The 51,507-nt window shown below is 69.5% G+C and carries 52 protein-coding genes and 1 pseudogene; 28 read left to right on the plus strand and 25 right to left on the minus strand.

Going from position 1 to position 51,507, the window contains the following annotated elements:
• From A5709_RS01055 to A5709_RS29180, 4 genes and pseudogenes are all read right to left on the minus strand, one after another.
• The coding region (locus A5709_RS01055; RefSeq protein WP_068117343.1) for an Hsp70 family protein at window positions 1–1,329 on the minus strand (1,329 nt) is incomplete at its 3' end.
• Between the two features lie 55 nt (window positions 1,330–1,384).
• Window positions 1,385–1,906, minus strand: a complete 522-nt coding sequence (locus A5709_RS01060; protein WP_068117346.1) for a hypothetical protein — start codon at window positions 1,904–1,906, stop codon at window positions 1,385–1,387.
• A 46-nt stretch (window positions 1,907–1,952) separates the two neighbouring features.
• Window positions 1,953–2,837 carry an N-acetylmuramic acid 6-phosphate etherase gene (murQ, locus tag A5709_RS29175; RefSeq protein ID WP_369827221.1) on the minus strand — a complete coding sequence of 295 codons (885 nt, stop codon included), beginning with the start codon at window positions 2,835–2,837 and terminating at the stop codon, window positions 1,953–1,955.
• 114 nt (window positions 2,838–2,951) lie between these two features.
• Window positions 2,952–3,680 (minus strand): annotated as a pseudogene (locus A5709_RS29180) (BadF/BadG/BcrA/BcrD ATPase family protein); the annotation flags it as partial.
• Window positions 3,681–3,727: 47 nt separating this feature from the next.
• On the opposite strand from A5709_RS29180, the gene A5709_RS01070 reads away from it, so the two are divergent.
• Window positions 3,728–4,258, plus strand: coding sequence for a DUF488 family protein (locus tag A5709_RS01070; protein WP_068117420.1), 531 nt, complete (start codon window positions 3,728–3,730; stop codon window positions 4,256–4,258).
• Between the two features lie 163 nt (window positions 4,259–4,421).
• A complete protein-coding gene (locus A5709_RS29185; protein WP_082973737.1) occupies window positions 4,422–6,506 on the plus strand; it encodes a serine/threonine-protein kinase PknH/PknJ in 2,085 nt (694 codons plus the stop codon).
• A 157-nt stretch (window positions 6,507–6,663) separates the two neighbouring features.
• On the opposite strand, the gene A5709_RS01085 is transcribed toward A5709_RS29185, so the two are convergent.
• The 4 genes from A5709_RS01085 to A5709_RS01100 form a co-directional block, all read right to left on the minus strand.
• Window positions 6,664–7,227: a hypothetical protein gene (locus A5709_RS01085; RefSeq protein WP_369806026.1), complete on the minus strand. Its 564-nt coding sequence runs from the start codon at window positions 7,225–7,227 to the stop codon at window positions 6,664–6,666.
• Between the two features lie 134 nt (window positions 7,228–7,361).
• A complete protein-coding gene (locus tag A5709_RS01090) occupies window positions 7,362–7,847 on the minus strand; it encodes a (2Fe-2S)-binding protein (protein ID WP_067950271.1) in 486 nt (161 codons plus the stop codon).
• Window positions 7,840–8,724, minus strand: coding sequence for a xanthine dehydrogenase family protein subunit M (locus tag A5709_RS01095; protein ID WP_068117354.1), 885 nt, complete (start codon window positions 8,722–8,724; stop codon window positions 7,840–7,842). The genes A5709_RS01090 and A5709_RS01095 overlap by 8 nt, the downstream gene beginning before the upstream one ends.
• Window positions 8,721–11,060, minus strand: a complete 2,340-nt coding sequence (locus tag A5709_RS01100; protein ID WP_068117356.1) for a xanthine dehydrogenase family protein molybdopterin-binding subunit — start codon at window positions 11,058–11,060, stop codon at window positions 8,721–8,723. Before A5709_RS01100 ends, A5709_RS01095 begins: the two co-directional genes overlap by 4 nt.
• Before the next feature lie 70 nt (window positions 11,061–11,130).
• Between A5709_RS01100 and A5709_RS01105 the strand changes: the two genes are divergently transcribed.
• Window positions 11,131–11,691, plus strand: coding sequence for an NTP transferase domain-containing protein (locus A5709_RS01105; RefSeq protein ID WP_068117360.1), 561 nt, complete (start codon window positions 11,131–11,133; stop codon window positions 11,689–11,691).
• On the opposite strand, the gene A5709_RS01110 is transcribed toward A5709_RS01105, so the two are convergent.
• Window positions 11,688–13,136, minus strand: a complete 1,449-nt coding sequence (locus A5709_RS01110; protein WP_067950324.1) for an amino acid permease — start codon at window positions 13,134–13,136, stop codon at window positions 11,688–11,690. The genes A5709_RS01105 and A5709_RS01110 overlap by 4 nt on opposite strands.
• Window positions 13,137–13,374: 238 nt before the next feature.
• On the opposite strand from A5709_RS01110, the gene dnaK reads away from it, so the two are divergent.
• From dnaK to A5709_RS01130, 4 genes are read left to right on the plus strand one after another with little or no spacing between them, the layout of a single operon-like run.
• Window positions 13,375–15,234 (plus strand): molecular chaperone DnaK, encoded by a 1,860-nt coding sequence (gene dnaK, locus A5709_RS01115; protein ID WP_067950279.1) that lies wholly within the window; start codon window positions 13,375–13,377, stop codon window positions 15,232–15,234.
• Entirely contained in the window at window positions 15,231–15,863 is a 633-nt protein-coding gene (gene grpE, locus A5709_RS01120) for a nucleotide exchange factor GrpE (protein ID WP_068012164.1), read from the plus strand. Before dnaK ends, grpE begins: the two co-directional genes overlap by 4 nt.
• A 53-nt stretch (window positions 15,864–15,916) precedes the next feature.
• Window positions 15,917–17,095, plus strand: a complete 1,179-nt coding sequence (dnaJ, locus tag A5709_RS01125; RefSeq protein ID WP_068117363.1) for a molecular chaperone DnaJ — start codon at window positions 15,917–15,919, stop codon at window positions 17,093–17,095.
• The gene (locus A5709_RS01130) at window positions 17,095–17,478 is read left to right on the plus strand and encodes a heat shock protein transcriptional repressor HspR (protein ID WP_067950284.1); all 384 of its coding nucleotides are present in this window, start codon (window positions 17,095–17,097) and stop codon (window positions 17,476–17,478) included. The genes dnaJ and A5709_RS01130 overlap by 1 nt, the downstream gene beginning before the upstream one ends.
• Before the next feature lie 3 nt (window positions 17,479–17,481).
• Here the strand turns inward: A5709_RS01130 and A5709_RS01135 are convergent, their stop codons facing one another.
• Complete coding sequence (locus A5709_RS01135; protein ID WP_067950285.1) at window positions 17,482–18,120, minus strand: HEAT repeat domain-containing protein; 639 nt, start codon at window positions 18,118–18,120, stop codon at window positions 17,482–17,484.
• Window positions 18,117–19,430 carry a putative toxin gene (locus A5709_RS01140; RefSeq protein WP_068117367.1) on the minus strand — a complete coding sequence of 438 codons (1,314 nt, stop codon included), beginning with the start codon at window positions 19,428–19,430 and terminating at the stop codon, window positions 18,117–18,119. Before A5709_RS01140 ends, A5709_RS01135 begins: the two co-directional genes overlap by 4 nt.
• 81 nt (window positions 19,431–19,511) lie before the next feature.
• Between A5709_RS01140 and A5709_RS01145 the strand changes: the two genes are divergently transcribed.
• A complete protein-coding gene (locus A5709_RS01145) occupies window positions 19,512–20,633 on the plus strand; it encodes a hypothetical protein (RefSeq protein ID WP_068117370.1) in 1,122 nt (373 codons plus the stop codon).
• Here A5709_RS01145 and A5709_RS01150 read toward each other — a convergent pair.
• Window positions 20,608–20,898: a WXG100 family type VII secretion target gene (locus tag A5709_RS01150; RefSeq protein ID WP_156745027.1), complete on the minus strand. Its 291-nt coding sequence runs from the start codon at window positions 20,896–20,898 to the stop codon at window positions 20,608–20,610. The genes A5709_RS01145 and A5709_RS01150 overlap by 26 nt on opposite strands.
• 2 nt (window positions 20,899–20,900) lie before the next feature.
• Complete coding sequence (locus tag A5709_RS01155; protein WP_068117373.1) at window positions 20,901–21,215, minus strand: WXG100 family type VII secretion target; 315 nt, start codon at window positions 21,213–21,215, stop codon at window positions 20,901–20,903.
• A 23-nt stretch (window positions 21,216–21,238) separates the two neighbouring features.
• On the opposite strand from A5709_RS01155, the gene A5709_RS01160 reads away from it, so the two are divergent.
• Complete coding sequence (locus tag A5709_RS01160) at window positions 21,239–21,673, plus strand: hypothetical protein (RefSeq protein WP_067950295.1); 435 nt, start codon at window positions 21,239–21,241, stop codon at window positions 21,671–21,673.
• Window positions 21,674–21,676: 3 nt separating this feature from the next.
• On the opposite strand, the gene A5709_RS01165 is transcribed toward A5709_RS01160, so the two are convergent.
• The 4 genes from A5709_RS01165 to A5709_RS01180 are packed head-to-tail and all read right to left on the minus strand — an operon-like array spanning window position 21,677 to window position 25,115.
• Window positions 21,677–22,024 carry a YbaB/EbfC family nucleoid-associated protein gene (locus A5709_RS01165; protein WP_067950297.1) on the minus strand — a complete coding sequence of 116 codons (348 nt, stop codon included), beginning with the start codon at window positions 22,022–22,024 and terminating at the stop codon, window positions 21,677–21,679.
• A 9-nt stretch (window positions 22,025–22,033) separates the two neighbouring features.
• Complete coding sequence (locus A5709_RS01170; protein WP_068117376.1) at window positions 22,034–22,936, minus strand: aldose 1-epimerase; 903 nt, start codon at window positions 22,934–22,936, stop codon at window positions 22,034–22,036.
• Window positions 22,937–22,938: 2 nt separating this feature from the next.
• A complete protein-coding gene (locus A5709_RS01175) occupies window positions 22,939–24,111 on the minus strand; it encodes an FAD-binding oxidoreductase (protein ID WP_068117381.1) in 1,173 nt (390 codons plus the stop codon).
• Between the two features lie 11 nt (window positions 24,112–24,122).
• Entirely contained in the window at window positions 24,123–25,115 is a 993-nt protein-coding gene (locus A5709_RS01180) for an ABC transporter permease (protein ID WP_068117383.1), read from the minus strand.
• Between the two features lie 98 nt (window positions 25,116–25,213).
• On the opposite strand from A5709_RS01180, the gene A5709_RS01185 reads away from it, so the two are divergent.
• A complete protein-coding gene (locus tag A5709_RS01185) occupies window positions 25,214–25,867 on the plus strand; it encodes a TetR family transcriptional regulator (protein WP_082973739.1) in 654 nt (217 codons plus the stop codon).
• A gap of 6 nt (window positions 25,868–25,873) precedes the next feature.
• Here A5709_RS01185 and A5709_RS01190 read toward each other — a convergent pair whose 3' ends face one another.
• Window positions 25,874–26,299, minus strand: coding sequence for a DUF3060 domain-containing protein (locus tag A5709_RS01190; protein WP_068012174.1), 426 nt, complete (start codon window positions 26,297–26,299; stop codon window positions 25,874–25,876).
• Window positions 26,300–26,424: 125 nt separating this feature from the next.
• Here A5709_RS01190 and clpB point away from each other — a divergent pair, with 125 nt between their 5' ends.
• From clpB to A5709_RS01230, 8 genes are all read left to right on the plus strand, one after another.
• Window positions 26,425–28,971 carry an ATP-dependent chaperone ClpB gene (gene clpB / locus A5709_RS01195; RefSeq protein ID WP_067950309.1) on the plus strand — a complete coding sequence of 849 codons (2,547 nt, stop codon included), beginning with the start codon at window positions 26,425–26,427 and terminating at the stop codon, window positions 28,969–28,971.
• 110 nt (window positions 28,972–29,081) lie between these two features.
• Window positions 29,082–29,942: a trehalose monomycolate transport factor TtfA gene (gene ttfA / locus A5709_RS01200; protein WP_067950311.1), complete on the plus strand. Its 861-nt coding sequence runs from the start codon at window positions 29,082–29,084 to the stop codon at window positions 29,940–29,942.
• Window positions 29,943–29,996: 54 nt separating this feature from the next.
• Window positions 29,997–30,770 carry an SDR family oxidoreductase gene (locus A5709_RS01205; protein WP_068012175.1) on the plus strand — a complete coding sequence of 258 codons (774 nt, stop codon included), beginning with the start codon at window positions 29,997–29,999 and terminating at the stop codon, window positions 30,768–30,770.
• Complete coding sequence (gene pyrE, locus A5709_RS01210) at window positions 30,757–31,305, plus strand: orotate phosphoribosyltransferase (protein WP_068117423.1); 549 nt, start codon at window positions 30,757–30,759, stop codon at window positions 31,303–31,305. The genes A5709_RS01205 and pyrE overlap by 14 nt, the downstream gene beginning before the upstream one ends.
• Window position 31,306: 1 nt before the next feature.
• A complete protein-coding gene (locus A5709_RS01215) occupies window positions 31,307–32,215 on the plus strand; it encodes a hypothetical protein (RefSeq protein ID WP_068012176.1) in 909 nt (302 codons plus the stop codon).
• Window positions 32,212–32,856, plus strand: coding sequence for an RNA methyltransferase (locus tag A5709_RS01220; RefSeq protein WP_068012203.1), 645 nt, complete (start codon window positions 32,212–32,214; stop codon window positions 32,854–32,856). The genes A5709_RS01215 and A5709_RS01220 overlap by 4 nt, the downstream gene beginning before the upstream one ends.
• Window positions 32,857–32,997: 141 nt before the next feature.
• On the plus strand, window positions 32,998–34,140 hold the full coding sequence (locus A5709_RS01225; RefSeq protein WP_197520056.1) for an XdhC family protein: 1,143 nt from the start codon (window positions 32,998–33,000) through the stop codon (window positions 34,138–34,140).
• A 55-nt stretch (window positions 34,141–34,195) separates the two neighbouring features.
• Window positions 34,196–34,843, plus strand: coding sequence for an SRPBCC family protein (locus tag A5709_RS01230; protein WP_068117388.1), 648 nt, complete (start codon window positions 34,196–34,198; stop codon window positions 34,841–34,843).
• On the opposite strand, the gene eutC is transcribed toward A5709_RS01230, so the two are convergent.
• Window positions 34,840–35,598 (minus strand): ethanolamine ammonia-lyase subunit EutC, encoded by a 759-nt coding sequence (eutC, locus tag A5709_RS01235; protein WP_068117390.1) that lies wholly within the window; start codon window positions 35,596–35,598, stop codon window positions 34,840–34,842. The two genes, A5709_RS01230 and eutC, sit on opposite strands and share 4 nt — an antisense overlap.
• Window positions 35,598–37,004 (minus strand): ethanolamine ammonia-lyase subunit EutB, encoded by a 1,407-nt coding sequence (locus tag A5709_RS01240; protein ID WP_068117394.1) that lies wholly within the window; start codon window positions 37,002–37,004, stop codon window positions 35,598–35,600. The genes eutC and A5709_RS01240 overlap by 1 nt, the downstream gene beginning before the upstream one ends.
• 27 nt (window positions 37,005–37,031) lie before the next feature.
• On the opposite strand from A5709_RS01240, the gene A5709_RS01245 reads away from it, so the two are divergent.
• Window positions 37,032–38,153 (plus strand): glycoside hydrolase family 76 protein, encoded by a 1,122-nt coding sequence (locus tag A5709_RS01245; protein WP_068012180.1) that lies wholly within the window; start codon window positions 37,032–37,034, stop codon window positions 38,151–38,153.
• Entirely contained in the window at window positions 38,150–40,099 is a 1,950-nt protein-coding gene (locus tag A5709_RS01250) for an acetoacetate--CoA ligase (RefSeq protein WP_068117396.1), read from the plus strand. The genes A5709_RS01245 and A5709_RS01250 overlap by 4 nt, the downstream gene beginning before the upstream one ends.
• On the opposite strand, the gene A5709_RS01255 is transcribed toward A5709_RS01250, so the two are convergent.
• Window positions 40,058–40,765, minus strand: a complete 708-nt coding sequence (locus A5709_RS01255; RefSeq protein WP_068117400.1) for a DedA family protein — start codon at window positions 40,763–40,765, stop codon at window positions 40,058–40,060. The genes A5709_RS01250 and A5709_RS01255 overlap by 42 nt on opposite strands.
• 58 nt (window positions 40,766–40,823) lie before the next feature.
• Between A5709_RS01255 and fbaA the strand changes: the two genes are divergently transcribed.
• The gene (gene fbaA / locus A5709_RS01260; RefSeq protein WP_067944212.1) at window positions 40,824–41,858 is read left to right on the plus strand and encodes a class II fructose-bisphosphate aldolase; all 1,035 of its coding nucleotides are present in this window, start codon (window positions 40,824–40,826) and stop codon (window positions 41,856–41,858) included.
• Between the two features lie 87 nt (window positions 41,859–41,945).
• Here the strand turns inward: fbaA and A5709_RS01265 are convergent, their stop codons facing one another.
• Complete coding sequence (locus A5709_RS01265) at window positions 41,946–42,776, minus strand: hypothetical protein (protein WP_067944197.1); 831 nt, start codon at window positions 42,774–42,776, stop codon at window positions 41,946–41,948.
• Window positions 42,777–42,899: 123 nt separating this feature from the next.
• Here A5709_RS01265 and A5709_RS01270 point away from each other — a divergent pair, with 123 nt between their 5' ends.
• Window positions 42,900–43,313, plus strand: a complete 414-nt coding sequence (locus tag A5709_RS01270) for a DUF3151 domain-containing protein (RefSeq protein ID WP_068117403.1) — start codon at window positions 42,900–42,902, stop codon at window positions 43,311–43,313.
• Here the strand turns inward: A5709_RS01270 and A5709_RS01275 are convergent.
• The 3 genes from A5709_RS01275 to A5709_RS01285 are packed head-to-tail and all read right to left on the minus strand — an operon-like array spanning window position 43,310 to window position 45,662.
• Window positions 43,310–44,206 (minus strand): cation diffusion facilitator family transporter, encoded by an 897-nt coding sequence (locus A5709_RS01275; protein ID WP_067944199.1) that lies wholly within the window; start codon window positions 44,204–44,206, stop codon window positions 43,310–43,312. The genes A5709_RS01270 and A5709_RS01275 overlap by 4 nt on opposite strands.
• A 40-nt stretch (window positions 44,207–44,246) precedes the next feature.
• A complete protein-coding gene (locus A5709_RS01280; RefSeq protein ID WP_067944200.1) occupies window positions 44,247–45,020 on the minus strand; it encodes a site-2 protease family protein in 774 nt (257 codons plus the stop codon).
• A gap of 9 nt (window positions 45,021–45,029) precedes the next feature.
• Window positions 45,030–45,662 carry a peptidase M50 gene (locus A5709_RS01285; RefSeq protein ID WP_067944202.1) on the minus strand — a complete coding sequence of 211 codons (633 nt, stop codon included), beginning with the start codon at window positions 45,660–45,662 and terminating at the stop codon, window positions 45,030–45,032.
• A gap of 296 nt (window positions 45,663–45,958) precedes the next feature.
• Between A5709_RS01285 and A5709_RS01290 the strand changes: the two genes are divergently transcribed.
• The 6 genes from A5709_RS01290 to A5709_RS01315 all read left to right on the plus strand — a co-directional run.
• Entirely contained in the window at window positions 45,959–46,924 is a 966-nt protein-coding gene (locus tag A5709_RS01290) for a histidine phosphatase family protein (RefSeq protein ID WP_068117406.1), read from the plus strand.
• Between the two features lie 223 nt (window positions 46,925–47,147).
• A complete protein-coding gene (locus A5709_RS01295; RefSeq protein WP_068012185.1) occupies window positions 47,148–48,446 on the plus strand; it encodes an adenylosuccinate synthase in 1,299 nt (432 codons plus the stop codon).
• Window positions 48,443–49,093 carry a PaaI family thioesterase gene (locus A5709_RS01300; protein ID WP_068117410.1) on the plus strand — a complete coding sequence of 217 codons (651 nt, stop codon included), beginning with the start codon at window positions 48,443–48,445 and terminating at the stop codon, window positions 49,091–49,093. Before A5709_RS01295 ends, A5709_RS01300 begins: the two co-directional genes overlap by 4 nt.
• Before the next feature lie 29 nt (window positions 49,094–49,122).
• On the plus strand, window positions 49,123–50,319 hold the full coding sequence (purT, locus tag A5709_RS01305) for a formate-dependent phosphoribosylglycinamide formyltransferase (RefSeq protein ID WP_068117413.1): 1,197 nt from the start codon (window positions 49,123–49,125) through the stop codon (window positions 50,317–50,319).
• Window positions 50,316–50,747 carry a rhodanese-like domain-containing protein gene (locus tag A5709_RS01310; protein WP_067944210.1) on the plus strand — a complete coding sequence of 144 codons (432 nt, stop codon included), beginning with the start codon at window positions 50,316–50,318 and terminating at the stop codon, window positions 50,745–50,747. Before purT ends, A5709_RS01310 begins: the two co-directional genes overlap by 4 nt.
• Window positions 50,744–51,507, plus strand: a 764-nt coding sequence (locus A5709_RS01315; protein ID WP_231986812.1) for a PLP-dependent transferase, incomplete at its 3' end; no start/stop codon positions are given. The genes A5709_RS01310 and A5709_RS01315, both read left to right, overlap by 4 nt.

The raw sequence follows: 51,507 nt of genomic DNA on the forward strand, positions 1-51,507 counted from the left end.
CGCCGCGGCCGCCCCCGCCACCAACAGGACCAGCGCGGTGCGTTTGTACCAGGGCAGCGGGCCCTCTTCGGCGGCGTAGCGATCGCCGGCTCCGTAGCCGGAATCCGTTGCCTCCCGGGAGTACTCGCCCGTGGCGTCGCGCCCGGTGTAGGGCACCGGCTCGTCGCCGTCGGCGTCCTGGGACCAGGCCAGGGCGCCGTCCACATCGGTGGCCTGGGCGGCCGCCGCGGCCTGGGTCATGTCGATGCCGGCTGTGCCGACCATCTCGGTCGGCGTCTCCACCACGGCGCCCATGGCGGTCGGGGCGCCGCCCGCCGCCTGCTGGTCACCGAGCACGGCCGCTCCAATGGCGGCGCTGACCGCGGGCTGCGGTGGGGTGTGCACCGGCACCTGAAAACGCTCCGACAGCCGCGCGGCGATTAGCGGGATGCCGGCACCTCCGCCCACCGCCGCTACGGCAGCGAGCCTGTCCCTTGCAATCCCGTTGCGGCGCAACACTTCTTCGACGGTGCCCAGGAACCGGTCCAGCGGTTCGGCGATCAGCTGCTCCAGCTCGGCGCGCGACAGCTGCGCGTTCGCACCCGGAGCCATCGCGATCGAGGCCGTCGAAGCGGTCGACAGTTGTTCCTTGGCGCGCCGGCATTCGCCGAGCAGGCGGCTTTGCGAGCCGATCCGCACGGTGCTGCCCAGGTCGGCCATGGTGTCGTCAGAGGCCCGCAGGCGACCCAGGACGAGCTGATCGATCGCATCGCCGGAGAAATCCGCCGATCGCGCCGTCGTGCCGACGCGGGTGAAGCCGGATCCGGCGTCCATCAGGGTGACGCTGGTGCCGCTGGCTCCGAAATCGCACAGCGCGACGACGCCGGCGGTCGGGAACCCCGGTCTGCCACGGAGCCCCGCGAGCGCGGCGGTGGCGTCGGACACGAGCACCGGCGCCACACCGCCGCGGGCAAGGTCCGGCTGGGCGAAGAATTCCTCACGCAACGCGGTGAACTGGGCGTCGGACCAGTACGCGGGCACGGCAATGGTGATCGGGGAGCCGTAGCCGACGGTGCGCGCCATGGCTTCGATCGCTTCGACCGTCAGCACCTCCCCGAGGTACTTCGTTCCATCGGCCGCCACCAGTGGGGACCGGTCGCCGACGCGCTCGACGAATCCGCGCAGCACCATCCCGTTTTCGGTCAGATTCGGGTTCTCTTCCGGCAAGCCGACTTCGGTTGGCCGGCGTTCGAAGAGCGTCAATACGGCGCTGCGGACCACCGGCGGCCTGCCCGCGCGGGCAGCCACCAGGTTGGCCGCCCCAATCGACAGCCCGAGCGACTCGCTCATGCCCCGCACCCCACTTCCGATCGCCCGGTGGTCCTCACCATAGCGGCCGAGACGGTCAGCGCAGGCCGGGCGGGACCGTGATCGCCGTGGGCACCCCCGGAATCGTGATCACCGAGGGCACCTGCGGCAGGTGATGCTTGTGCGTCGGCTCCTGCTGACTCGGCTGACGCGTGGGCTGCTGCGTCGGCTGCTGGGCCGGCGCCTCGACGGCGCTGCTGGTGGTCGGCGTCGTGGTGGTGGTGGTCGTCGGAGCGGTCGTGGTGGTGGTGGTCGTCGTGCTCGTGCTGCTGGTGCTCGGGGACGGGCTGGTGCCTTGCCCACCCTGCAGCAGCTCGGTGATGCCGTAGACGATCAGGGCGATCAGGATCGCGACGAACACCAGCCAGGCGATCAGCAGCGGGGGCTTGCGGTACCACGGAGTGGGTTCGGCCTCCAGGTTGTCGAACGCCTCGGGCTGCTCGAATCCCTCGGGCGGGTTCGCGGGGGGTTCGCCGGTGGTCGGCGGCTCAGCGACGCCGTAGTCGGCATGGCGGGTCGCCTGTTCGTGGAAGTCGTCGGGTGGGCCGTTGCGTGCCACGGCACCGATGGTACTGACACCACCTGCCAGCCTCCTGAGCGCGCCTTCAGAACGTGTTGACGCTGCCCAGCGCGGCCCGCACGCGCCCCCGCGCCCGGTCGAGCCGGACAGCGGCCTCGGCTGCGTCGATGCCCGCGAGCAACGCGACGATCGCGGTCTTGGCATGACCGCCCGCGGCGGCCAGCGCGGCGGCCGCGGTCTCCTCGTCGGCGCCAGCCGCGTCGCGCACGATGCGCACCGCGCGCCGGCGCAGCTTCGCGTTGGTCGCGCGCACATCGACCATCCGCGGTCCGTACGCCTTGCCGAGCGCGATCATGACGCTCGTCGAGAGCGCGTTGAGCACGACCTTCTGCGCCGTGCCCGCGGTCAGCCGGGTGGACCCGGCGAGAACCTCAGGGCCGGTGAGCAATTCGATCACCACGTCGGCAGACGCCGCGCTGTTCGGGTTGTTGACCATCGCGACCGTCAGCGCGCCCACCGCGCGCGCGTGCTCGAGCGCCCCGAGCACGTACGGCGTGCGGCCCGACGCCGTGATCCCGACGAGCGCGTCGGCGGCGGTCAGGTCGGCGAGATCGGTTGGCTCGAAGGTGTCTTCGGCGCCCTCGATCGCCTCGGTCAGCGCCGCCGGCCCACCGGCGATGACACCGCGCACGAGGTCGGTGCCGAACGTTGGCGCACACTCGGCCGCGTCCAGCACACCGAGCCGCCCGGGCGTTCCGGCGCCGGCGTAGATCAGGCGACCACCGTGCTCGAGCCGCGCGGCGATCGCCTCGGCCGCCGCCGCGATCCGCGGGACCGCCGCCGCCACTGCGGCGTGCGCCTCGCCCTCGGCGGTGACGAGCAGCGCGACGACCTCCCCGATGGGCCGCGCGTCGAGGTCATCCAGGCCGGGCCGCACGGCTTCGGTGGCGAGCGCGTCAAGTCCTTGCACGCCAATGGTTTTCGGTGCCGCCCCCACGCGGATCACGTGCGGCTCGTGGATCGCCCCCAGCCGCAGCGCCCCATCGAGCGCGTCGCCGGCGGCGGGGACGAGGTCGAGCTTCTCCCGCAGCGCCTGGTACCCGGCCAGGCCGCCGACCATCGCGACCGGTCCATCCCCGGCCGCGCGAGCGGTCGCGGCGAGCGCCTCGGCGGCCGCGCCGACGATCGCCAGCGCGGCGGCGTCGCCTTGCGCGGCGAGCACGTCGGGTGCGAAGGACGCGAGCGCGGCGGCATCAGTGAGCTGCGCGGGCCAGGTCTGCGGTGCGCCGAAGCGGGCGCGGGCGGCGTCGAGCAGCATGGTGGACGGGCCGCGGCCGTCGTGCGCGCGCAGCGCCGCGCGCAGCCCGGCGGCGCCGATCCACGCGCCGCCGCCCTCGTCGCCCAGCCAGGGGCCCCAGCCGTCGGCGCGCCGCCACCGACCATCCGCATCGATCGCGAGCGCCACGACGCCGGTGCCCGCGATCAGCACGACGCCCGGCTGTCCGTTCAGGGCGCCGGCGTGCGCGGTCACGGCGTCGCTGGTCACCGCGACGCGATCCGCCCGCAGCGAGGTCAGCAGCGCGTCGCCCAATGTGCGCGCCGCATCCGGGGCCGCCTCCGCCCCGGCGGCGCCGACGATCACCTCGTCGACCGCGCCGAGCTGGCGTGCGACATTCAGGATCGCCGCCTCCGCGGCCCGCACGCCGCCGGGCGCCGCGAGCCCCGGCGCGCCCGGCCCCTGCGCCCTACGGCCGCATGCCGAAGCCCGGCACGACGTCTTACCCAAATCGACGGCGAGGATCACCGCACCCATCCTTTATCGGCCCGGGCTGGGTGTCGACTGCCGGGCAAACTGGTGTGGTGGAGCCGGCGTTGCTGACCGTGGGGCACGGGACGGCCGACCGTGAGCGGCTGGCGGAGTTGCTCGCCGGCGCCGGGGTGGCGCTGGTGGTGGACGTGCGGCGATATCCGGCCAGTCGGACGAATCCGGACGTGCGTCGGGAGTCTTTGGAAAGCTGGCTGCCCCAACACGGCATCGACTACCGGTGGGAGCCGCGCCTGGGCGGGCGGCGTCACGTCGCGGCCGGAGAACCCGAGCCGGACAGCTGGTGGACGGTGGCCGCATTCCGGGCGTACGCCGCATACACCCGGACACCCGAGTTCGACGCGGCGCTGGACGAACTCCTGGCCGACGCCGCCCGGCGCACCACGGCGGTGATGTGCAGCGAGAGCGTCTGGTGGCGCTGCCACCGGCGGCTGATCGCGGACGTCGCAGAGCTCGGTCGCGCGGTGCCGGTGCGGCATCTCATGCCGGACGGTCGCCTCAGCCCGCACCGCCCCGCCGACGGTGCTCGCCGCCGCACCGACGGCCACCTGGTATGGGACGGCTGAGTTGGTGTCAATGCTTTGCCGGTGACTGTTCGAAGTGGTACGAAAGGGCCCCGCCAAGGATTGGTCGAGGTTACTGTCTTGCAGGGGTTGCGGTTCACTTGCCTGGGGGACACATGAGCACGCGGGTTTCCGCTGGACGCTCTCAATTACGAGCGTTGACAAGATGCCGTTAGAGCATGGTCAGATCTTTGCCGGTTACACGATCGTCCGCCTGCTGGGCTCTGGGGGGATGGGCGAGGTTTACTTGGCGCAACACCCGCGACTGCCGCGTAAAGATGCACTGAAGGTGCTCTCGGCGGGTGTGTCTGCCGATGCCGACTACCGCGCCCGCTTCCTCCGGGAAGCTGAACTGGCGGCTACCCTCTGGCACCCGAACATCGTGAGCGTGCACGATCGTGGCGAAGACGACGGCCAACTGTGGATGTCGATGGACTTCGTTGACGGCCTGGATCTGGGCCGTCTCCTGGCCGGCCGTTACCCCGCTGGAATGCCGATTGAGGACGTTGTCCGCGTCGTCACGGCGGTCGCCAGCGCGCTGGACTACGCCCACAAACAAGGCCTCCTTCACCGAGATATCAAGCCGGCCAACGTCATGATGACCCATCCCGACGACGAGGCCGAGCATCGCATCCTTTTGACGGACTTCGGAATAGCGCGCAATGTCCACGACATCAGCGGGCTGACCAAGACCAACATGACTGTGGGCACGGTGGCCTACTGCGCTCCCGAGCAACTATTGGGCGAAAACATTGACGGTCGCGCCGACCAGTACTCGTTGGCAGCCACTGCCTACCATCTGCTGACTGGCTCTCAGCTGTTTCCGAACTCCAACCCTGCGGTGGTCATTAGTCGCCACCTCAACGTGTCACCACCACCGTTGGCTCACAGCCGACCAGAGCTTGCTCGGCTTGATCCAGTTTTCGCCAAGGCTCTGAGTAAGCAGCCAGAGGATCGGTATAAACGTTGCTCTGATTTCGCGCGAGCCTTAAGCGAACAGTTCAGTTCCGCTGGTGGGCACACGACATCGGCTTCCACCGCATCAGCACCGAGGGCAACGCCCACAAGCGACCCAACGGCTGGACAATCGCGGCTTCGGCCTTTATCCCTGGTGACACTCATTGCCGTCTTGGTTGTGTCAATCAGCGCGGCCGCGTTCCTACTGTGGCCATCGCAGCATGACCGAGCGGCGAACAGCACCACCAGCACCGCGTCACCGGCAGTGCCATCAGTCACTTTCGACAGCATGCGAGATTTTGTCACCAGCTATTACGCTGACCTTCCAGCTCGGCCGAAGGACGCCTGGGCCAAACTTGACGATCATTGCCAGAACCAAACCGGAGAGCGCCAATTTTTGGATTTCTGGGCGACAATCCAATCGGTGACCGTCCTTTCGGTTAGTCCCCGGGACGCCACGAGCGTGGTTGCTCAGCTGCAGTATGTGCGGCGCAATGGCACCTCCGACACCGAAAACCGTTGGCTCAAAATGGCGTTGGTGAATGGTGTGATGCAACTCGACGAGAGTGGGCGGGTCGGCTCAGTTAATGAGTTACCGACTTCGCCACCGCAACAGCCGTTCTCGCCAAAGGCGATCGATCAAGTATTGCTGACATCTGACGAGCTGACCAAGGTGCTGGGAGTCACCGTCACCAACAATCCGGCCGGGGGCGGCGGAGGCAGCGCGTTGGCAATCAAGTCCTCGTCGTACGGGATGGGCGATCATTCCGGACAGGTCAAACCCCAATCATGTGTCGGTGTGGCCTTCACTGGCGAACATGATGTCTACGCAACCGCAGATCCAGCTGCGATCAAGGTCCAAATATTTGGAGACCAGTACGGAAGCGGCGGTAGCAACGCAGCAACCTATTACCTCGAACAAACCGCTGTAGTTTTTTCCTCTGCCGAGGAGGCGCAACAGGTTTTGAAGTCTGCGACGGCTCGCTGGAATACGTGCAGCGGTACCGAGGTCGACGTGACGCTCGGCTATGAAAACGGGCGCGGATTCCACTTGGGGGATGTGACCCACGAAGGCGACCTGATCACCATCTCCATGGCATCTTGGGGCGGATTGAACGGGCTGCATGCCTGCCAGCAGGCGCTAGGCGTACGTGCGAACGTCGTTGTGGAAGCCCGAACATGCGAAGAGCCGTCGGTGCCCAATTTCAACTGGCAGCAACCGGTCAATCCGGCATGGGCGTCGCCCACCGCTGCACCGCTCGCGAATGCGATGCTCAACAAGGTGAAGGTCTGACAGACCAGCTGCTAAAGCGATCGCGTGTCGGCCCCATCAACGCCAAATTGCTACTAGGTCGGCGCGGCGGGTAGCACGACCGTACCTGGAGCAGCTATCAAGTCGCTGCTGCGGTCCGACTATGGTCCCAGCTCGCAAATAACCCTGCGACCTGCCTTTAGAACGTGTTGACCCTGTCGACGCTGACGAACATGCCGTGTCCGGTGCGGTCGTTGGTGAAACGGGTGCCGTCGGCGGTGGCGTTGATCGTCCAGCCGGCGGCGTTGTAGGTCTTGTAGTCGATCTGGACGGTCGGGATGGCGCCCAGGTTGCCGAGCACCCACTGGACCTTGCCGCCGGAGTCCACACTGACGCCGTTGGCGTGCTCGCCGTCCTGCATGGGGGAGTTGGTGAACGGCGCCTCGCAGCCGACGGTGGTCTTGTTGATCTGGCAGCGCGTGGTGCCCGACTTGGTTTCGATGAACACGTAACCGTTCTGGTCGGGCGGCAGCGGGATGGCGCCGGCCGGCGTGGTCGGGTTGGCCGGCGTCGTCGGCAGGCCGGGGGCCGGGCTGGCGGTGGGCGCCGGCGACGACGTGCTGGGCCTGGGGGTGGGGAACGTGGGCTCGACCGGCCCCGCGCCCGGCGCGGCGACGGGCCGGCCCGCGATGGTGGACGAACAGGCGTCGATCAGCACGGGACTGACCAGCACCGGCGCGATCAGCAAGGATCCACCGGCCAGGCTCCACCGAGCCCTTCGCGAAAACCGCACGCGCCACTCCCGATTATCAGCAATATCGGGAAATCAGATTACGCGCGAAGTGACGAAACCCCGGGTAACCGCGCACGTATCGATGCGGCCCCGATGGTGAAGCTTTACCGCTGTGTGACCGATTGCGTCTCGGCGGCGCGGCGGGCGGCCGCGACGATGCCCTGGTAGCCGGTGCACCGGCAGAAGTTGCCCGACAGGCCTTCCCGGATCTCATGGTCACTTGGGTCGGGGTTGTCGCGCAGCAGCGCGGTCAGCGACATCACGAAACCCGGGGTGCAGAAGCCGCATTGCAGCCCGTGGCACTCCCGCAGCGCCGACTGCACGGGCGACAGGGTGCCGTCCGGTGCGGCGATGCCTTCGACCGTGGTCACCTCGGACCCGTCGGCCTGCACCGCGAACATCAGGCAAGAGCGCACGGCCTCGCCGTCCAGCAGCACCGTGCACGCCCCGCACGCTCCGTGCTCGCAGCCCAGGTGGGTGCCGGTGAGCCCGCACTTTTCCCGTAGGAAGTCCGCCAGCGTCATCCGCGGTTCCACCGCGGCCGTGATCGGAGTTCCGTTGACGGACAGTTCGATTGGGTGTTCACGCATCGCTTGCCCCCAGGGCTTCGGCTATCGCTTGTGTCCACGCGCGGGTGGCCATGGTGGCACCGACCTTCAACCGGTAGGACGCCGACCCTTGCAGGTCGTTGGGAATGTCGTCGAGCCCGCTCATCGCGGCCTCGCCGATCTCCTCGGGGACCAGCTCGCCGACCGGCCTGCCCACAGCGGCGGCCTCGGCCGCCGTCGCGCGCCGGACGGTGGACCCCATGCCCAGCAGCCCGATCGCGCAGCGCGTCAACCGGTCGCGATCGTCGAGCTGGACGGCGACCAGGGCGCCGGCGATCGCGAAATCGCCGTGGCGGCGCGAGAATTCCTCGACGGCGAAGCCGGACCTGCCGTCCCACACGGGGAACCGCACCCCGGTCAGCACCTCGTCGGATTCCATGGTGGTCTCCCATACCCCGGCGAAGAAGTCGGCGGCCGCGATCTCGCGGCGCCCGCGCGGCGAGGCGACCTCCATCACCGCGTCCAGGGTCAGGGCGACCGCCGGGTATTCGCCGGCGGCGTCGGCGTGGGCGATCGACCCGCCGAGGGTGCCCCGGTTGCGGATCTGGAAATGCCCGACGAACGGCGTCACCCGGGTCAACAGCGGAACCGCTTGGCGCACTTGCTCATCGGCGCCGACGGTGGCCTCGGTGGTGCCCGCGCCGATCCACAGTTCCGCGCCCCGGCGCTCGATGCCCTGCAGCTCGGGCAGCCGGGAGATGTCGATCAGATGGTCGAAGTAGGCCAGTCGCATCGCCAGCATCGGCACCAGGCTCTGCCCGCCCGCCAGTATCTTCGCGTCGTCGCCCAACTCGGCCAGCAGGCCCACGGCGTCGTCGATGGTGTCGGGGCGGTGGTATTCGAACGCGGACGGTTTCACCGCTGCGCCTCCTCGAGGAGCGCGGCGATGGACGCCGGGCTGGCCGGCAGCCGTGTGACGGTCACGCCCAGCGGTGCCAGCGCGTCGTTGATGGCGTTGATCACCGCCGGGGTCGAGCCGATGGCCCCGCCCTCGCCGGCGCCCTTGTAGCCGCCGGGCCCGGGCCCGGGAATCTCGACGTGGCCGAACTCGATGGGCGGCACCTCGGTGGCCGTGGGCAGCAGGTAGTCGACGAAAGTCGTTGCCAGCGGGTTGCCGTCGTCGTCGTAGACCATGTCCTCCATCAGGGCGCCACCGATGCCCTGCACCGTCCCCCCGGCGATCTGGCCCTCGACGACCGACGGGTTGATCATCGGCCCGACGTCCTCGCTGACGACGTAGCGCAGCAGCGTCACCTTGCCGGTCGCCACGTCCACCTCGCAGGTGCAGGCGTGGGTCGCGTTGGACCAGTGGATGGGATTGGTCGAGTTGAACCGGGCGGTCGCCTCGAGGTTGGCCGACATTCCCGGCGGCAGTTGCTGCGGCGAGTAGTACGCCACGTAGGCCAGCTCGCCGAACGACACCGACTTGTCCGGGGCACCGCGCACACTGGCCACCGAAAACGCAAGCTCCACTTCCGATTCCGCGGCCTTGAGGTGGTGCGCGGCCAGCGCCACGATCTTCTCGCGCAGGATGGCCCCCGCCTCGCTGACCGCCCCCGCGGTCATCGGCGCGCTGCGGCTGCCCTGCGTGCCGGCCCCATAGGGGGTGACGGCGGTGTCGCCCTGGATGGTGGCCACGTCGTCGATGTCGGCGCCGAGCGCGTCGGCGGTCAACTGGACGACGGTGGTCTCGATGCTGTTCCCGCTCGAGCCGCCGTTGACGTACACGTTGATCTTGCCGGTCGGCTCCATGCGGATGGTGGCGCCTTCGGTGGCCAGGTGGCCGGTCGCCGCGCCGGTCGGCTCGATGTAGGCCGAGAAGCCGAGGCCCAGGTAGCGGCCTCGCGCCAGCGCCTCGGCCTGCTCTTTGCGAAACCCTTCGTGGTCAAGGATTTTCACCGCCTGCTCGAAGGTCTCGATCGGGGCGACGTGGTCGTACGGCATGCCGTTGGGGTTGACGTACGGCATCTCGTCGCGTCGCAACAGGTTTCGGCGGCGCAGCTCCACCGGGTCGACGTTCATCCTGCGGGCGGCGATGTCGAGCAGGATCTCGCGCGCCAGCGTCTCGTACTGCCACGGTCCGCGGTAGGCGGCCAGGCCGCTGGTGTGGGAGAACACCGTCTTGTAGTTGAAGCTGGCCTTGGGCACGCGGTAGGGGCCCGGGAAGAACATCCCGATGGCGGCCGTGGTCAGTACCGGATACGGCGTCGGGTAGGCGCCGATGTCCTGGACGAAGTCGATGTCCGCGGCCGCGATGTTGCCCGCGGCGTCGAAGGCCATGCGGGCGGTGCCGTCGACGTGGCGGGCCTGCCCGGCCGACATCAGGTTCTCGCGCCGGTCCTCGATCCACTTCAGCGCCGCAGGCACCTTGCGCGCGGCCAGCATGATGCACATGTCCTCGCGCATCGGGACCACCTTCTGGCCGAAGCCGCCGCCGGTGTCGCGCATGATGACCCGAACACGTTGTGCCGCAATGCCTAACAGGCGCGCGCAGAACGCCCGCAGTTCGTGTGGGGTCTGGGTGGACGCCCACATCGTGAGTTCGCCTGTGGCGGCGGTCCATTCGACGACCAGGCCGCGGGTCTCGATCGGCACGGGCGCGTAGATCTGCTGATAGATGTGCTCTTTGACGACGCACGGCGCGTTGGCGAACAGCTCTTCGTCCGGCGGGGCGCCGCCCATCCCGCCGGCGACGTTGTTCGGGTAGGCCTCGTGCACCAGCACGTCGGAGTCCTGGGCCCGGGTGAAGTCGCTGACCGCGGGCAGCGGCTCGTAGTCCACGTCGACGAGCTCCAGCGCGTCCTCGGCGACATAGCGGCTCTCGGCGACGATGAGCGCGACGGGGTCGCCGACGAACTTGGCCTCGCCCTCGGCCAGGGGCGGTCGCGGGGTGTCCGGCATGTCCTTGCCGGCGACCGCGTGCCACGCCTCTTTCACGTCCGGGTTGAGGTCGTCGGCGGTGAACACCGCGCGCACGCCGGGCAGCGCCAGTGCGGCCGAGGCGTCGATGCCGTTGATGCGCGCCCGCGCGAACGGGCTGCGCACGAAGCAGGCGTGCAGCATGCCCGGCCGCGAGATGTCGTCGACGAAGCTGCCGCGGCCGGTCAGCAGCCGGCCGTCTTCCACCCGCTGGACGCGGGTACCGGCGTACCGGGGCGCCGGGGCGACGGCGTGCCCTTGTACGTCCTGACTCATGACTCTCCATCCGATGCCGGTGCATAGCGAAGTTATCGCTTTGGGAGAAGTGCAATGTCATCATAGGAGAGTGGGGTTACCGGAGTCGACCCGTCCACCACACAGCGTCGGAGTCCTGCTGGCGGCGGGCGCCGGGCGGCGCTACGGCAAGCCGAAGGTGTTGGTCGAGGGCTGGCTGGACATCGCGGTCGACGCCCTGCGCGCCGGGGGCTGCGCCGGCGTCGTCGTCGTGCTGGGCGCCGCGCAGGTCCCCGCCCCGGCCGGGGCGGTCGCGGTCACCGCGGCGCGGTGGCAGGACGGCTTGAGCGCCTCGGTGCGCACCGGCCTCGAGCAGGCCGGCCGCATGGGCGCGGAGTACGCCGTGCTGCACGTCGTCGACACCCCCGACGTCGGTCCCGCCGTGGTGGCGCGGGTGCTCGGCCGCGCCATCGCGTCCCCCGCCGGCCTGGCGCGCGCGGTGTTCGGTGGCCGCCCGGGCCATCCGGTGGTGATCGCGCGCCGGCACTGGCCCGACGTCCTCGCCCGCATCTCCGGCGACCGCGGCGCCGGGGCGTACCTGCGCACCCGGGACGACGTCGAGGTCGTCGACTGCGCGGACCTCGCCGGCGGTCAGGACATCGACGAGCCCTAGGCCGCCGCGGTTGGGTCGGCGGCCGGCAGCGCGGCGTCTTGGGCGGCGGCCCGCACCCGATGGCGGACCAGATACCAGCCGCCGATCAGCCCCGGGATGCCGACGGCCATCGCGCCGAGCAACCACGGGCCCTGGACCTTGTCCAACAACATCAGGACCAGTACGCCGGCCAGGAAGGCCAGCGTGAGGTAGCCGCTGTAGGGCGCCAGCGGCATCCGGAACTGCGGCCGTTGCACCGTCCCGGCGCGGGACAGCCGGTAGAACCGCAGCTGACTGGCCACGATCGTGCCCCAGGCCACCACGACGCCCACCGCGGCGATGTGGAGCACGATTTCGAACGCCTGGCTCGGTTTGACGGCGTTGAGCACGATGCCCAGGAGGCCGACGACGGCGGTGAGCAGGATCCCGCCGTACGGCACGCCGTTCTTGGTCATCGGTGCGGTGAACTTAGGGCCGCTGCCGTTCATCGCCATCGACCGCAGGATGCGGCCGGTGGAGTACAGCCCGGCGTTCAGGCTGGACAGCGCCGCGGTGAGCACGACGAGGTTCATCACGCTGCCCGCCCCGCCGAAGCCCACCTTGGAGAAGAACGTGACGAACGGGCTCACGTGGTCCCGGTAGGCGGTGTGGGGCAGCAGCAGCGCCAGCAGGACCGTCGACCCGATATAGAAGACGGCGATGCGAAACACCACGGAGTTGATCGCGCGCGGCATGATCTTGTGCGGATTCGCGGTCTCGCCGGCGGCGATGCCGACGAGTTCGACGGCGGCGTAGGCGAACACCACCCCTGAGGTGACGAGCACCAGGGGCAGCAGGCCGGCCGGCAGGAGTCCGCCATGGCTGTCCCAGAGCGCCACGCCGGGGTCGTGACCGTCGACCTTGAATCGGCCGATCAGGAAGACGGTGCCGATGACCAGGAACGTCACCAGCGCGAGCACCTTGATCAGTGAGGCCCAGAATTCGAGCTCGCCGAACAGCTTGACCGAGATCAGGTTCATCGCCAGCACCATGACCAACGCGATCAACGCCAGCGTCCACTGCGGGACGGCCTGGAACGTCGTCCAGTAGTGGCAGTAGTGCGCGATCGCGGTGGTGTCCACGATCCCGGTCATCGCCCAGTTGACGAAGTACAGCCAGCCCGCGGCGAATGCGGCCTTCTCGCCGAAGAATTCGCGGGCATAGGAGACGAAGGATCCCGACGACGGGCGGTAGAGCACGAGCTCGCCGAGCGCGCGCAGGATGAGGAACACGAAGATGCCGCAGATTCCGTACACCAGGAACAGCCCCGGCCCCGCCGACGCGAGCCTTCCGCCGGCGCCCAGGAAGAGGCCCGTTCCGATGGCCCCGCCCAGGCCGATCATCTGTACCTGACGGTTGGTGAGCCCCTTGTGATAGCCCGCGTCTTCGCGGGTGAGCCGCGCGGCGGCGCTGTCGAGCTGTGCCATCAAGCTCCTGCCGGGGTGGCTCCAGGGAAGCTCAGGTTAACCCATCGGCGGGCTGGCGGGCTCGCCGCGCGGGGCCCCGGGAACAAGACGGCGGCGTGCGCCGTTAGCATGATCAACAAGTTGAGCGAACCAGACTCAATGCTGGGTTGACACCCCGGTACCGCCGAGAGCAGTCTTGAGCGGGGTTCACTCAGCATAGTGGCACCAAGAAGGCTCTACTCAATCAGGAGGAATCACTATGGCTCGTGCGGTCGGTATCGACCTCGGGACCACCAACTCCGTCGTCGCAGTTCTCGAGGGCGGTGACCCCGTCGTCGTCGCCAACTCCGAGGGCTCTCGGACGACGCCGTCCATCGTCGCGTTCGCGCGCAACGGCGAAGTGCTCGTCGGCCAGCCCGCCAAGAACCAGGCGGTGACGAACGTCGACCGCACCATCCGTTCGGTCAAGCGGCACATGGGCACCGACTGGTCCATCGAGATCGATGACAAGAAATACACCGCGCAGGAGATCAGCGCGCGTGTGCTGATGAAGCTGAAGCGCGACGCGGAGGCGTACCTCGGTGAGGACATCACCGACGCCGTCATCACCGTGCCGGCGTACTTCAACGACGCCCAGCGCCAGGCGACCAAGGAGGCCGGCCAGATCGCCGGTCTGAACGTGCTGCGCATCGTCAACGAGCCCACCGCGGCCGCGCTGGCCTACGGCTTGGACAAGGGCGAGAAGGAACAGACCATCCTGGTCTTCGACCTCGGCGGCGGCACGTTCGACGTCTCGTTGCTCGAGATCGGTGAGGGCGTGGTCGAGGTCCGCGCCACCAGTGGTGACAACCACCTCGGCGGGGACGACTGGGACGACCGGATCGTCAACTGGCTCGTCGACAAGTTCAAGGGCACCAGCGGCATCGACCTGACCAAGGACAAGATGGCGATGCAGCGGCTGCGTGAGGCGGCCGAGAAGGCCAAGATCGAGCTCTCGAGTTCGCAGAGCACCTCGATCAACCTGCCATACATCACCGTCGACGCGGACAAGAACCCGCTGTTCCTCGACGAGCAGCTGACCCGCGCCGAATTCCAGCGCATCACCCAGGATCTGCTGGACCGCACCCGACAGCCCTTCCAGTCGGTGATCAAGGACGCCGGCATCTCGGTGTCCGAGATCGACCACGTGGTCCTGGTGGGTGGTTCCACCCGCATGCCCGCGGTGTCCGACCTGGTCAAGGAGATGACCGGCGGCAAGGAGCCCAACAAGGGCGTCAACCCCGACGAAGTTGTCGCGGTGGGAGCGGCTCTTCAGGCCGGTGTTTTGAAGGGTGAGGTGAAAGATGTTCTGCTGCTTGACGTTACGCCGCTGAGCCTGGGCATCGAGACCAAGGGTGGCGTGATGACCAAGCTCATCGAGCGCAACACCACGATCCCCACCAAGCGGTCGGAGACCTTCACTACGGCCGACGACAACCAGCCGTCGGTGCAGATCCAGGTCTATCAGGGTGAGCGCGAAATCGCTTCGCACAACAAGCTGCTCGGCTCCTTCGAGCTGACCGGCATCCCGCCGGCTCCGCGCGGCGTCCCGCAGATCGAGGTCACCTTCGACATCGACGCCAACGGCATCGTGCACGTCACGGCCAAGGACAAGGGCACCGGCAAGGAGAACACGATCAAAATCCAGGAGGGCTCCGGCCTGTCCAAGGAGGAGATCGACCGGATGATCAAGGACGCCGAGGCGCACGCCGAGGAGGACCGCCAGCGTCGCGAGGAGGCCGACGTCCGCAACCAGGCCGAGTCGCTGGTCTACCAGACGGAGAAGTTCGTCAAGGATCAGCGCGAGGCCGAGGGCGGGTCGAAGGTTCCCGAGGAGACGCTGTCCAAGGTCGACGCCGCCATCGCCGAGGCGAAGACGGCCCTGGGCGGCACCGACATCGGCGCGATCAAGGCGGCGATGGAGAAGCTGGGCCAGGAGTCCCAGGCGCTCGGACAGGCGATCTACGAGGCCACCCAGGCCGCGGGCGGCGCGGAGGCCGGTGCAGCCGGCGGAGCGTCGGGCTCGGCTGACGACGTCGTGGACGCGGAGGTGGTCGACGATGACCGGGAGTCCAAGTGACGGACGGCAATCAGGAACCGGTGACGGTCACCGACAAGCGGCGGATCGACCCCGAAACGGGTGAGGTGCGCCACGCCCCTCCCGGCCCAGAGCCGGGAGGGGACACGTCCGGTGGTGAGTTCTCGGGCGAAAGCCCCGAGGAGGCCGGCAAGGCCGCCGAATTGCTGGGCGACCTGCAACGGGTTCAGGCCGACTTCGCCAACTACCGCAAGCGCGCGCTGCGCGACCAGCAGGCCGCGGCGGACCGTGCCAAGGCCGCCGTCGTCAGCCAATTGCTGGGCGTGCTCGACGATCTCGAGCGGGCGCGCAAGCACGGTGACCTGGAGTCGGGCCCGCTGAAGTCGGTGGCCGACAAGCTGGACGGCGCTCTGACCGGACTCGGTCTGGTGGCGTTCGGCGAGGAAGGCGAGGACTTCGACCCGGTGTTGCACGAAGCCGTGCAGCACGAGGGCGACGGCGGCGACGGCTCCAAGCCGGTGATCGGCACGGTCATGCGGCAGGGCTACAAGCTCGGCGAGCAGGTGCTGCGGCACGCCCTGGTCGGCGTTGTCGACACGGTGCCGGACGAGGGCGCCGCGGCGGCCCCGCCGGCCGAATCGGACGATAACCCCGGCGCATCCGGTGAATAGACCACACAATCAGCACAACAACAGAACTCCAAAGGTGGAGGGGGTGACGCGACATGGCCCAGCGAGAATGGGTCGAAAAGGACTTCTACAAGGAGCTGGGCGTCTCCTCTGACGCCAGTCCCGAAGAGATCAAACGCGCGTACCGGAAGCTGGCGCGCGACCTGCATCCGGACGCCAACCCCGACAATCCGGCCGCCGGCGAACGCTTCAAGGCGGTGTCTGAGGCGCACAACGTGTTGTCGGATCCGGCGAAGCGCAAGGAGTACGACGAGACCCGCCGCCTGTTCGCGGGCGGCGGCTTCGGCGGCCGCCGGTTCGACACCGGTGGTTTCGGCGGCTTCGGTGCTGGCGGTGACGGCGCCGAGTTCAACCTGAACGACCTGTTCGACGCCGCCGGCCGAAGCGGTGGCGCCAACATCGGTGACCTGTTCGGCGGCTTGTTCGGGCGCGGCGCCGGCGCCCGTCCCAGCCGGCCGCGCCGCGGCAACGACCTGGAGACCGAGACGCAGCTGGATTTCGTCGAGGCCGCCAAGGGCGTGGCAATGCCGCTGCGGCTGACCAGCCCGGCGCCGTGCACGAACTGCCATGGCAGCGGCGCACGTCCGGGCACCAGCCCTAAGGTGTGCCCGACCTGCAACGGTTCCGGCGTGATCAACCGCAACCAGGGCGCGTTCGGCTTCTCCGAGCCCTGCACCGATTGCCGGGGCAGCGGCTCGATCATCGAGCACCCCTGTGACGAGTGCAAGGGCACCGGGGTCACCACCCGCACCCGCACCATCAACGTGCGGATCCCGCCCGGCGTCGAGGACGGGCAGCGCATCAGGCTGCCGGGACAGGGCGAGGCCGGGCTGCGCGGGGCGCCGTCGGGCGACCTGTACGTGACCGTACATGTGCGGCCGGACAAGGTGTTTGGCCGCGACGGCGACGACCTCACTGTGACCGTTCCGGTCAGCTTCACCGAATTGGCTTTGGGCTCAACCATTTCGGTGCCCACGCTGGACGGCAAGGTGGGCGTCCGGGTGCCGAAGGGGACCTCCGACGGCCGCATCCTGCGGGTGCGCGGGCGCGGTGTCCCCAAGCGCAGCGGCGGCAACGGGGATCTGCTCGTCACCGTGAAGGTCGCCGTGCCGCCGAACTTGGAGGGCGCCGCGGCTGAGGCGCTGGAGGCGTACGCGGCCGCCGAGCGTGCCAGCGGGTTTGACCCACGCGCGGGATGGGCAGGTAATCGCTGATGGCCAAGAATTCACGAGACGAATCTCGGACGTTCCTGATCTCGGTCGCCGCCGAGCTGGCCGGCATGCACGCCCAGACTCTGCGTACCTACGATCGCCTCGGCCTGGTCAGCCCGCAACGCACTTCCGGTGGGGGACGGCGTTATTCGGAGCATGACGTCAACCTCTTGCGTGAAGTGCAGCGGCTGTCCCAGGACGAGGGGGTCAACCTGGCCGGCATCAAGCGCATCATCGAACTGACCAATCACGTCGAGGCGCTGCAGGCGCGGGTGAAGGAGTTGACCGAGGAACTGGCGCAGGTGCGCGCCGGTCAGCGCCGCGACCTGGCGGTGGTGCCCAAGAGCACCGCCGTGGTGGTGTGGCAACCGCGCAGGGGGCGTTAGGCTTCAGTCCTCGGGCAGTTTGTCGAGGGTCTTGCGGGCTTCCTTGCGGAAGATCTCGTGCTCGTTGTCGAGGTATTCGGCGACGGCGTCGCGCACACCGGTGGCGCGCTGGCGCACCAGCGCCTTCATGGCCGGGATGCGGGTTGCCGGGTTGGGAAGTTGGCTCACCGCAAGCTTTTTGGCTTCCTCGGTCTTGATTTGGCCTAGCCATTCCACCAACACCGATTTGGTGGGAAAGTCCCGCTCGGAGCGAATCAGGGCGGCGATACGCGGGAAGTCGGAGCGCTCGCAGATTTTGGCCAGCGCGAACCCGGCGGCTTCGAGCTCTTCGTTGCACAGTGCCGGTTCGATCGCGAACTGGTGAAACAGAACATCAATGGCGGCGCGATTGCCTTTGGCGTGCTTGGTGATTAGGTTGCGGATCAGACTGACCCGCCAGCCACGCCGTTCGTCACCGGGCGGAATGCGTTCGTCCAGATGTTGCAGCCAGTCCACCATGATGGGCACCGCCTGCGGATAGTCATTGGGCGAATTAAGCAATTCGACGACGGTGTCTTCCGGTATGCCGGCCGCATCCAGCTCTTGTTTCATCGCGCGCCAATATTCCGGCCAGGTGTCGGGGTCGTCGCCGTACTTGCTCATGACAGGTTTATGCTTCGGTCGATCTCTATGCTCAGCCCCGGATATTCCCCTCGCAAAGTCTCCTCCACACTGCCAACATTGGTGCGGCCCTTGTCCACCACGATGACCAACGTATAGCCGTTGTCCCGCGCCCACTGTGCCATGTCCCGGATCTGCCGCGTCGCGTCCAGCTTCTGCACATTCTTCACCTCACGCACTACCCGGTTCACCGGGTCGATTTCATCCGGAATTCGTGTCCGGAGCGCACCCGTCTTCGGGTCGGTCACCTGGATCGGTACCTTGGCGTCTTGGTCGATCCCGGCAAGCTGTTCGGCGCGGCGCCCCTTGAGGCGGTTGTCGTTGACCCGTTGCGCCGGAGTCGGATCCACCCGTCGCGGCACCAGAGTGAGCAGCGTCTTCACCGCGGGCAAAGCGGTGTTCATGGCGGTGGCGGCCGACGTCAGGTCCGTCATCGAGGCGGTGGCCGTGGTCCTCAGCGCCGCGTTGAGCCCGTTGATCTGGGTGACCGCCGTCGCGATGAACGTCCGCTTGATGGCCTCGGTGATGAGGTGCAGTTGCGGCGGATAACCGTCGAGGATCTTGACGATCAGGTCGAGATGGCGCACGACGAAGGCCATGTCGTCCTTGACCGACTTGAGCTTCTCCCCGTAGTCCTTGGCCGCGCGCGACAGATCCCCGCACGCACCGGCAATGTCGGTGCTGACACCGCGCGCCTCGTTGAGCCGGTCGACCACGAAGGCGATCTCGGCCGCCTGGACGTCGACGATCAGCCGCTGCTCCTCCGGACCTGGCTCATCGTCGACGTGCACCAAGTCGTGCCCAAAGGTTTCCCACGCGGACCCGACCGACTGCACCCGGTCGGGGTGCCCGTCGGGCCAGCCGTCGGTGATCTGGCCGCGCACCAAATCCCAGTGCGGCGGTTCGGGGTCGCCGCCCCCGGCGACGGAGCCGACGTCGACCGCCGCGTCGATGTAGGTGCCGGCGGACTGTCCCGGCGGGGTGATCGGCGCGCCGAAGGCGTCGCGCTGGTTGAGGGTGGACGCCTCTTCGGTCTCGTCGTGATTGATGCCGTCCTGGCGCAGCAGGGTGCCAAGGTTGTCGAAGACGTTGACCAGCCGGAAGGCCACCTGGCCGGCCTCGTCGGCCGCGGCGTCGAAGGCCGTCGCCCACTGCGGGCCCACCCCGTGGGTGCCGGCGGCGTTGGCCGCATGCACCCCGGCAAGCTTGCGCAACGCGGCGGCGGCGTGGTCGCTGTTCTCCTTGTAGGCAGCGGCCGCGTCGTAGAACAATTCCGGATCGACGTCCGTCACTCCCCGCCCCGCTCTCACACCGGTGAACCGATTCTATGGCAGCCTGGGATTTCGCGTTTACACCCGGAAAGGGGCCACCTCATGTCGTATGACCTGACGGTCTACGCGGCCGGCAACGTCGACGACGAGGAATTGGAGACGATCGTCGAATCCGTCCCCGGGCTGTCGATCGGGGACAGCGGGGACGGCGAGGTCACCGTGGTGCGCGGCAAGCACGACACCTACGCATTCACCGTGTTCGGGCCCCACGAAATCGAGCCCGAAGACGTGCCCGACGACGTCGTGCCCTACCTTCTCGAGCCGGCCATCAGCTGGCAGATCAGCGTGGAGGGCAGCGACCCGGCCGAGGTCCGGCCGGCGCGGCGGTTCGCCAAGGCGTTGGCCGTCGCCGCGGGGGGAGTGGCGGTCGACGAACAGACCGAGGACATCCTCGGTGCCCGAGGGGCTCGCAAGGTCAGCCGACCCAACAGCGAGTTGATCCGAGTCCTCAAGCTTGATTGGTACTCGCCGGTGTCGGCGCCCAACGCCCCGACGCTCTGGCTCGAACTCGCGAGAAAGCTCCTCCCCGAGGCCCTTCCGCGCCGTTTCGGCGAATCGGACCCGCTGCGTTACCGACTAGACCGCGACGGTGACGCCCGGTTCGTGGACGTCTATTCCGATGTGGCGCGGTTCAAGGCGACGTTCCCCTGCCTCGAGGGCGGGCTCTTCCCGAAACAGTGGGGCGGTGTCTGCGTCGACACTCTGTGGATTGTGGCCGAGCCGCTGGACGACCCGCGCTGGCGAAACTCCGTGCGCCGGTTCTTCGTCGAGTTCGCCCGCCGGCGCGGCAGCGTGCTGGCCACCGGCGAGGTGCTGCGCAACCACAAGCTCTCCGGGCCGACCGACGTCAACAAGGACGTCAGCGGCCTGTTGCGCGGGGCAGAGGGGATACTCGGTCTACCGTCCCACCCGATCTGGTGGATCTGGTTCGGCACCGACTACCTGCCGATCGTCCGCGAATATCTGCCTTCCGAGGGCACCACGTTCTACGACGAGGGGGCGCATTTCGCCGCCACCGACGAGCCCACGGACCGTGGCCAGCTCGCGGCGTTGCCCGATCCGTTCCCGAAAAGCCTTCGGGTCGGCGAGATTCCGCCGGAATATGGGCCGCCGAACAGCCCGACCAATACGCCGGCCGCTATCCGCCCCACATCGCGGTGTTGACCTCGGCGTTGTGGGTGTAGTTGCGGTGGGCGATGTGCGCGTTGAGGTGCATGTCGAACACCAACTCACTCGCCTCGTCCGCCCAGCGCTGCCAGTGCTGCACCCGCTCGAGAAAGACGTCGAACCCCACGCCCTCCCACGTGCCCTGTAGGCCCTGCAAATCCTTGGCCACCTCGGACAGGCGCTCCTTCATCGTCAGGCAGAACTGGCGCATCGCGTCGGCCGCGTCCACCAGCTCGGCCTCGTTGACGGTGCGTCGGGCCATGATCACACCCCCGGGGGTTTGAGGGCTCGAAAGGTGTTGGCCCCGTTGGTTTCCATGTGCGCGTAGGCATTGGCGGCCGCCGACAGCGATTCCCCGATCCAGCGCAGGTCGGCGAGCATGGCTTCGCATTCTTCGTCGATCTCCGACCAGACGTTGAGGTATGCCGTGGCCGCCTGCCCCGTCCAGGTGCGGCGAAGGTCGCCCATCTGCGTCCCCAATTTGCGCCGCAGCCCTTCGATCTCGTCAGCCGCGCCGGTGGTGTCCTTGGATGCGCGGGTCGGCTCGGCACAGTAGACGCGCAACTCGTTGGCCCCCATGGTGAGCAGGCTACTCTCGGCGCATGGGTTGGCGCGACACAGTGACGGAACAGGCGCAGGCGGACCTTGACGGCCTGGTCGACGCCGCGGTCAACTTCGCGGCCGAGCGCATCGCTGAGGCGGGCGAGTTCCTGCCGTTCGCGCTGGCCGTTTCCGTTCACGGTCAGCGCCAGGCCATCCAGCCGAACTACCCGCGCGGCCGGGATCTACAGGTGGCCGAGCAGCTCGCCGCCCAGTGGCGCGCGCTCATCGAGGTGAAGGACTCGCTGCGCGCCGCAGTGGTGGCGGTGAACGTGACGCTGACCGAACAGCACCGGGACGGCATCGAGCTCACCGCCGAGCACCGCGAGGGCGTGGCGATCGGAATGATCTTCCCCTACACACTGGACGCGGACGGCCGGTTGGCGCTGGAGTCGCCGTCCGCTCACCGGGCGGAGCGCCGCGTCTGGGTCGCGTGAGCGCTACGTCGGCGGCGGCAGGTCCCTGAGCTTCGCCAGCGCGTCGGCGACTCGGCTCTCCAGGTCGACAATGTCCTCGTCCGCCCACTCGTCTGCGAATTCGGTTGCCTCGCCTATTGCTTCGTTGATTCGCCTGGTCACCTCCTGGGCGCCCAGGGCCAGTATCCCGGGATCGATGACCAGGCCGGTCAGGCGCAGATGGCCGTTCATGGTCACCTCGACCGTGCCGGTCTGGTCGCTGACCACGATCGCCACCCGCTGCATCCGCCGGACCTGTTCGTCGAGAAGCGCTATGACCGCCTGGAACTGCTCGATCATTCGCCCGATCTGCGGGTGGGCCGGGTCGGACATGACGAATCCCTATGTGTGAATAGAGAATTGAGTTACGGCCGGCTCGCCCGGCCGCGCGCAGCGGTAGCCGCCGCGGCGCAGCGCGTCGGTCGGCGCGGTCATCGGCTCGAAGCAGACGATTCGTTTCGCGGGATCGTCGCCGGTGGGCGCGAAGATCTGGGTAGCGGGGTAGCCGCGGTCGAAGTGCACCTCGATGCGGCGCCCGCCGCCCGAGACCGCGAACACCGCGCCGTCGGGCACCTCGTCGTAGGCGTCGTCGAATGCCTTGTCTCCCAAAGGCTCCGCGAGCGCCCCCTGGGGCTCGGATTCGCCGGTGGGCAGCCCGACGTCGTCGAGCCGCAGGTGCCGCAGCGGGGGCGTCTCGATCACCCACTCGGCCCTCGGCACGTCGGGCAGCTGCAGGTAGGGGTGAAAGCCGAAGCACAGCGGGACGGCGCGAGATCCGGTGGCGGTCACCGTGGTGCGCACCGTCAGCGTCCGCTCGGCCAGCCGCACCGCCATCGTCAGCACATGCGGATACGGGAAGCTGGCCAGCAATTCCGGGTCGGCGCCGAAGTCCAACTCGGCCACCAATTCATCGGCCGACTCGGCGGTCACCCGCCAGCCCGGGTAGGCGGCCAGCACGCCGTGGATCGGCAGCCCGTTGGGATCGGCACGGACACGGTGTTCGCCGGGCGTCAGCGTCGCCGTCACGCCTTGTGCGGTATAGTTGTTGGCCCCCAGCCGGTTTGCCCAGGGATACAGGATCGGGATCCCCATCGTCTTGCCGTCGGCCACGTAGGCGTCCAGCCCGCGCCGTTGCCCGAGCAGCTCCACGCCGGCATCGCTCAGCGAGGTGCCGATCATGCCCGCCTCGGGCACGAACTCCGCGGCCACCGGCGACGCCGGGTCGCGCAGGGTGACGACGCGCATGCTTACCTCCACAGTGGGTCGTGCTGAATATGTTCCGGCGGAGCGCCTTTGGCGATCAGGGCGGCCTTGGTGGCCCGCACCATCGCCGGTCCGCCGCAGATCAGGATCTGCCGATCGCCCCACCCGCCGTACTTGGTGACCACGTCGGGGAGCCGACCGGTCTGCCGCACGTGCAGGCCGCGCGGCGGGGTGCAGTCGGGATAGTCGACGGCCCACGCCGGGTCGGCGCTGTACTCCGAGACCGGCGAGACCGACAGCCACGGATTGTGCGAGGCCACCTGCCACAGCGTCGGCAGGTCGTAGAGCTCGCAGCGGTAGCGGGCGCCGAAGAACAGGTGCACCCGCGGGTTCACCGCGAACCGGCACAGGTCCATGATCAGCGCCCGCAGCGGCGCCAGGCCGGTGCTGCCGGCGACCATCAGCACGTCGCCGCCGTCCCGGTCGACCCGCAGGCCGCCGTGCGGGCTGGACATCCGCCACCGGTCGCCGGGCCGAGTCTCGTTGACGATGGCGGTGCTGACCAGGCCGCCGGGCACCACCCGGACGTGGAACTCGATGCCGCCGCCCGGGTCCGCCGGGATGGCGGGCGACAGGTACCGCCAGCGGCGGGGGCACTGCGGGACGTGCACGTTGACGTACTGGCCGGCGTGATAGTCCATCGGGCGGTCGAGCTGCAGCCGGACGACCGCAAGGTCGCGGGAGACCCGCATGTGCTCGATGACCGTGGCGTCCCACCAGGCGGGCCCCTCCTCGGCGTCCGCGGCGCCGCGCATCACCCCGATGATCAGGTTGAGCGACTGGTCGGCCGCCTCGTTGACGGCGTCGGTCCAGGCGTAGCCCAGGTAGGTCCGCAACGTCGACAGCAACGCGCGGCGCAACGTGTCGTAATGCTGCGGCAGCACACCGTATTTGCGGTGGTCCCGGCCGAGCTGAGCCAGAAAGGCGACCGGTTCCTGGGCGCGCTGGGCGACGAGTTCGCCGTACACCCAGTGCAGCGCGTGGGCGAAAGCGGCCCGCTGCCCGCCCATTTCGGGCGGGAACAGGTCGCGCACCGACACGTCGAGGCCGAACCAGTGGGTGTAGAACCGGCGGACCAGTTCGTTGCCGGGGCCCGACTCCTCCTGCGCGAAGGCGTCGCGCAGCACCCGCAATGCTTCGGTGTCCTCGAGCCCCACGGGGCCCGATTCTAGGCTCGCCGCGCGCCGGCAATCCCGATCAGCACGGCCGCGACGGCCACCCAGCAGCACAAGACCAGGCTGGCGGTCGTCGCCCCGGCGCCGGAGAAGTACGCCGTCGAACGCAACAGTGTGGCGTTTGCCCCCTGCGGCAACAGTTGACCCAGCGTGCCCCACCCCGACGGCAGCATCTCCGGAGCGCTCATCAGGCCGGACAGCGGGTTGCCCAGCAGCATCGCCACCGCCACCGCGCCACTCAGGCCCACCCGGCCGAACAGCGAGCCCAGCGCCAGCGTCGGCAGCGCCATCGCCAGCGTGCCCAGGGTGAGTCCGGCGGCCACGCCCCAGAAATTATGGTCGACCGACCCGAGGACATAACGCAGCAGCACGGCGATCGTCACCGCGGCGCTGGCCGAAAATGCCGTTGCGACGGCGCAATTCAGCCACGGCCGGCGGGGGAAGGCCAGCAGCAGCACGATGGCGGGCAGGATTCCGGCCAGGGTGATCGGCAGCGCGGAGGCGGCCAGGCCGGCGCCGCGCGGATCGTCGGCGGGCAGCGGGGCCAGGTCTTCGGTGCGCAACGTCGCGCCGGTGCGTTGCGCGACGCGGTCGCCGATCTGGGTCAGCAGTTGGGCCACGGCCGGGCTCGCTCCGGACGCGAGCAGCAGGGTGGGGCCGTGGGGGGTCACCACCAGGCCGCCGTAGCCGTCGCGGTTGCGGATCGCCGACCGCAGCGCGGCCTCGTCCGGGTAGGTGGTCACGGCGAAGCCGCCCGGGGCGGCGGTGTCCAGCTGGCTGCTGATCAGCCCGGTCACGAAACCGGGGCCCACCAGACCAATCGGTATGTGGTGCGGCTTGGAGCGCGCCGCCGGCAGCGCGAAAGCGACGCAGATGATGGCCACCGCGACCGTCATCGCCGCGACGATGCCGGTGGCGCGGAACAAGGGTTGTGGCGGGCGGCGGTGAACGGGCCGGCCGTGCTGGGGGAGCGACTGCGTGATCATGCGCGGCACCTTTTTCATCGATAGATGAAATATGACGTCCGCAGCGTATCCGTGCCGTTCGATATTTTCAACAGACAATGAAATGATACCGTCGTCGTATGCCGTCACCAGCCACTTCCCCGGCCGGCGCCCGTAAGCGCAGGGGCCGCCGCCAGGGCGGGCCCGTGTCGAAGGACGTGGTGCTCCGCGCGGCCAAGCGGCGGTTCGCCGCCCAGGGCTTCGAGAAGACGACGCTGCGTCAGATCGCCGACGACGCCCACGTGGACGCCGCGATGGTGCTGTATCTGTTCGGTTCCAAGGCCGAGCTGTTCCGTGAGTCGATGCGGCTGGTCGTGGACGGCGAGGTGCTGGTCGCCGCGATGACCGACGGCCCGCCCGGCGACGTCGGCGTCCGGTTGGTGCGGGCCTACCTGCAGATCTGGGAGGAGCCGGAGACCGGCCCGACCATGGTCGCCATGCTGCACTCGGCGATGCTGAACCCCGACGCGTACGAGGCCTTTCGCGATTTCATGCGCGGTTACGTGATGACCGCCATCTCCGGCGTCCTGGGCGAGGGGCCCGACACGATTCTGCGGGCCAACCTCGCGGGCACGAACCTGGTCGGCACCGCGTTGTTCCGCTACGTGATGAAGGTGGGTCCGCTCGCCGACCTCAGCACCGAGGAGGTGGTCGGGCTGATCGCACCCAGCGTGCAGCGCTACCTCACCGCGGACGCGGACGAGCTCGGCCTGCCGGCCGGCTATCGCCCGTGACCCGGCTCAGCCCTGCTTGACGGTGTTGGTCGTCCCGGCGTTGACGACGTTCGGTGAGCCCCAGTGGAATATGACCGCGTTGCCGGTCCCGGAGGTGCTCACTGCGTCCGCGCTGTCGACCGCGACGCGGTTGCCGTGGCCGGAGACGCTCACGCTCGTGCAGTGCCCGGTGACGGTGACGGTGTTGGTCTGGCCGCTGACCGACAGGTAGCCACCCTGGCAGCGGATGGTCTTCGAGGTGCCCGCCCCGTTGACCTGCAGCGTGCCCGAGTCCGGGACGGTCGCCGACGGGCCGGCCCCGCCGAGGTCGGTGCGGAACCCGGCTACGGCGAGCCCCGCCAGCGCCAGCCCGCTGACAACGATGGCCAGCCTGAAGGTGCCGCGCACGCGGCGCGCGTCGGCCTGCTTCCGGTGTGGTTCGGTCTGCGTCATCGCCAGGTGGGTACCCCGTGCACCATATTGCCCAAAACTCGTTAGAGTTGAGCGGAACACACTCAACCTTGACGGCGTTGAACAACGCGACAAGCATTTTCCCTACTTATGCGAACGGAGGCGTCGTGGACTCTTTCAACCCGACAACCAAGACGCAAGCGGCGCTGACCTCGGCGCTCCAGGCGGCCTCGGCCGCCGGTAACCCGGAGATCCGCCCCGCGCACCTGCTGATGGCCCTGCTCACACAGGCCGACGGGATCGCGGGACCGCTGCTGGAGGCTGTCGGCGTCCCGCCCGCGACCATTCGCACCGAGGCCGAGCACCTGGTGGAACGGTTGCCGCAGGCCAGCGGCGCCAGCTCGCAGCCGCAGCTGTCGCGCGAATCGCTGGCCGCCATCACCACCGCCCAGCAACTGGCCACCGAGATGGACGACGAGTACGTCTCGACCGAACACCTGATGGTCGGCCTGGCCACCGGTGATTCCGACGTCGCCAAGCTGCTGACCGGCCACGGCGCATCGCCGCAGGCGTTGCGCGACGGCTTCGTCAAGGTCCGCGGCAGCGCCCGCGTCACCAGCCCCGAGCCGGAGGCCACCTACCAGGCGCTGGAGAAGTACTCGACCGACCTGACCGCCCGCGCGCGCGAAGGCAAGCTCGACCCGGTCATCGGGCGGGACAACGAGATCCGCCGCGTCGTGCAGGTTTTGAGCCGCCGCACCAAGAACAACCCGGTGCTGATCGGCGAGCCCGGCGTCGGCAAGACCGCGATCGTTGAGGGCCTGGCCCAGCGGATCGTGGCCGGCGACGTGCCGGAGAGCCTGCGCGACAAGACCGTCATCAGCCTGGACCTCGGCTCGATGGTGGCCGGCGCCAAGTACCGCGGCGAGTTCGAGGAGCGGCTCAAGGCCGTCCTCGACGACATCAAGAACTCCGCCGGGCAGATCATCACGTTCATCGACGAGCTGCACACGATCGTCGGGGCCGGCGCGACCGGCGAGGGCGCGATGGACGCCGGCAACATGATCAAGCCGATGCTGGCCCGCGGCGAGCTGCGGCTCGTCGGTGCGACCACGCTCGACGAGTACCGCAAGTACATCGAGAAGGACGCCGCCTTGGAGCGGCGCTTCCAGCAGGTGCTGGTGGGAGAGCCGTCGGTGGAGGACACCGTCGGCATCCTGCGCGGGCTGAAGGACCGCTACGAGGTGCACCACGGTGTGCGCATCACCGACTCGGCCCTGGTGGCCGCGGCCACGCTGTCCGACCGCTACATCACCGCCCGCTTCCTGCCGGACAAGGCCATCGACCTGGTCGACGAAGCCGCTTCGCGCCTGAAGATGGAGATCGACTCGCGGCCCGTCGAGATCGACGAGGTCGAGCGGCTGGTGCGCCGCCTCGAGATCGAGGAGATGGCGCTGGCCAAGGAGGAGGACGAGGCGTCCAAGGAGCGGCTGGAAAAGCTGCGCTCCGAGCTGGCCGACCAGAAGGAGAAGCTGGCCGAGCTGACCACCCGCTGGCAGAACGAGAAGAGCGCGATCGACGTCGTCCGCGAGCTCAAGGAGCAGCTCGAGGCGCTGCGCGGGGAGTCCGAGCGCGCCGAGCGCGACGGTGACCTGGCCAAGGCCGCCGAGCTGCGCTACGGGCGCATCCCCGAGGTCGAGAAGAAGCTCGACGCGGCGCTGCCGCACGCCGAGGCGCGCGAGAACGTGATGCTCAAGGAGGAGGTCGGACCCGACGACATCGCCGAGGTGGTGTCCGCGTGGACCGGCATTCCCGCTGGGCGGATGCTCGAGGGCGAGACCGCCAAGCTGCTGCGGATGGAGGACGAGCTGGGCAAGCGCGTCATCGGCCAGAAGCGGGCGGTGACGGCGGTGTCCGACGCGGTGCGGCGCAGCCGGGCCGGCGTCGCCGACCCCAACCGGCCGACCGGGTCGTTCATGTTCCTCGGGCCGACCGGTGTCGGTAAGACCGAGCTGGCCAAGGCGCTGGCGGAGTTCCTGTTCGACGACGAGCGCGCGATGGTGCGCATCGACATGAGCGAGTACGGCGAGAAGCACTCCGTCGCCCGGCTGGTCGGTGCGCCCCCGGGCTACATCGGCTACGACCAGGGCGGCCAGCTGACCGAGGCGGTGCGCCGCCGGCCGTACACGGTGATCCTCTTCGACGAGATCGAGAAGGCGCACCCGGACGTGTTCGACGTGCTGCTGCAGGTCCTCGACGAGGGCCGGCTCACCGACGGGCAGGGCCGCACGGTCGACTTCCGCAACACCATCCTGATCCTGACGTCCAACCTCGGGTCGGGCGGCAGCGAGGAGCAGGTGATGGCCGCGGTGCGCTCGGCGTTCAAGCCCGAGTTCATCAACCGGCTCGACGACGTGATCATCTTCCACGGCCTCGAGCCCGGCGAGCTGGTGTCGATCGTCGACATCCAGCTGGCCCAGCTGCAGAAGCGGCTGGCGCAGCGCCGCCTCACGCTGGAGGTCTCGCTGCCGGCCAAGCAGTGGCTCGCGCAGCGCGGGTTCGACCCGGTCTACGGCGCGCGGCCGCTGCGCCGGCTGGTGCAGCAGGCCATCGGCGACCAGCTGGCCAAGCAGCTGCTGGCCGGCGACGTGCACGACGGCGACACCGTTCCGGTGAACGTCAGCCCGGACGGCGACTCGCTGATCCTGGGCTGAGTCGGCGGCGATCGCGAGCGCGGCTACGCCGGGCTCGCGATCGCCATGTAATTGGGTTGTGACCAGCCGGACTTCTTTATTCCGGCGGAAATGCGGATACCCTGTGTGGGATGGTCCCCCTTTGGTTCACGCTGTCCGCGCTGTGCTTCGTCGGCGCGGGGGTGTTGCTGTACGTCGACCTCGATCGACGTCGCGGTCGCAGCCGGCGCCGCAGGTCGTGGGCGCGGTCGCACGGCTTCGACTACGAGCGGGAATCGGCCGACATCCTCAAGCGCTGGAAGCGCGGTGTGATCTCGACGGTCGGCGACATCGCCGCCGAGAACGTGGTGCTGGGCCAGATCCGCGGCGAGGCCGTCTACATCTTCGACCTCGAGGAAGTCGCCACCGTGATTGCGCTGCACCGCAAGGTGGGCACCAACGTCGTGGTGGACCTGCGGCTCAAGGGGCTGAAAGAGCCACGGGAGAGCGACATTTGGCTGCTGGGTGCGATCGGCCCGCGGATGGTGTACTCCACCAACCTGGACGCCGCCCGGCGCGCCTGCGACCGCCGCATGGTCACCTTCGCGCACACCGCACCGGACTGCGCCGAGATCATGTGGAACGAGCAGAACTGGACGCTGGTCGCCATGCCCATCACCAGCACCCGCACCCAGTGGGACGAGGGCCTGCGCACCGTGCGGCAGTTCAACGACCTGCTGCGGGTGCTGCCGCCGCTGCCGGAGGAAACCCCGCAGGAGGGTGGCGCGCCCGCGGGGCTGCGCAACGCGGCGCCGAGCCGCCCGCTGGCCCCCGCCGGCCGCGCGGAGCTGCCGCCCCGGCGCGCGCAGCAGGACGTCACGGGGCTGCTGGGTGACGCGCCCGGGCGCAGGCCGGCCGAGCCGATCCGCCGGGAGCAGCGCGGCTCGGACGCCGTTCGCCGCCCGCCGCCGACCGGGCGCAACGGCCACCAGGCCACCAACTATCAGCACTGACGGCGCGCTGGGCGCCGGGTGGGCGGCGCTGCCGCCGTCATTAGGATGTCGCTCATGCCTCGTCCTGTCGCCCTGATCACCGGGCCCACGTCCGGGATCGGCGCCGGCTTCGCGCGACGCTATGCGAGCGACGGCTACGACCTGGTCCTGGTCGCCCGCGACGTCGACCGGCTGCGCGAACTGGCCCGTGAGCTGGAGGGCCGGGCCGGCAACGTCGAGGTGCTGCCCGCCGACCTGGCCGACACCGCCGGTCGCGACAAGGTTTGCGCACGCCTCGCCCAGGGCGTCCGCGTCCTGGTGAACAACGCGGGCTTCGGCACCTCGGGCGATTTCTGGGCCACCGATCCCGCGCTGCTGCAATCGCAGCTCGACGTCAACGTCACCGCGGTCATGCACCTCACCCGCGCGGCCCTGCCGGCCATGCTCGACGCGGGCGCCGGCACCGTCATCAACATCGCCAGCGTCGCCGGCCTGGTGCCGGGACGCGGGTCGACCTACTCGGCCTCCAAGGCGTGGGTGATCTCCTTCAGCGAGGGCCTGTCCGTGGGCCTGCAGGGGACCGGGGTGGGGGTGCACGCCGTGTGTCCGGGCTACGTGCGCACCGAGTTTCACGCCCGCGCCGGGATCGACATGGCCAAGTCGCCGTCGTTCATGTGGCTCGAGGTCGACGACGTGGTGAACCAGAGCCTCGCCGACATTGCGCGCGGCAAGGTGATCAGCATTCCGGGCCTGCAATACAAGGCGATCATCGCCGCCGAGCGGATGATCCCGCGGACGCTGATGCGGGCCGTGACCAAGCGAATCGGGGGTGGCCGTGGCCGAACCTGATTCGTCATTGCGTAAGGAGCTGGCCGAGCTGGTGCGCCGGCTGTCGGTGGTGCACGGCCGGGTCACGCTGTCGTCGGGCAAGGAGGCCGACTACTACGTCGACCTGCGCCGCGCCACCCTGCACCACCGGGCCTCGGCCCTGATCGGCACGCTGATGCGCGACCTCACCAGCGACTGGGACTACGACGTGGTCGGCGGGCTGACGCTGGGCGCCGACCCGGTCGCCACGGCCGTCATGCACGCGCCGGGCCGCCCGATCGACGCGTTCGTGGTGCGCAAGTCCGCGAAAACCCATGGGCTGCAACGCCTTATCGAGGGGTCGGAGGTCGCCGGTAAGCGGGTGCTGGTCGTCGAGGACACCAGCACCACGGGCGGGTCGGCGCTGACCGCGGTGCGCGCCGTCCAAGAGGCGGGCGGGAAGGTGGTCGGCGTGGCCACGGTCGTGGACCGGTCCACCGGCGCCGCCGAGGCCATCGAGGCCGAGGGCCTGCCGTATCGCAGCGTGCTGGGCCTTGCCGATCTGGGGCTGGGCTAGGTTGCGTCGCTGGGCGCACCTCCTCGCGATAGCGGCCTGCGCGCTGGCCCCGCTGACGGGTTGCTCGGGGCCCAGCCAACCGGTCCGGCCCTACGGCGCCCAGGGCGCGCGGTTCGGGGAGTCGCTTTCGCTGCTGGGCTGGAACATGGCGGTGTCGAACCTGCGCTGGGACGGCGACTACGTGCTCATCGACGTCGACGCCTCCGCGGCGGACCCGCACGCGCCGCGCGCCAAGGCCGAGGACATCCGGTTCGGCCTCTACGGCGCGCTGTCGCACCCGATGGAGTCCAACGGTCTGGGCAGTTGCGACCGCCCGACCGGCAAGGCGCCCGATGTCCACTCGCCGCTGTCGGCGCCCGGCGACCGGCTGACCGGCACGGTTTGCCTTGGGCCGCTGAAGGATCGGAGTCAGGTCCGCGGTGTGTACGGCTACTCGCCGCGCGACCGGATCCCGAACACCTCGGCGGCTTACCCGGCCGCCTTCCCGGTGGGGCTGATGCCCACCAACGCCAATGACACCGGCCTGGCGGTCAAGACCACCAGCCTGTCGGCCTGGCGCGCCGACGGCGCCCCGGTGACCAAGGCGCAGCTCGGCGACCCCGCGGCGTTCAACGGGAACGGCTACATGCTGCTGGGCCTGGAGGCCGACGGGCTGGCGGCCCGGTACCGCGACGACTCGGCCAAGCGCGGCGGGCCGCTGATGCTGCTCGCGTCGCCGACCCTGCCCGGCGCCGGACTGAACCCGGCCTGCGCGGCGTACGGCTCGTCGGTGTTGATCCTGCCCGACGCCTCGCTGGACGCGGTGCACGTCAGCGCGTCGCTGTGCACCCAGGGCGAGATCACCGAGGCATTGCTCTACGCGACGGTGGCCGTCGACGGCACCCACGCGGGTGTGTGGACGCCGCGATGACCGATCCCGGGCCGACCGAGTGGGGCGAATCTGCCGGGGGGGTCGGGCCGTGGGCGGGCGAGCTGCCCGACGACCCGCGGTATGACCCAGTCCTGTTGCGCGAGGGCGACACTCGCAACGTCGTCGACGCGTACCGGTACTGGACGCGGGAGGCGATCATCGCCGACATCGATCGGCGGCGGCACCCGCTGCACGTGGCGATCGAGAACTTCGGGTACGACGCCAACATCGGCTCGGTGGTGCGCACCGCCAACTCCTTCGCCGTGCACACCGTGCACATCGTGGGTCGGCGGCGGTGGAATCGCCGCGGCGCCATGGTGACCGACCGCTATCAGCGGCTGTGCCACCACGACACCACCGCCGACCTGCTGGACTTCGCGGTGCGGGCCGGGTTGACGGTGGTCGCGGTGGACAACGTTCCGGGGGCGGCCCGGCTCGAGGAGGCCGCGCTGCCGCGCGAGTGCCTGCTGGTGTTCGGTCAGGAGGGGCCGGGCATCACCGACGACATCCGGGCGGGCGCGGCCACGACGGTGTCTATCGCCCAGTTCGGCTCGACCCGCAGCATCAACGCCGGCGTGGCCGCGGGGATCGCGATGCATGCCTGGATTCGACAGCACGCGGACCTGTCCCAGGCCTGGTAGCCGTCCCCCGTTCGAGTGTGCGCTCAGGGCGGGAATTCTCGGCGTGTCGCCGCCCTGCACGCACACTCAAAGCCAACGATTCACACTCGTCGAGTGGGCCGAAGTCCAGCCGGGCTGCAGCCGTCAGCCTACGTTGGACGAGTGCGTGACGTGCTTGCCGAGCTGATGTCGATCTGGCACGCCGGCGACACCGCGGGGCTGGGGACGGTGGTGCGCACTTTCCGGTCCGCGCCCCGGCCGCCGGGGGCCGCGATGGTGGTGGCGCCGGACGGCTCGGTCACCGGGTCGGTGTCGGGTGGCTGCGTGGAGGGCGCGGTGTACGACCTCGCCACCGAGGCGACGAAAACCGGTGCCCCGCGGCTGGAACGCTACGGCGTCAGCGACGACGACGCCTTCGCGGTCGGCCTGACGTGCGGCGGCGTCATCGACGTCTTCGTCGAGCCGGTTTCACGCGCGTCGTTTCCCGAGCTCGGTGCGGTGGCCGACGACATCGCCGGGCGCCGCGCGGTGGCGACCGCGACCGTCATCGCACATCCGGACCCGGCCCGGGTCGGCCGGCGTCTCGTCATCCGGCCCGACGGCACGGCGGGGTCGCTGGGTTCGGCGCGTGCCGACGCCGCGGTCGCCGACGATGCGCGCGGCCTGCTCGCACTGGGCCGCAGCGAGATCCTCGAGTACGGGCCCGACGGGCAGCGGCTCGGCGACGGCATGGAGGTCTTCGTGTCCAGCTATGCGCCGCCGCCGCGGATGCTGGTGTTCGGCGCGATCGACTTCGCGGCGGCGCTGGCGCGCCAGGGCTCGTTCCTCGGCTACCGGGTCACCGTGTGCGATGCCCGCCCGGTGTTCGCCACCCGGGCGCGCTTCCCGACGGCCGACGAGGTCGTCGTCGACTGGCCGCACCGATATCTCGCCGCGCAGGCCGAGGCGGGCGCCGTCGACCGCCACACGGTGATCTGCGTGCTCACCCACGACCCGAAGTTCGACGTGCCGCTGCTCGAGGTGGCACTGCGCCTGCCCCAGGTCGGCTACGTCGGGGCGATGGGTTCGCGGCGCACCCACGACGACCGCCTGAACCGGCTCAAGGCCGCCGGCCTGACCGACGCCGAGCTGGGCCGGCTGTCCAGCCCCATCGGGCTGGACCTCGGCGCGCGCACCCCGGAGGAGACCGCGGTCTCGATCGCCGCCGACATCATCGCCAAGCGCTGGGGCGGCGGGGGCCGCCCGCTGGCCCAGATCGCCGGGCGTATCCACCACGACGCGGGGGACCCGACTCTACTTCCGTAGTGCCGCCCGTAGGCTGGGGCTCGACGCCGTCGTCGCACCCGAGAGGATCCCCGGCATGAAGATCGCCAACCAGTTCACCGTCAGCGCACCCATCGAGCGGGCCTGGGACGTGCTGAGCGACCTGGAGCAGGTGATCCCGCTGATGCCCGGGGCGGCGCTGACCGGTCACGAGGGCGACGACTACCTGGGCAAGGTCAAGGTGAAGGTCGGGCCGGTCACCAGCGAGTTCAGCGGCAAGGTGCGTTTCGTCGAGCACGACCGGGGCCAGTACCGCGCGGTGATCGACGCCAAGGGCAAGGAGACGCGGGGGACCGGCAACGCGGCCGCCACGGTCACCGCCCAGCTCCACGAGGACGGCGAGCGCACCGGCGTCACCGTCGACACCGATCTCAAGATCGCGGGCAAGCTGGCCCAGTTCGGCAGCGGCATGCTGCAGCAGGTGTCGGAGAAGCTGCTGGGCCAGTTCGTGGAATCGCTCGAAGCCGAATTGGCCGCGCAGAGTGTGGCGGCGCCGGCCACGCCGGAGGGCCCCCCGCAGGTCGGAGCCGTCCCCGAGCCGCGACACGAGGCCCCCGACGCGGAGCCCGAACCGATCGACCTGCTCGAACTCGCCGGCGGCGACCAGCTGAAGAAGTACGCGCCGCTGGTGCTGGCCGTGCTCGCCGGGCTGGTGCTGGGTTGGATCCTCGGCCGGCGGCGTTAGAGGGCCGTTTTAGCCGCCGACTGGCCGATTGCCGCTCGCGTCGTGTCCTTCAGGGCCACCCCCGAGCGGCCGAGTTGCCGGGCCCCGGCCACCAGGGCCGCCGCGACCGCCGCGGCCGTCGGATAGTCGAGGCCGTCGGGCGGATGGATGTTGGAGATGCAGTTGCGGTCGGCGTCGGTGAGCCCCGGCTTCGGCCGATGCGTCAGGTAGATGCCCAGGCTGTCGGCGACTGAGAGACCCGGGCGCTCGCCGATGAGCACGAGAACCGTTGCGACGCCGAGGGCTTCACCGATGTGGTCGCCGAGCGCGACGCGCGCCTGGGTCGCGATGACCGGCGGCGCAATCCGGTAGCGGCCGTCGAATTCGCGGATTAGCGCCTCGACCATGCCCGCCGCATGATCGGTCAGGGCGCGCGGCGAGAGCCCGTCGGCGAGGACAAAACCGATGTCCGCGTTGGTCTTTCGCAGCCTCGACAGGTCGGCCGGGCTGCGGCCCAGGTCGGGCCTGCGCAGGTACTCGGCGCGCGAGGCCGCCCGGCTGCGCACCCGCAGCGGCTCGTCGAGGCCTTCGACGTTCAAGCCGCGCAGCCGCCGGACGAGGCCGTCGACGTCGAGCGGTTCGTGGACGGCGTCGCGCGCCGCGGCGTGTGCGGCCCGAAATTCCAGGACGCGCCGCGTCGGCAGCGAGTTGCCCGCACGCCCGAGCCCGATGCGCGCCTGAGTGGTGGCGCGCAGGCGCGCCCAGATGTCGTCCATCAGCCGGCCGCCAGCGCTCGCAGCGGCGACGTCGCGAGGTCGACGGGCAGGATGCGGCCGTCGGCGTCGACCATGCCCAGACCGGCCAGCCACGCTTCGAATTCGGGTGCGGGCCGCAGCCTCAACGCTTTTCGCACGTACAGCGCGTCGTGAAACGACAGGCTCTGATAGCCGAGCATGACGTCGTCGGCGCCGGGAACCGTGATGACGAACGCGGTGCCCGCCGCGCCGAGCAGGGTCAGCAGCGTGTCCATGTCGTCCTGGTCGGCCTCGGCGTGGTTGGTGTAGCAGACGTCGACGCCCATCGGCAGGCCCAGCATCTTCCCGCAGAAGTTGTCTTCGAGCCCGGCGCGGATGATCTGCTTGCCGTCGTAGAGGTATTCGGGCCCGATGAATCCGACCACGGTGTCGATCAACAGCGGCCGCAGCGCCCGGGCCACCGCATAGGCCCGCGCCTCCAGCGTCTGCTGATCGACCGGCCGGTGACCCACGCCGAGGTGGGCACCGGCCGACAGGGCCGCACCTTGCCCCGTCTCCAGATACATGACGTTGTCGCCGACGGTGCCGCGGCGCAGCGACCGGGCGGCCTCGTTGGCCTCCATCAGCATGCCGATGGAGGTCCCGAACGAGGAGTTGGCGCCCTCGGTGCCCGCGATCGACTGGAAGACCAGGTCGACGGGCGCGCCCCGGTCGATCAGCTCCATCGTGGTCGTGACGTGGCACAGCACGCAGGATTGGACGGGGATCGCGAACCGCTGGCGAATGTCGTCGAGCAGGTGCAACAGCTCAGAGGCGGCGTGCGGCGAGTCGGTCACCGGGTTGATGCCGATCACCGCGTCACCGCAGCCCATCAGCAGCCCGTCGAGCACGGCCGCCGCGATCCCGCGGGGGTCGTCGGTGGGATGGTTGGGCTGCAACCGGGTCGCCAGCGTGCCGGGCAATCCGATCGTGGTCCGGAAGGCCGCGGTGGCCGTCGCCGCGGCGGCAACCAGGATCAGGTCCTGGTTGCGCATGATCTTCGATACCGCGGCAACCATTTCCGGCGTCAACCCCGGGGAGATCGCGGCGATCCGCGCCGCGCCGTCGTCGCGGGACGCCGCGTCCAGCAGCCAGTCGCGGAATCCGCCCACCGTCAAGTCCGCGATCGGGCCGAAGGCCCCGGAGTCATGGCCGTCGATGATGAGCCGGGTGACTTCGTCGGTCTCGTACGGCACGACCACCTCGGTGAGGAACGTCGCCAGCGGTACGTCGGCCAGCACCCACGCGGCCGCCGCCCGTTCGGCGTCGGAGCCGGCCGCGCAACCCGCGAGCTGGTCGCCGGAGCGCAACGGCGTCGCCTTCGCCATCACGTCGACCAGGCCGGAGAAGGTGTGCGTGGTCCCCGAAATGGTTTGCCGATAGCGCATATTTCAGTATGAGGCAGGATCGGCGGTATGGATCAGCTATGGGCCAACCGCGCGGCCAGCTCCGAAGCCGCTGTCGCGCAACGACACCTGAAACGGCTGTGGGGGCTGCCAGGGACCCAGCTGGGCGTGGTGGCGTGGCCGGCGACTCGGCGCGACCGAATGTTCGGCACCTGGCACTACTGGTGGCAGGCGCACCTGCTGGATTGCCTGGTCGACGCGCAGCTGCGCGACCCGCAACCCGACCGGCACGCCAGGATCAACCGGCAGGTCCGCTCGCACCGGCTGCGCAACAACTTTCGCTGGACCAACAACTACTACGACGACATGGCCTGGCTGGCTCTCGCGCTGGAACGCGCCGCGCGCATCGCCGGTGTCGAACGCCACCGCGCCCTGCCCAAGCTGGCCGAGCAATTCCTCGACGCGTGGGTGCCCGAGGACGGCGGCGGCATCCCGTGGCGCAAGCAGGACCAGTTCTTCAACGCGCCGGCCAACGGCCCGGCGGGGATCTTCCTGGCCCGCTACTCCGACCGGATGCGGCGCGCCCAGCAGATGGCCGACTGGATCGACGAGACCCTGATCGACCCGGACACGCACCTGGTGTTCGACGGCATCAAGGCCGGCTCCCTGGTCCGCGCCCAGTACACCTATTGCCAGGGCGTGGTGCTCGGCCTGGAAACGGAGCTCGCGGCACGCACCCACGACGATCGGCACGCGCCAAGGGTGCACCGGCTGGTCGCGGCGGTCGCCGAACACATGGCGCCGACGGGCGTGCTGGCCGGCGCCGGCGGCGGGGACGGCGGCCTGTTCTCCGGGGTCACCGCGCGCTACCTCGCGCTGGTCGCCACCACCCTGCCGGGTGATTCGGCCGACGACGCCGCGGCCCGCGACACCGCCCGGCGGATCGTGCTCACCAGCGCGAAATCGGCGTGGGACTACCGCCAAACGGTGGACGGGCTGCCGCTGTTCGGCCCGTTCTGGGACCGCGACGCGGAACTGCCCACCCAGAGCGCCGGGGAAGCGCAGTTCGTCGACGGCGCGGTGAACAGTTCCGCGGTGGCCGAGCGGGACCTGTCGGTGCAGCTGTCGGGCTGGATGCTGATGGAGGCCGCCTGTAACGTCACCGCCGTGACCGCAGGGAGTGCGACGTGACCGAGCCCGGCAGCTGGATTCCCGACGAGGCCACGCTGGCGCAGGCAAACCTCACCCACTTCATGGCGTGGCTCGCCGAGACGGGACGCGGCCACTACGGCGACTACCACGCGCTGCAGCGCAAATCCGTCGAGGACATCGAGTGGTTCTGGGACGCCGTCTGGCACTACTTCGGCATCCAGGCGGACAGCCCACCCCGCGCGGTGCTCGGCAACCGTGCCATGCCCGGTGCCGAGTGGTTCCCCGGCGCCACCCTGAACTACGCCACCGAGATCTTCCGGCACGCCACCGACGAGCGGCCCGCCATGATCGTCGTCGGCGAGGACGGCGCCTGTGAGTGGTCGTGGGCGCGGCTGCGGCGGGAGACCGGCGCGTTCGCGGCCTACCTGCGCGGCCTCGGGGTGCGGCCCGGGGACGCCGTCGTCGGGTACCTGCCCAACGTCGCCGAAGCCGCCGTCGCCGCCCTGGCCGCCGCCAGCGTCGGCGCGAGCTGGGCGGTATGCAACCAGGACGTGGCCGTCGACGGCGTGATAGCGCGGCTGGGCCAGGTGGAGCCGGCGGTGCTGGTGGCCACCGACGGGTCGGTGTACGACGGCAAGCGCATCGACCGGCGCGCGGAGCTCGACACCATCCGGGCGGCGATGCCCAGCCTGCGGGCCACCGTGGTGGTGCCGCGGCTCGGGCTGGCGACCGACGCCGACAGCGTCGCGTGGGCGACGGCGGTGGAATCGAATGCCGAGCTGGACATCACCCCGGTGCCGTTCGCGCATCCGCTCTGGGTGATGTTCTCGTCCGGCACCACCGGCAAGCCGAAGGGCATCGTGCACGGTCACGGCGGCGTCGTGCTCGAGCACCTGAAGTACCTGCGCCTGCAACTGGAGCTGCACGCCGGCGAGCGCTTCCTGTGGTACTCGTCGACGAGCTGGATGATGTGGAACCTGCAGCTGTCCGGGCTGCTGGCCGACACCACCATCGTGCTCTACGACGGCAGCCCAACGCATTTGGGCACCGACGGCCTTTGGCGGGTCGCCGCCGAGGCGGGTGTCAACATGCTCGGCGCCGGGGCGGGCTACCTGCTGGCCTGCGCGAAGAAGGAGCTCAAGCCGGGGGCGACGTACCCGCTGGACGGGTTGCGCGCCGTGGGTTCCACCGGTTCGCCGCTGCCCGCGTCCGGATTCCGTTGGGTTCAAGAGGGACTCGGCCGGTCGGTGCCGGTGATCTCCATGAGCGGCGGCACCGACGTCTGCACCGCCTTCATCGGCGGCTGCGCCATCCTGCCGGTGGTGGCCGGCGAGCTGTCGTGCGTCTGCCTGGGCGCGGCCATCGAATCCTGGGTGGGGCCAAACCATCCGGTCATCGGGGAAGAGGGCGAGCTGGTGATCACCCAGCCGATGCCCTCGATGCCGGTGTTCTTCTGGAACGACGAAGACGGCAGCCGGTACCGGGCCGCCTACTTCGAAAAGTATCCCGGGGTGTGGTGCCACGGCGACTGGATCACCATCACCGATCGGGGATCCGTTGTGGTGCACGGTCGTTCGGACGCCACCCTGAATCGGCTGGGCGTACGGATGGGCAGCGCGGAGATCTACACGGCGGTGGAGGGCATGCCCGAGGTGGGTGACTGCCTGGTGGTCGGGGTCGAGCAGGACGACGGCGGCTACTGGATGCCGCTGTTTGTGACCCTGGCCGACGGCGCCGAACTCGACGACGGGCTGCGTTCGCGGATCGTGGCCGCCATTCGTCAGCACGCCTCCCCGCGCCACGTGCCCGACGACATCCTCGCCGTCCCCGGCATACCGCGGACATTGACCGGCAAACGGTTGGAAATCCCAATCAAGCGGATCCTGCTGGGCGCCGCGCCGGGCGAGGCCGTGCAGCAGAGTTCGATCGACCGACCGGAACTGCTAGAAGCTTTCGTTGCGTACCGCAGGAGTCGAGTGTCCTGAGTCGGGCTCCCCGGTGGCCGGCTCGCGCCGGCGGGCCCGGTAGCTTCGCCAGGCCGCGATGAGCGCCGGCGTCAGGGAGACGACCAGGATCACCAGCAGGATCTTCTGCAGGTTGTGGTGCACGAACGGCACGTTGCCCAGGAAGTAGCCCGCCAGCGTCACCCCGCCGCCCCACAGGATGCCGCCGACGATGTCGAAGCCCAGGAACACCGGGTAGCGCATGTACGACACCCCGGCGACCGGCGGGACGAACGTTCGCACGAATGGCGCGAATCGCGCCAGGATGATCGCCCACGGTCCGTATTTCTCGAAGAACGCGTGCGACTCCGTCACGTAGTGCTTCTTGAAGAACCGGGAGTCTTCCTTCTTGAACAAGGCCGGGCCGATCCGCCGGCCGATGAAATACCCGGTCTGATCGCCCAGGATCGCGACGAGGGCGACGGCGGGGGCCAGCACCCAGATGCTGGCCGGCGGGTTCGCACCCGCGGCCAACAGCCCACCGGTGAACAACAGCGATTCGCCGGGCAGCAGCGGAAACAGCAGACCGGTCTCGATGAAGACGATGACCAGGATGCCCGGCAGCACCGCGGATCCGAAGACTCCGTCGGCGCCCAACCAATACATCGGGTCGAAGATGTGCGGCAGGGCCGTCACGGTGGTGCTCACGATGCTTCAACATACCGGTGTTGCGATACTGGACGGGCCCAGTCGCCAGGAGGAGCCCATGCCGATCGCCACCCCCGAGGTCTACGCCGAGATGCTGGGCCGCGCCAAAGAGAACTCGTACGCCTTCCCGGCCATCAACTGCACCTCGTCCGAGACGGTCAACGCCGCGATCAAGGGCTTCGCCGACGCCGGCAGCGACGGCATCATCCAGTTCTCCACCGGCGGTGCGGAATTCGCCTCCGGCCTGGGGGTCAAGGACATGGTGACCGGCGCCGTGGCGCTGGCCGAGTTCACCCGCGTGGTCGCGGCCAAGTACCCGATCAACGTGGCCCTGCACACCGATCACTGCCCCAAGGACAAGCTGGACAGCTACGTGCGGCCGCTGCTGGCCATCTCGGCGCAACGCGTGGCCGCGGGCGGCGATCCCCTGTTCGGATCCCACATGTGGGACGGCTCGGCCGTGCCGATCGACGAGAACCTGATCATCGCGCAGGAGCTGCTCAAGGAGGCTGCGGCCGCCAAGATCGTCCTGGAGATCGAGATCGGTGTGGTGGGCGGCGAGGAAGACGGCGTCGCCCACGAGATCAACGACAAGCTGTACACCACGCCGGAGGACTTCGAGAAGACCATCGATGCGCTGGGCCACGGCGAGCACGGCAAGTACCTGCTGGCCGCGACGTTCGGCAACGTGCACGGCGTGTACAAGCCCGGCAACGTCAAGCTGCGCCCCGACATTTTGGCCCAGGGGCAGCAGGTGGCCGCGGCCAAGCTGGGTCTGCCCGACGGATCCAAGCCGTTCGACTTCGTGTTCCACGGCGGGTCGGGCTCGCTGAAGTCGGAGATCGAGGAGTCGCTGCGCTACGGCGTGGTGAAGATGAACGTCGACACCGACACCCAGTACGCGTTCACCCGCCCGATCGCCGGCCACATGTTCACCAACTACGACGGCGTGCTGAAGGTCGACGGCGAGGTGGGCGCCAAGAAGGTCTACGACCCGCGCAGCTACCTGAAGAAGGGCGAGGCATCGATGACCGAGCGCGTGGTGGAGGCCTGCGACGACCTGCACTGCGCCGGAAAGTCCGTGGGCCGCTAGCCCGGCTTCGCCGAGCGTGCACTCATGGCGAAATTCCGGCTCGAAACTCGCCCTGGTTGCACGTTCGGCGCTGAGGGGCGCTAGAGCCTAGCCGCTGGGGGACTGGCAGATCTTCCACTGCTCGTCGCGGTACTGCAGGTCCAGGCTGCGGGTCGACCGCAGCGAGGGGTCGTACGCCATGAACGTGGTGACGTTGGCCTCGGCGTGCTGGCCGTTGACCACCACCTGGTCGATGCTGGCGATCACCGGATACTGCTTGGCCGCCGAGACCCGGCGGTAGGTCTCGTCCCACGAGTGCTCGTCGTAGTCCGCGTATCCGTCGCGGGTGGTGCCACACGTGATGGTGCGCAGCGTGGTCAGATCACCCTTTTGTATCGCGGTGTCGAAGCTCTGGATCGTGGTACGAACCTGGTCTTCCTGCGAGACCTTCGTGTGTTTGCCGCGGGTGAGCAGCACCGTACCCAGGATCGCGATCGCGGCCACCGCCAGCACGATCAGGACCAGCGCCAGCACCCAGCCCCAGTTGAACTGCCGAGACGTGCGGAGCTTTCCTCCCAGCCGGGGCGGGATCGATTGCGGCACAGCCGGTTTGGCGGGCTGACCGAACTGTGCGGTCTGACCTTCCGGCGGTGTGTGGAACACCTCCGTGGCGGGCTCCGGGGTGGTGGCGATCACCGTGGTCTCTTTGGCGTCGAAACCGGGCGCGGTGAAGCGGCGCTCGCGCTGCTGGCCGTCCGCATCCTCCTGGGGATCCGCCGGGTTGCCGCCGGAATCGGGTCTGATCACCACGGTCTCGGTCTCGGAGTCGCTCGGTACCAGCGGGACGCTCTCGGTCGCGTCCTCGCCTGATTGCGCGGCCCATTCGTGCCCGGGCGGATTCGGCGCGCCGCTGCGGTCGGGCTCGGGTGGCTGGGGCATGAGTACGGCTGTCCTCCGCTATCGGGTGGGGTAGTTGGAGAGCTTAGCGACCCGTCCCCCTCGATGGGGTGATGGTCGAGGTCCGCCACCCCGGCGAAACGGGGCGGCTGCAGAATAGGAGCCATGACGCCGCCGCGAGACCTCCTGGGACCTGATCCGACACTGCTGCCGGGCGACCCCGACGCCGAGGCGGAGCTGCTCGCCGGCGAGAAGCCGGGGATCGTCGCCGCCGCGCACCCGTCGGCGTCGGTGGCCTGGGCGGCACTGGCCGAGCAGGCGCTGGCCGACGACCAGGCCATCACCGCCTACGCGTACGCCCGCACCGGCTATCACCGCGGCCTGGACCAGCTGCGGCGCAACGGCTGGAAGGGTTTCGGCCCGGTTCCCTATGCGCACGAGCCGAACCGCGGATTCCTCCGGTGTGTGGCGGCGCTGGCGCGGGCCGCCGACACGATCGGCGAGCCCGACGAGTACCTGCGCTGCCTGGACCTGCTCGACGACTGCGACCCCGAGGCGCGCCCGGGCCTGGGGCTCTAGAAGTTTTCCGAACAGCCCGCGTCGCCCGGGGTGTCGATCTGGACGGTGGCGTGCTGCAGCCCGCGGGCCGACAGCACCGCACGCGCGTCGTGCAGCACCCGGGTGGAGTCGCCGGTGCTCCGCAGGTGCGCGGTGCACATGTCCTTGCCCGGCGACAGCGTCCAGACGTGCAGGTCGTGCACCTCGGACACGCCGTCGACGGCGCCCAGCGCCGAGCGCAGCTCCTCCACGTCTATGTGGGTCGGCGACGATTCGGAGAGGATCCGCAGCGCGTCGCGGGCCAGCGAGATCGCGCGCGGCAGCACCCACAGCGCGACCAGCACGGCCACCACCACGTCGGCGTACGGCCAGCGCGTCGTCACGGTCACCACACCGGCGATCAGCACGCCCAGGCTGCCGACGCTGTCGGCGACGACCTCCATGTAGGCGCCCTTGACCGCCAGGCTCTCCCCGGAGTGCGACCGCAGCAGCAACGCGACCGCCAGGTTGGCGAGCAGCCCGGCCAGCGCGACCACGATCATCGGCACGCCGGGGATCGACGGGGTTTCCCTGAGCCGCTGGATCGCTTCCCAGAGGATGAACAGCGCGACGCCCATCAGCAGGCCCGCGTTGGCGACCGCCGTGAACACCTCGGCCCGGTGCCAGCCGTACGTCCGTGACGGTGACGAGCTGCCCCGGCGGGCCAGCGTCACGGCGGCCAGGCCCATGAAGACGGCGACGACGTCGGTCAGCATGTGGCCCGCGTCGGCCAGCAGCGCGATCGAGTTGATCAGCAACGAGGTGGTCAGCTCGATGACGAAAAACGCCGCCAGGATTGCGGCGGCGGCAATCATGCGGGGAATCAGCCGGGACCCGTCGGTCTCGGCGGGACTGTGATTGTGGCCGGCGCCCATGCCGTGCAATATATGCGGATCCGCGCATATATGGCAAGGGTCAGAACCAGCGGCTCCAGAAGCGGGTCAGCACGTTGCCCGCGGACACCAGCCACGTCGGCACACCCGAGAACTCGAACAGCCAGAGCACCATCTGAAAGAACCAGTGGCTGGCCGCCAGGAGCAGGAACAGCAAAATGAAAAAGCCGTACTGCTTGGCCGGCGCCACCGCGCGCTGCGTCTCGGGACTCAGGTGCGGCTCGAGGGCGTCGTAGCCGTCCAGGCCCGGGATGGGCAGCAGGTTGAGCACCACCGCGGTCAGCTGCAGGAAGCCCAGGAACGCCACGCCCGCCCAGAGCACCTGGTGGAAGGGGTCGTAGAACAACCGCGTCAGCGCCAGCAGCAGCACCGCCAGCACCAGGTTGGCGGCCGGGCCCGCCAGGCTGACCAGGCTGCGCCGGTTCGGGGTCATGAACCACGTCCGCACGTACACCGCGGCGCCCGGCAGGCCGATCCCGCCCAGCGCGATGACCACCATCGGCAGCACGAGCGACAGCGCGGGATGGCTATAGCGCCGCGGATCCAGCGTCAGGTATCCGCGCACGGCGGCGTCGTGGTCGCCGAATCGCCAGGCGGTCACGGCGTGGCCGAACTCGTGCAGGCACAGCGACACCAACCAGCCGGCGATGACGAAGGTGAACACGCCGAAATACGCCAGCGGCCGCACGGTGCTGCCGGCCAGCCACGCCAGCACGCCGCCCGTCGCCGTCAAGGCCAGCAGGGCCAGGAAGATGGGGCTGGGTCGGACCGATTCGCGCCGGGCGGGCAGGCTCACCGGTCGAAACTAGCGGACCGCCAGCCAGCCTTCGACGTTGCGGTAGAACGTCGACCGCCGCGCCGGGCGCGACGCGGGCACGCCGTCGCGCACCACCGTGACGCCGGTGCTGCCCAGCTGGACCGCGCGGCCGGCGACCCAGCGGCGCCGGCCCGTTCGCACGCGGGCGCGCAGGCCCGGGACGGTCAGCGTCGGCTCGACGTCGACGGCGGGGGCGTCACCGTCGAACAACACGGTGTCGTCGACGACGGCCTCGCCGCGCAGGCGCCGGTCCTCGCCGGGCAGCCAGCCGGCGCGCCCGACGACCACCGACCCGGTCTCGTCGCGGACCAGGGTCACGCGCCGGGCGGGCCCCTGCCGGGCTCGCCGCGCCGCGCGCCGCCCGGCGGGCAGGCGGTAGATCCGGGTCGCGCGGGTGCGGCGGCGCGGCACGTAGGCCACCTCGACGTCGAGCCGGTCTGCGCGCAGCAGCCGGGTCAGCACGGCGGCCAGGTCGGCGTCGGCGCCTACCACGACGAGCCGGCGGTAGGGGCCGATCGCGGCATCGATGCCGGCCGAGTGAACCGGCATGCCGGTCAGCGGGCGTGGCACGCGCCGATCGCCGAACAGCAACACCGCCACGGCGGGATCTTCTCGCGTCACGTGCCGTCCACGTCAACAGTTCCAATATCCTTGTCGTTCAACATCTTTCGTCCGAACAGCGGCCAGAACGTCTGTGCACGAAACGATCTCACCATAACGACACAGTCACAACATGATCTCGGACTGCGAAAATCGTTGCGCCACCGCCTGGTAGCAACCGGATACTTTACTCCTGCCACGGGGTCAACGAATGGGTGGCCAAGAGAACGGAGAACTGCCATTCGCCGACTCATCGCCGTCTTCTCAACCGCGCGAACCGCGCCGTTCGGGCCTGTTACCGGCCCCACGCGCCTCCATTGCTGACGAAGCAACTCCGCCGTGCTGGTGCCGTAGCGTTCTCGGCCGTCCTGCTGTGCGTCGGGCCGGCGACCGCCTCGGCCGACGAATCGATCGTGATCGACTTGGTGCGGCACGGCCAGTCGGAGGCCAATGCGGCGGGCGTGATCGACACGTCGGTGCCCGGAGCGGTACTCACTGCGCTCGGCCAGCAACAGGCGCAGAACATCGCCACGGCGCTCGCCGCGAAGGGGTCGGTGGCCGGAATCTTCGCGTCGCAGTTGGTCAGAACGCAGCAGACCGCGGCGCCGTTGGCGTCCATGCTGGGAATGAACGTTCAGGCGTTGCCGGGCCTCAACGAGATCGACGCCGGCGTTTTCAATGGCCTACCCCAGTTCAGCCTTGCGGGGCTGGTGTACCTGCTCGGCCCGGTGGCGTGGCTGCTGGGGCTGCGCATCGTGCCGATGCTGGCTCCGGGCTCCACCGACACCAACGGGTTCGAATTCGACAGGCGCTTCAACGGCGCACTGCAGACGATGTACGGCAACGCGGTGACCAACGCGAGTCGCTTCAACGACTCCCTGCAATTGATGTACGGCAATGCCCTGGCCAACCCGGTTCGGTCCGTGGGCGGCAAGATCACCGAAGTGGCGGTCTCCAGCGAGTTCGCGATCGGCGTCGGCACGATGATGAGTGTCAAGAACCCCGATCCGCTGCTCTTGCTCTTCGATCCGCTGCCCAACGCCGGCATCGTCGAGATCCAGGGCAACCCGCACGATGGCTGGACGCTGGTCAGTTGGAACGGGAAACCCGTGTGGCCGGGGTGGGCGGCCAAGAAGCCCGGTCGCGACAGGAAGGGCTTGTGCCTGATGTTGGACGCACCGACCCAAGGCGGTGTGTGTGCGGCCAAACCGTCGGAGACGGCCAGCGCTCCGGCCGCCGGCGCACGGGCGGAAATGCCGCTCAGCGGGCGGCCGCCCGGATGAGCAGGGGCCTTGGCACAAGCCCGTCGCTACCCGACGTTTAGGATCGCCACGTGAGCGCGCCAAGCAAAGACGCGTCCGGCTACGCGCACGGTGCCGTAATGGTCAACCGGGGCGCTGGTGCAGGTCGGCAGCTCGAGCCAACGGGCGATGCCGAAAACCGTGGCGGCGCTGCAAGATACGGCGCGTTGCCAGCAGGGCCACAGTAAGCAGGCGGGAGCAAGTCATGCCGGCAATCGTCCTCATCGGCGCCCAATGGGGCGACGAGGGCAAAGGTAAAGCCACTGACCTGCTCGGTGGACGCGTGCAGTGGGTGGTGCGCTATCAGGGTGGCAACAACGCCGGGCACACCGTCGTGTTGCCCAGCGGCGAGAACTTCGCGCTGCACCTGATCCCGTCGGGAGTGCTGACCCCCGGCGTCACCAACGTCATCGGCAACGGTGTGGTGGTCGACCCCGGCGTGCTGCTCGACGAGCTCAAAGGCCTCGAGGACCGCGGCGTGGACACCACCAAGCTGCTGATCTCCGCCGACGCGCACCTGCTGTTGCCCTACCACGTGGCCATCGACAAGGTCACCGAGCGCTACATGGGCAACAAGAAGATCGGCACCACCGGGCGCGGCATCGGGCCCTGCTACCAGGACAAGATCGCCCGCCAGGGGATCCGGGTCGCCGACGTGCTCGACCCCGGCCAGCTGACCCACAAGATCGAGGCCGCGCTGGAACTGAAGAACCAGATCCTGGTCAAGATCTACAACCGCAAGGCGCTGGACCCCCACCAGGTCGTCGACGCGCTGCTGGAACAGGCGGAGGGGTTCCGCCACCGCATCCGCGACACCCGGCGGCTGCTCAACGCCGCGCTCGAGACCGGCGAAACCGTGCTGCTGGAGGGCTCCCAGGGCACCCTGCTCGACGTCGACCACGGCACGTATCCCTATGTGACGTCGTCGAATCCGACCGCCGGCGGCGCGGCCGTCGGCTCCGGCATCGGGCCCACCCGCATCACCACCGTGCTGGGGATCCTCAAGGCCTACACCACCCGCGTGGGCTCCGGACCGTTCCCCACCGAGCTGTTCGACGAGAACGGCGAATACCTGTCCAAGACCGGCGGCGAGTTCGGCGTGACCACCGGGCGGCGGCGTCGCTGCGGCTGGTTCGACGCCGTGATCGCCCGCTACGCCACGCGGGTCAACGGCATCACCGATTTCTTCCTGACCAAACTCGACGTGCTCTCCAGCCTGGAAACGGTGCCGATCTGCGTCGGCTATCGCATCGACGGCGAGCGCACCACCGACATGCCGATGACCCAGACCGACCTCGCCCGCGCCGAGCCGATCTACGAGGAGTTGCCGGGCTGGTGGGAGGACATCTCGGACGCCCGTGAATTCGACGACCTGCCCGCCAAGGCGCGTGACTACGTGCTGCGGCTGGAAGAGCTTGCCGGAGCGCATGTTTCGTGCATCGGCGTCGGTCCGGGGCGGGAACAGACGATCGTGCGCCGCGACGTCCTGGCGGCCCGCCCGTGACCCACCCGTCACCTGAGCCGGATCCCAAAGAACTCGACCCCGAATACGAACACCACGGCGGCTTTCCCGAATACGGCCCGGCCAGCCCAGGCCCGGGATTCGGCCGGTTCGTCGCGGCCATGCGGGCGCTGCAGGACCTGGCCGTGTCCGCCGATCCCGGCGATGACCTGTGGGACGACGCGGCCGACCGCGCCGAGGCCCTGGTGCGGCTGCTGGGACCGTTCCAGGCCGACGAGGGCAAGGCGCCGGCCGGGCGGACGCCCGACCTGCCCGGCATGGGCAGCCTGCTGCTGCCGCCCTGGACGCTGACGAAATACGCTCCGGACGGCGTCGAGATGACCGGCTACTTCAGCCGGTTTCACGTCGGCGGGAACCACGCCGTGCACGGCGGCGTGCTCCCGCTGCTGTTCGACCACATGTTCGGCATGGTGTCGCACGCCGCCGGGCGTCCCATCAGCCGAACGGCCTTCCTGCACGTCGACTACCGCAAGGTCACCCCGATCGATGCGCCGCTGTCGGTGCGCGGCCGGGTCACGAGCACCGAGGGCCGCAAGGCGTTCGTGGCCGCCGAACTGCTCGACGGCGACGAAGCGGTGCTGGCCGAGGCCAACGGGCTGATGGTGCGGCTGCTTCCCGGGCAGCCCTAGGGCGCTCGGAACCGACCTATCCTTGAGCGGTGACTGACGGCTTCACCGAAGGACAAGACGACAAGACGAGCGTGCTCGCCGTGCCATCGCAAGCGCCGACGGAAGAAGCGGACATGAGGCCGCGCGTCGTGTTGCTGGGTTCCGGAGACCTCAGCCGGGAACTGGCGATCGCCCTGGGGCGACTGGGCGCCTCGGTGATCGCCGTCGACGAGCGCCCCGCGGAGGCGGTCGCCGATCAGTCGCTCACAGTGCCGTTGACCGACGCCGACGAGCTGACCAGGGCGGTCCGGGGTGTACGGCCGGACGTTGTGGTCACCACCACCGACACGGTCTCGCCCCAAGCGCTCGAGGGCCTCGAGGGCGCGCAGCTGGTGCCCGGCGCTCGCGCGGTCCGGCTCGCCGCAGACCGGGAGGGCCTGCGCCGGCTGGCCGCCGACGAGTTGGGGTTGCCCACCGCGCCGTTCTGGTTCGTCGGCTCCCTCGGCGAACTCGAGGCGGTCGGCGCCCACGCGGGCTACCCGCTGCTGGTGAAGCCGGTGCTCGCCGCAGCCGGGCGGGGGCAGTCGGTGGCTTCGGGCCCCGACGACATCGCGGCGGCCTGGCAGCGCGCGACGGGAGGGCACGGGGAACAGCACCGGGTGCTGGCCGAGACCGTGGTGGAGGTCGAGTTCTACGTCACCCTGTTGGCGGTGCGCAGCGACGGGCCCCAGGGTCCGGTGATCGACTTCTGTTCGCCCATCGGCCATCGCGAGGGCCTGGAGTCCTGGCAACCGCAGCAGCTGAGCCCGGCGGCGTCGGACGCCGCCAAATCGATCGCCGCGCGGATCGTCAAGGCGCTCGGCGGCCGCGGCGTCTTCGGCGTCGAATTGATGATCAACGGCGACGAGGTGTACTTCGCCGACGTCACGCCCCGCCCCGCCGACAGCGCGTGGGTGACGGTGCGCAGCCAGCGGCTCTCGGTGTTCGACCTGCAGGCCCGCACCATCCTCGGCCTGCCGGTGGACACCATGATGATTTCGCCGGGCGCGGCGCGCCGGGTGCAGCGCGCCGACGGGCCGGCCGCCGCCCTGGCCGGGGCGCTGGCGGTGCCGGAGAGCGACCTGCGCGCCGTCGGGCGCGGATACCAGGCACTGGCGACGGCGCCCGACGTGGCTGCGGCGCGCGAGCGCGCCCGCGAGGTGGCGAACCGGTTGACCCAACGACCTCGTTACGATCCGAGTTCATGAGCACAGAGCGCGCAGGCTACGCCGGAGACATCACGCCAGAGCAGGCATGGGAACTGCTCAACGACAACCCGGACGCTGTGCTGGTCGACGTGCGCACCGATGACGAATGGCGGTTCGTCGGGGTGCCGGACCTGACCAGCCTGGGCCGCGAGGTGGTGTTCATCGAGTGGAACAGCTCTGACGGCAGGTACAACGAAAACTTCGCCGACGAACTGCGCGACCGGGTGCCCGAAACCGAGGCCGAACGTCCGGTCATCTTCCTGTGCCGCTCGGGCAACCGCTCCATCGGCGCCGCCCAGGTTGCCACCCGGACCGGCATCACCCCGGCCTACAACGTGCTGGACGGGTTCGAGGGTCACCCGAACGCGCGGGGGCTGCGGGGCGAATCGGGTTGGCGCGCCATCGGATTGCCCTGGAAGCAGCTATGACCGACCCCTCGGGGGAGTCCGTCCGCACCCCCAAGGCGCTGCCCGACGGGGTCAGTCCTGCCACGATCGGCGTGCGCGGCGGGCTGCTGCGCTCGGGATTCGACGAGACGGCCGAGGCGATATTCCTGACGTCGGGCTACGTCTACTCCTCGGCGGCCGTCGCGGAGAAGTCGTTCACCGGCGAGCTCGACCACTTCGTGTACTCGCGGTACGGGAACCCGACCGTGACGATGTTCGAGGAGCGGTTGCGCCTGATCGAGGGCGCCCCCGCGGCGTTCGCCACCGCGAGCGGAATGGCGGCGGTGTTCACCGCGCTGGGCGCGCTGCTGGCCGCCGGGGACCGGCTGGTCGCGGCGCGCAGCCTGTTCGGGTCGTGCTTCGTGGTGTGCAACGAGATCCTGCCGCGCTGGGGCGTCGAGACCGTCTTCGTGGACGGCGACGACCTCGCGCAGTGGGAGGAGGCGCTGTCCGTGCCCACCGCGGCGGTGTTCTTCGAGACGCCGTCGAACCCGATGCAGTCGCTGGTGGACATCGCCGCGGTGGTCGAGCTCGCCCACGCCGCAGGCGCAAAGGTGGTGTTGGACAACGTCTTCGCCACCCCGCTGCTGCAGCAGGGCATTCCCCTCGGGGTCGACGTGGTGGTGTACTCGGGCACCAAGCACATCGACGGTCAGGGCCGGGTGCTGGGCGGCGCCGATGGAGCGGTTGCCCGAGCGGCACAGGAAGATGACCGGACGTTCGGCCTCGGTTTCGGGCACCC

Origin of the sequence: Mycobacterium sp. E1386 (assembly GCF_001672745.1) — a bacterium.
Classification (GTDB): Bacteria; Actinomycetota; Actinomycetes; order Mycobacteriales; family Mycobacteriaceae; genus Mycobacterium.

Bases quoted from the DNA above. Each gene is read 5' to 3' on its own strand.
- A5709_RS29185 (WP_082973737.1), top strand. From the start codon at position 4,422: ATGCCGTTAGAGCATGGTCAGATCTTTGCCGGTTACACGATCGTCCGC.
- A5709_RS01090 (WP_067950271.1), bottom strand. From the start codon at position 7,847: ATGCGTGAACACCCAATCGAACTGTCCGTCAACGGAACTCCGATCACG.
- A5709_RS01100 (WP_068117356.1), bottom strand. From the start codon at position 11,060: ATGAGTCAGGACGTACAAGGGCACGCCGTCGCCCCGGCGCCCCGGTAC.
- A5709_RS01110 (WP_067950324.1), bottom strand. From the start codon at position 13,136: ATGGCACAGCTCGACAGCGCCGCCGCGCGGCTCACCCGCGAAGACGCG.
- dnaK (WP_067950279.1), top strand. From the start codon at position 13,375: ATGGCTCGTGCGGTCGGTATCGACCTCGGGACCACCAACTCCGTCGTC.
- dnaJ (WP_068117363.1), top strand. From the start codon at position 15,917: ATGGCCCAGCGAGAATGGGTCGAAAAGGACTTCTACAAGGAGCTGGGC.
- A5709_RS01130 (WP_067950284.1), top strand. From the start codon at position 17,095: ATGGCCAAGAATTCACGAGACGAATCTCGGACGTTCCTGATCTCGGTC.
- A5709_RS01135 (WP_067950285.1), bottom strand. From the start codon at position 18,120: ATGAGCAAGTACGGCGACGACCCCGACACCTGGCCGGAATATTGGCGC.
- A5709_RS01145 (WP_068117370.1), top strand. From the start codon at position 19,512: ATGTCGTATGACCTGACGGTCTACGCGGCCGGCAACGTCGACGACGAG.
- A5709_RS01150 (WP_156745027.1), bottom strand. From the start codon at position 20,898: ATGGCCCGACGCACCGTCAACGAGGCCGAGCTGGTGGACGCGGCCGAC.
- A5709_RS01155 (WP_068117373.1), bottom strand. From the start codon at position 21,215: ATGGGGGCCAACGAGTTGCGCGTCTACTGTGCCGAGCCGACCCGCGCA.
- A5709_RS01160 (WP_067950295.1), top strand. From the start codon at position 21,239: ATGGGTTGGCGCGACACAGTGACGGAACAGGCGCAGGCGGACCTTGAC.
- A5709_RS01165 (WP_067950297.1), bottom strand. From the start codon at position 22,024: ATGTCCGACCCGGCCCACCCGCAGATCGGGCGAATGATCGAGCAGTTC.
- A5709_RS01170 (WP_068117376.1), bottom strand. From the start codon at position 22,936: ATGCGCGTCGTCACCCTGCGCGACCCGGCGTCGCCGGTGGCCGCGGAG.
- A5709_RS01180 (WP_068117383.1), bottom strand. From the start codon at position 25,115: ATGATCACGCAGTCGCTCCCCCAGCACGGCCGGCCCGTTCACCGCCGC.
- A5709_RS01185 (WP_082973739.1), top strand. From the start codon at position 25,214: ATGCCGTCACCAGCCACTTCCCCGGCCGGCGCCCGTAAGCGCAGGGGC.
- A5709_RS01190 (WP_068012174.1), bottom strand. From the start codon at position 26,299: ATGACGCAGACCGAACCACACCGGAAGCAGGCCGACGCGCGCCGCGTG.
- ttfA (WP_067950311.1), top strand. From the start codon at position 29,082: ATGGTCCCCCTTTGGTTCACGCTGTCCGCGCTGTGCTTCGTCGGCGCG.
- A5709_RS01205 (WP_068012175.1), top strand. From the start codon at position 29,997: ATGCCTCGTCCTGTCGCCCTGATCACCGGGCCCACGTCCGGGATCGGC.
- A5709_RS01220 (WP_068012203.1), top strand. From the start codon at position 32,212: ATGACCGATCCCGGGCCGACCGAGTGGGGCGAATCTGCCGGGGGGGTC.
- A5709_RS01230 (WP_068117388.1), top strand. From the start codon at position 34,196: ATGAAGATCGCCAACCAGTTCACCGTCAGCGCACCCATCGAGCGGGCC.
- eutC (WP_068117390.1), bottom strand. From the start codon at position 35,598: ATGGACGACATCTGGGCGCGCCTGCGCGCCACCACTCAGGCGCGCATC.
- A5709_RS01240 (WP_068117394.1), bottom strand. From the start codon at position 37,004: ATGCGCTATCGGCAAACCATTTCGGGGACCACGCACACCTTCTCCGGC.
- A5709_RS01245 (WP_068012180.1), top strand. From the start codon at position 37,032: ATGGATCAGCTATGGGCCAACCGCGCGGCCAGCTCCGAAGCCGCTGTC.
- fbaA (WP_067944212.1), top strand. From the start codon at position 40,824: ATGCCGATCGCCACCCCCGAGGTCTACGCCGAGATGCTGGGCCGCGCC.
- A5709_RS01265 (WP_067944197.1), bottom strand. From the start codon at position 42,776: ATGCCCCAGCCACCCGAGCCCGACCGCAGCGGCGCGCCGAATCCGCCC.
- A5709_RS01270 (WP_068117403.1), top strand. From the start codon at position 42,900: ATGACGCCGCCGCGAGACCTCCTGGGACCTGATCCGACACTGCTGCCG.
- A5709_RS01275 (WP_067944199.1), bottom strand. From the start codon at position 44,206: ATGGGCGCCGGCCACAATCACAGTCCCGCCGAGACCGACGGGTCCCGG.
- A5709_RS01295 (WP_068012185.1), top strand. From the start codon at position 47,148: ATGCCGGCAATCGTCCTCATCGGCGCCCAATGGGGCGACGAGGGCAAA.
- A5709_RS01310 (WP_067944210.1), top strand. From the start codon at position 50,316: ATGAGCACAGAGCGCGCAGGCTACGCCGGAGACATCACGCCAGAGCAG.